General features: G+C 29.1%; 57 protein-coding genes, 1 tRNA gene, 1 pseudogene and 1 riboswitch (1 of these 60 running past the window's edge). Of the genes and pseudogenes, 15 read left to right on the top strand and 44 right to left on the bottom strand.

Going from position 1 to position 57,671, the window contains the following annotated elements; translation table 11 throughout:
• The 4 genes from hisZ to KIB46_RS04995 all read right to left on the bottom strand — a co-directional run.
• Positions 1–79, bottom strand: the start of a protein-coding gene (gene hisZ / locus KIB46_RS05010; protein ID WP_291671054.1) for an ATP phosphoribosyltransferase regulatory subunit. The gene continues 1,064 nt to the left of window position 1, outside the view; the window shows 79 of its 1,143 coding nt (coding positions 1–79); it begins with the start codon at positions 77–79; its stop codon lies off the left edge, out of view.
• A 168-nt stretch (positions 80–247) separates the two neighbouring features.
• Entirely contained in the window at positions 248–751 is a 504-nt protein-coding gene (locus KIB46_RS05005; protein ID WP_156562051.1) for a GNAT family N-acetyltransferase, read from the bottom strand.
• A 95-nt stretch (positions 752–846) separates the two neighbouring features.
• Positions 847–2,004, bottom strand: coding sequence for a tRNA uracil 4-sulfurtransferase ThiI (thiI, locus tag KIB46_RS05000; RefSeq protein ID WP_156562049.1), 1,158 nt, complete (start codon positions 2,002–2,004; stop codon positions 847–849).
• Positions 2,001–3,149, bottom strand: a complete 1,149-nt coding sequence (locus KIB46_RS04995; protein ID WP_291671053.1) for a cysteine desulfurase family protein — start codon at positions 3,147–3,149, stop codon at positions 2,001–2,003. The genes thiI and KIB46_RS04995 overlap by 4 nt, the downstream gene beginning before the upstream one ends.
• Before the next feature lie 164 nt (positions 3,150–3,313).
• Here KIB46_RS04995 and KIB46_RS04990 point away from each other — a divergent pair, with 164 nt between their 5' ends.
• A complete protein-coding gene (locus tag KIB46_RS04990) occupies positions 3,314–3,484 on the top strand; it encodes a DUF4177 domain-containing protein (RefSeq protein ID WP_156562045.1) in 171 nt (56 codons plus the stop codon).
• Between the two features lie 75 nt (positions 3,485–3,559).
• On the opposite strand, the gene KIB46_RS04985 is transcribed toward KIB46_RS04990, so the two are convergent.
• The 8 genes from KIB46_RS04985 to KIB46_RS04950 form a co-directional block, all read right to left on the bottom strand.
• Positions 3,560–3,997, bottom strand: coding sequence for an ACT domain-containing protein (locus KIB46_RS04985; protein ID WP_156562042.1), 438 nt, complete (start codon positions 3,995–3,997; stop codon positions 3,560–3,562).
• On the bottom strand, positions 3,997–4,893 hold the full coding sequence (gene thrB / locus KIB46_RS04980; protein ID WP_156562040.1) for a homoserine kinase: 897 nt from the start codon (positions 4,891–4,893) through the stop codon (positions 3,997–3,999). The genes KIB46_RS04985 and thrB overlap by 1 nt, the downstream gene beginning before the upstream one ends.
• An 11-nt stretch (positions 4,894–4,904) precedes the next feature.
• Entirely contained in the window at positions 4,905–6,359 is a 1,455-nt protein-coding gene (gene thrC / locus KIB46_RS04975) for a threonine synthase (protein WP_291671052.1), read from the bottom strand.
• A 255-nt stretch (positions 6,360–6,614) separates the two neighbouring features.
• Positions 6,615–7,241: a DUF3793 family protein gene (locus KIB46_RS04970; RefSeq protein ID WP_291671051.1), complete on the bottom strand. Its 627-nt coding sequence runs from the start codon at positions 7,239–7,241 to the stop codon at positions 6,615–6,617.
• A gap of 160 nt (positions 7,242–7,401) precedes the next feature.
• On the bottom strand, positions 7,402–7,956 hold the full coding sequence (locus KIB46_RS04965; protein WP_156562034.1) for an NUDIX hydrolase: 555 nt from the start codon (positions 7,954–7,956) through the stop codon (positions 7,402–7,404).
• Between the two features lie 2 nt (positions 7,957–7,958).
• Positions 7,959–8,903, bottom strand: a complete 945-nt coding sequence (locus KIB46_RS04960) for a PD-(D/E)XK nuclease family protein (protein WP_291671050.1) — start codon at positions 8,901–8,903, stop codon at positions 7,959–7,961.
• Positions 8,904–8,919: 16 nt separating this feature from the next.
• Positions 8,920–10,068, bottom strand: coding sequence for a DUF1648 domain-containing protein (locus KIB46_RS04955; protein WP_156562030.1), 1,149 nt, complete (start codon positions 10,066–10,068; stop codon positions 8,920–8,922).
• A 13-nt stretch (positions 10,069–10,081) separates the two neighbouring features.
• Positions 10,082–10,459, bottom strand: coding sequence for a GntR family transcriptional regulator (locus KIB46_RS04950; RefSeq protein ID WP_027096844.1), 378 nt, complete (start codon positions 10,457–10,459; stop codon positions 10,082–10,084).
• A gap of 265 nt (positions 10,460–10,724) precedes the next feature.
• Here KIB46_RS04950 and KIB46_RS04945 point away from each other — a divergent pair, with 265 nt between their 5' ends.
• Entirely contained in the window at positions 10,725–11,321 is a 597-nt protein-coding gene (locus tag KIB46_RS04945) for an ECF transporter S component (RefSeq protein WP_156562026.1), read from the top strand.
• A 431-nt stretch (positions 11,322–11,752) separates the two neighbouring features.
• A complete protein-coding gene (locus KIB46_RS04940; RefSeq protein WP_156562023.1) occupies positions 11,753–11,947 on the top strand; it encodes an alpha/beta-type small acid-soluble spore protein in 195 nt (64 codons plus the stop codon).
• Positions 11,948–12,115: 168 nt separating this feature from the next.
• On the opposite strand, the gene KIB46_RS04935 is transcribed toward KIB46_RS04940, so the two are convergent.
• Positions 12,116–12,508 (bottom strand): hypothetical protein, encoded by a 393-nt coding sequence (locus KIB46_RS04935; protein WP_291671049.1) that lies wholly within the window; start codon positions 12,506–12,508, stop codon positions 12,116–12,118.
• A 173-nt stretch (positions 12,509–12,681) separates the two neighbouring features.
• Positions 12,682–15,285: an ATP-dependent chaperone ClpB gene (gene clpB, locus KIB46_RS04930; RefSeq protein WP_291671048.1), complete on the bottom strand. Its 2,604-nt coding sequence runs from the start codon at positions 15,283–15,285 to the stop codon at positions 12,682–12,684.
• A gap of 147 nt (positions 15,286–15,432) precedes the next feature.
• Here clpB and KIB46_RS04925 point away from each other — a divergent pair, with 147 nt between their 5' ends.
• Positions 15,433–17,481, top strand: a complete 2,049-nt coding sequence (locus KIB46_RS04925) for a helix-turn-helix domain-containing protein (protein ID WP_156562017.1) — start codon at positions 15,433–15,435, stop codon at positions 17,479–17,481.
• Positions 17,482–17,605: 124 nt separating this feature from the next.
• Here the strand turns inward: KIB46_RS04925 and KIB46_RS04920 are convergent, their stop codons facing one another.
• From KIB46_RS04920 to KIB46_RS04900, 5 genes are all read right to left on the bottom strand, one after another.
• A complete protein-coding gene (locus KIB46_RS04920; RefSeq protein ID WP_156562015.1) occupies positions 17,606–18,868 on the bottom strand; it encodes a helix-turn-helix transcriptional regulator in 1,263 nt (420 codons plus the stop codon).
• Between the two features lie 19 nt (positions 18,869–18,887).
• Entirely contained in the window at positions 18,888–20,189 is a 1,302-nt protein-coding gene (locus KIB46_RS04915) for a helix-turn-helix transcriptional regulator (protein WP_291671047.1), read from the bottom strand.
• Positions 20,190–20,708: 519 nt separating this feature from the next.
• A complete protein-coding gene (locus tag KIB46_RS04910) occupies positions 20,709–20,882 on the bottom strand; it encodes a YtxH domain-containing protein (RefSeq protein WP_156562011.1) in 174 nt (57 codons plus the stop codon).
• 68 nt (positions 20,883–20,950) lie between these two features.
• Complete coding sequence (locus tag KIB46_RS04905) at positions 20,951–21,595, bottom strand: ribonuclease H family protein (protein ID WP_156562008.1); 645 nt, start codon at positions 21,593–21,595, stop codon at positions 20,951–20,953.
• A 14-nt stretch (positions 21,596–21,609) separates the two neighbouring features.
• A complete protein-coding gene (locus KIB46_RS04900) occupies positions 21,610–22,563 on the bottom strand; it encodes a YkvA family protein (RefSeq protein ID WP_291671046.1) in 954 nt (317 codons plus the stop codon).
• A 180-nt stretch (positions 22,564–22,743) separates the two neighbouring features.
• Here KIB46_RS04900 and KIB46_RS04895 point away from each other — a divergent pair, with 180 nt between their 5' ends.
• Entirely contained in the window at positions 22,744–24,489 is a 1,746-nt protein-coding gene (locus KIB46_RS04895; protein ID WP_291671045.1) for an ATP-dependent metallopeptidase FtsH/Yme1/Tma family protein, read from the top strand.
• A gap of 386 nt (positions 24,490–24,875) precedes the next feature.
• Here KIB46_RS04895 and KIB46_RS04890 read toward each other — a convergent pair whose 3' ends face one another.
• The 3 genes from KIB46_RS04890 to KIB46_RS16370 all read right to left on the bottom strand — a co-directional run bounded on the left by KIB46_RS04890 (position 24,876) and on the right by KIB46_RS16370 (position 26,540).
• Positions 24,876–26,108, bottom strand: a complete 1,233-nt coding sequence (locus KIB46_RS04890; protein WP_291671044.1) for a DUF4179 domain-containing protein — start codon at positions 26,106–26,108, stop codon at positions 24,876–24,878.
• Positions 26,101–26,274 (bottom strand): RNA polymerase sigma factor, encoded by a 174-nt coding sequence (locus KIB46_RS16375; protein ID WP_363290203.1) that lies wholly within the window; start codon positions 26,272–26,274, stop codon positions 26,101–26,103. The genes KIB46_RS04890 and KIB46_RS16375 overlap by 8 nt, the downstream gene beginning before the upstream one ends.
• Positions 26,275–26,369: 95 nt before the next feature.
• A complete protein-coding gene (locus KIB46_RS16370) occupies positions 26,370–26,540 on the bottom strand; it encodes a sigma factor (RefSeq protein WP_363290201.1) in 171 nt (56 codons plus the stop codon).
• Positions 26,541–26,761: 221 nt separating this feature from the next.
• On the opposite strand from KIB46_RS16370, the gene KIB46_RS04885 reads away from it, so the two are divergent.
• From KIB46_RS04885 to KIB46_RS04865, 5 genes are read left to right on the top strand one after another with little or no spacing between them, the layout of a single operon-like run.
• On the top strand, positions 26,762–27,916 hold the full coding sequence (locus KIB46_RS04885) for an ABC transporter substrate-binding protein (RefSeq protein WP_156560642.1): 1,155 nt from the start codon (positions 26,762–26,764) through the stop codon (positions 27,914–27,916).
• Between the two features lie 29 nt (positions 27,917–27,945).
• On the top strand, positions 27,946–28,821 hold the full coding sequence (locus KIB46_RS04880) for a branched-chain amino acid ABC transporter permease (protein WP_291671043.1): 876 nt from the start codon (positions 27,946–27,948) through the stop codon (positions 28,819–28,821).
• Positions 28,822–28,830: 9 nt separating this feature from the next.
• The gene (locus KIB46_RS04875; protein ID WP_291671042.1) at positions 28,831–29,802 is read left to right on the top strand and encodes a branched-chain amino acid ABC transporter permease; all 972 of its coding nucleotides are present in this window, start codon (positions 28,831–28,833) and stop codon (positions 29,800–29,802) included.
• Between the two features lie 3 nt (positions 29,803–29,805).
• Positions 29,806–30,564, top strand: a complete 759-nt coding sequence (locus KIB46_RS04870; protein WP_156560648.1) for an ABC transporter ATP-binding protein — start codon at positions 29,806–29,808, stop codon at positions 30,562–30,564.
• 1 nt (position 30,565) lies between these two features.
• Positions 30,566–31,267 carry an ABC transporter ATP-binding protein gene (locus tag KIB46_RS04865; protein WP_156560650.1) on the top strand — a complete coding sequence of 234 codons (702 nt, stop codon included), beginning with the start codon at positions 30,566–30,568 and terminating at the stop codon, positions 31,265–31,267.
• 85 nt (positions 31,268–31,352) lie between these two features.
• On the opposite strand, the gene KIB46_RS04860 is transcribed toward KIB46_RS04865, so the two are convergent.
• From KIB46_RS04860 to KIB46_RS04820, 9 genes are all read right to left on the bottom strand, one after another.
• Positions 31,353–31,496: a hypothetical protein gene (locus tag KIB46_RS04860; RefSeq protein WP_291671041.1), complete on the bottom strand. Its 144-nt coding sequence runs from the start codon at positions 31,494–31,496 to the stop codon at positions 31,353–31,355.
• 71 nt (positions 31,497–31,567) lie between these two features.
• Positions 31,568–32,386, bottom strand: a complete 819-nt coding sequence (locus KIB46_RS04855; RefSeq protein WP_156563072.1) for a MetQ/NlpA family ABC transporter substrate-binding protein — start codon at positions 32,384–32,386, stop codon at positions 31,568–31,570.
• Positions 32,387–32,405: 19 nt separating this feature from the next.
• Positions 32,406–33,044, bottom strand: coding sequence for a methionine ABC transporter permease (locus KIB46_RS04850; RefSeq protein WP_291671040.1), 639 nt, complete (start codon positions 33,042–33,044; stop codon positions 32,406–32,408).
• A 1-nt stretch (position 33,045) separates the two neighbouring features.
• Positions 33,046–34,008 carry a methionine ABC transporter ATP-binding protein gene (locus tag KIB46_RS04845; protein ID WP_291671039.1) on the bottom strand — a complete coding sequence of 321 codons (963 nt, stop codon included), beginning with the start codon at positions 34,006–34,008 and terminating at the stop codon, positions 33,046–33,048.
• 89 nt (positions 34,009–34,097) lie between these two features.
• Positions 34,098–34,224, bottom strand: a riboswitch (SAM riboswitch).
• 83 nt (positions 34,225–34,307) lie between these two features.
• Positions 34,308–34,808 (bottom strand): GNAT family N-acetyltransferase, encoded by a 501-nt coding sequence (locus tag KIB46_RS04840; protein WP_156563079.1) that lies wholly within the window; start codon positions 34,806–34,808, stop codon positions 34,308–34,310.
• A gap of 123 nt (positions 34,809–34,931) precedes the next feature.
• Positions 34,932–35,219, bottom strand: a complete 288-nt coding sequence (locus tag KIB46_RS04835; protein ID WP_156563082.1) for a DUF503 domain-containing protein — start codon at positions 35,217–35,219, stop codon at positions 34,932–34,934.
• Between the two features lie 20 nt (positions 35,220–35,239).
• Positions 35,240–36,571 carry an MATE family efflux transporter gene (locus KIB46_RS04830; protein WP_291671038.1) on the bottom strand — a complete coding sequence of 444 codons (1,332 nt, stop codon included), beginning with the start codon at positions 36,569–36,571 and terminating at the stop codon, positions 35,240–35,242.
• 55 nt (positions 36,572–36,626) lie between these two features.
• Positions 36,627–37,418 (bottom strand): MerR family transcriptional regulator, encoded by a 792-nt coding sequence (locus KIB46_RS04825; RefSeq protein WP_156563086.1) that lies wholly within the window; start codon positions 37,416–37,418, stop codon positions 36,627–36,629.
• Between the two features lie 58 nt (positions 37,419–37,476).
• Positions 37,477–38,223 (bottom strand): 3-oxoacyl-ACP reductase family protein, encoded by a 747-nt coding sequence (locus KIB46_RS04820; protein ID WP_291671037.1) that lies wholly within the window; start codon positions 38,221–38,223, stop codon positions 37,477–37,479.
• 162 nt (positions 38,224–38,385) lie between these two features.
• Here KIB46_RS04820 and KIB46_RS04815 point away from each other — a divergent pair, with 162 nt between their 5' ends.
• Positions 38,386–38,880 carry a hypothetical protein gene (locus KIB46_RS04815; RefSeq protein ID WP_156563091.1) on the top strand — a complete coding sequence of 165 codons (495 nt, stop codon included), beginning with the start codon at positions 38,386–38,388 and terminating at the stop codon, positions 38,878–38,880.
• Positions 38,881–39,079: 199 nt separating this feature from the next.
• On the opposite strand, the gene KIB46_RS04810 is transcribed toward KIB46_RS04815, so the two are convergent.
• Both KIB46_RS04810 and KIB46_RS04805 read right to left on the bottom strand, forming a co-directional pair.
• Positions 39,080–40,387 (bottom strand): hemolysin family protein, encoded by a 1,308-nt coding sequence (locus KIB46_RS04810; protein WP_156563095.1) that lies wholly within the window; start codon positions 40,385–40,387, stop codon positions 39,080–39,082.
• A 280-nt stretch (positions 40,388–40,667) separates the two neighbouring features.
• Positions 40,668–40,742 (bottom strand) — tRNA-Gln (locus tag KIB46_RS04805).
• Positions 40,743–40,887: 145 nt separating this feature from the next.
• Between KIB46_RS04805 and KIB46_RS04800 the strand changes: the two genes are divergently transcribed.
• Together KIB46_RS04800 and KIB46_RS04795 are read left to right on the top strand one after the other, a co-directional pair.
• A complete protein-coding gene (locus tag KIB46_RS04800; RefSeq protein ID WP_291671036.1) occupies positions 40,888–41,439 on the top strand; it encodes a hypothetical protein in 552 nt (183 codons plus the stop codon).
• 205 nt (positions 41,440–41,644) lie between these two features.
• Positions 41,645–42,985: a dicarboxylate/amino acid:cation symporter gene (locus KIB46_RS04795; protein ID WP_156563098.1), complete on the top strand. Its 1,341-nt coding sequence runs from the start codon at positions 41,645–41,647 to the stop codon at positions 42,983–42,985.
• A gap of 218 nt (positions 42,986–43,203) precedes the next feature.
• On the opposite strand, the gene KIB46_RS04790 is transcribed toward KIB46_RS04795, so the two are convergent.
• The 5 genes from KIB46_RS04790 to KIB46_RS04770 all read right to left on the bottom strand — a co-directional run bounded on the left by KIB46_RS04790 (position 43,204) and on the right by KIB46_RS04770 (position 48,165).
• Positions 43,204–44,385, bottom strand: coding sequence for a cation:proton antiporter (locus tag KIB46_RS04790; protein WP_291671035.1), 1,182 nt, complete (start codon positions 44,383–44,385; stop codon positions 43,204–43,206).
• 182 nt (positions 44,386–44,567) lie between these two features.
• Positions 44,568–45,500: a siderophore ABC transporter substrate-binding protein gene (locus tag KIB46_RS04785; RefSeq protein ID WP_291671034.1), complete on the bottom strand. Its 933-nt coding sequence runs from the start codon at positions 45,498–45,500 to the stop codon at positions 44,568–44,570.
• Positions 45,501–45,519: 19 nt separating this feature from the next.
• Positions 45,520–46,275 carry an ABC transporter ATP-binding protein gene (locus KIB46_RS04780; protein ID WP_156563105.1) on the bottom strand — a complete coding sequence of 252 codons (756 nt, stop codon included), beginning with the start codon at positions 46,273–46,275 and terminating at the stop codon, positions 45,520–45,522.
• Positions 46,272–47,222: an iron chelate uptake ABC transporter family permease subunit gene (locus KIB46_RS04775; protein WP_291671033.1), complete on the bottom strand. Its 951-nt coding sequence runs from the start codon at positions 47,220–47,222 to the stop codon at positions 46,272–46,274. The genes KIB46_RS04780 and KIB46_RS04775 overlap by 4 nt, the downstream gene beginning before the upstream one ends.
• Positions 47,212–48,165, bottom strand: coding sequence for an ABC transporter permease (locus KIB46_RS04770; RefSeq protein ID WP_156563109.1), 954 nt, complete (start codon positions 48,163–48,165; stop codon positions 47,212–47,214). The genes KIB46_RS04775 and KIB46_RS04770 overlap by 11 nt, the downstream gene beginning before the upstream one ends.
• Before the next feature lie 172 nt (positions 48,166–48,337).
• On the opposite strand from KIB46_RS04770, the gene KIB46_RS04765 reads away from it, so the two are divergent.
• Entirely contained in the window at positions 48,338–49,033 is a 696-nt protein-coding gene (locus tag KIB46_RS04765) for an AraC family transcriptional regulator (protein WP_156563112.1), read from the top strand.
• A 72-nt stretch (positions 49,034–49,105) separates the two neighbouring features.
• Here the strand turns inward: KIB46_RS04765 and KIB46_RS04760 are convergent, their stop codons facing one another.
• Positions 49,106–50,047 carry an AraC family transcriptional regulator gene (locus tag KIB46_RS04760; RefSeq protein ID WP_291671032.1) on the bottom strand — a complete coding sequence of 314 codons (942 nt, stop codon included), beginning with the start codon at positions 50,045–50,047 and terminating at the stop codon, positions 49,106–49,108.
• Positions 50,048–50,248: 201 nt separating this feature from the next.
• Between KIB46_RS04760 and KIB46_RS04755 the strand changes: the two genes are divergently transcribed.
• On the top strand, positions 50,249–52,114 hold the full coding sequence (locus tag KIB46_RS04755) for an alpha/beta hydrolase (RefSeq protein WP_291671031.1): 1,866 nt from the start codon (positions 50,249–50,251) through the stop codon (positions 52,112–52,114).
• 243 nt (positions 52,115–52,357) lie between these two features.
• On the opposite strand, the gene KIB46_RS04750 is transcribed toward KIB46_RS04755, so the two are convergent.
• From KIB46_RS04750 to KIB46_RS04730, 5 genes and pseudogenes are all read right to left on the bottom strand, one after another.
• On the bottom strand, positions 52,358–52,756 hold the full coding sequence (locus tag KIB46_RS04750) for a hypothetical protein (RefSeq protein ID WP_291671030.1): 399 nt from the start codon (positions 52,754–52,756) through the stop codon (positions 52,358–52,360).
• A gap of 207 nt (positions 52,757–52,963) precedes the next feature.
• On the bottom strand, positions 52,964–53,596 hold the full coding sequence (locus tag KIB46_RS04745; protein WP_291671069.1) for a pullulanase-associated domain-containing protein: 633 nt from the start codon (positions 53,594–53,596) through the stop codon (positions 52,964–52,966).
• 326 nt (positions 53,597–53,922) lie between these two features.
• Positions 53,923–54,995 (bottom strand): annotated as a pseudogene (locus KIB46_RS04740) (family 1 glycosylhydrolase).
• A 12-nt stretch (positions 54,996–55,007) separates the two neighbouring features.
• Entirely contained in the window at positions 55,008–56,870 is a 1,863-nt protein-coding gene (locus KIB46_RS04735) for a beta-glucoside-specific PTS transporter subunit IIABC (RefSeq protein WP_291671029.1), read from the bottom strand.
• 150 nt (positions 56,871–57,020) lie between these two features.
• Positions 57,021–57,671 (bottom strand): PRD domain-containing protein (locus KIB46_RS04730; protein WP_291671028.1); only part of this gene is annotated, 651 nt, incomplete at its 5' end.

Raw genomic sequence — 57,671 nt, 5'->3', positions numbered from 1 at the left:
ACCCAAGCTCTTTTTTTCTAATACATTCATCTAAAATAAGATCTCTTGTTCCTTCAGGAATAATATTTTTATTAACCATTTCCCCTCCATCCTCCTTTTTAATTTAACACATTAAAGCAATAAATCCTTAAAATCATAATATGCTTATGTTTCTATATTGTCAATATTTTCTATATATATTTCATAATTTCCTCAAGAATAAAAAAAGAAACCACAAAAGTGATTTCTTAAAGCCTATACTTATTATCTATTTGCTATTGGCTAGTTCCCCAATCTTATTTCCTGCTAATCTATATGTTGTCCATTCTTCCATTCCAATAGAACCAAAGCCTTTATAGAACTTTATTGAAGGTTCATTCCAATTTAAACAAACCCATTCCATTCTTTCACATGAATTTTCAACTGCTATCTTAGCCAGAACCTTAAATATTTCTTTACCATATCCTTTACCTCTATGCTCAGGTAATATAAATATATCTTCTAGATATAATCCTGCCTTTCCTATAAAAGTTGAAAAGTTAAAGAAATATAAAGCAAATCCTATTGGATCTCCATTTTCTTCAGCAATTAAAACCTTAGCTCTATTATCTTCAAATATACTTTTTCTTAAAACTTCCTCAGTTGCAACAACTTCATTACTCATTTTTTCATATTCAGCAATTCCTTTAATAAATGAAAGAATTAAAGCTGTGTCTTCTACTGTAGTTTCTCTCAACTTAAATTCATCATATTTAGTATCTATGTATTTCACAAATATCCCCCTCTTCTGCAAAAATATAACATATAAATTTTACCATATAAAAAGACTATTGCAAAACTTTAAGTTCCACAATAGTCAAATATAATTTACTTTAATTTTACAACTTCCATATTATCAATTGCATCATTAACTAGCTTTTCAATATCAAGCTTGCTTTCACTCTTTCTCATAGCTTCAACTTGAGGTTTTGTTTTAGGATGCTTTGGAACAAATATTGTACAACAATCCTCATATGGAAGAATTGAAGTTTCGTATGTATCTATGTCTCTAGCTATATCCATAATATCTTCCTTATCCATAGCTATAAGTGGTCTAAATACTGGTCTATCAGCACAATCTGTACTTACGATTAATCCCTCCATAGTTTGACTTGCAACTTGACCTATACTTTCTCCAGTAGCTACAGAATCTATTCCTAGTCTATCTGATAACTCACAAGCTATTCTCATCATAAATCTTCTCATAATAATTGTAAGCTCGTCTTCTCTACACTTTTCTATAATTTCCATTTGAACATCTGTAAATGGAACTATATATAAATTAACTTCTTCAGTATATCTAGCAAGAATTTTAGCAAGAGTTTTAACTTTATCCTTAGCTCTCTCAGAAGTATAAGGATGACTGTGATAATAAACACAGTTTAATGCCACCCCTCTTCTAGCCATTAGATACCCTGCAACTGGTGAATCTATACCTCCTGATAACATAAGCATAGTACTTCCATTTATTCCATAAGGAAGGCCACCTGCACCTTTAATCTTATCATTATTAGTCCATATATAAGCATGTTCTCTAATTTCAACATTTAATGCACATTCGGGATTCTTAACATCAACTGTTATTTCTCCATCCATATGGTGTAATACATATCCACCAACTTCTCTTGAAGTTTCCATAGAGTTTTGTGGGAACAACTTATTTGCTCTATTTGTTATTATCTTAAATGTTTTACATCCACTTTCTCTTACCTTCTTTAAAGCTTCTTCCTTAATTGCTGACATATCCCTATCAACCTTAGTTACTATACAAACCTCAGCAACACCAAAAACTCTTTTAATTCTAACTATAGCTTCATCTATTTCATCAACTTTTATGAAGTATCTATTTTGATCTGATATTATTTCAAAATTTAAACCTTCAAGTTTTATAGCTATATTATCTCTTAGCTTCTTCTCAAATTTATTTCTATTTAATCCTTTTAGAAATATCTCTGAGGCATACTTAACTAGTATTAATTTACTCATCTTCTAATCCTCCTTAAGAATACTAATCCCTTTTTTAGGGCATCAATAGTCTTATCTATTTCTTCTTTTGTATTTTCTGGCGAGAAAGAAAATCTTATTGCCCCCTCAACCTCTTTCTTAGTCAGATTCATAGCTTCCAAAACATGACTTCCTATAACTCCGCCCTTGGATTTAGAAGTACAAGCTGAACCTGTAGATACAAAGATATTAGCATCTTCTAATAAATGTAGCAATACTTCTCCTCTAATTCCTCTAAATGAAACATTTAAAATGTATGGAGAAAACTTATCATTCATTAGACTATTTATCCTGATATCATCTATTTCAGAAAGTCTTTTTATCATATATTCTTTTAATTCACTAACCTTTTCATAGTTTATATCCATATTCTTAATAATATCTTTAGCAGCAACTGTTAATCCCATTATTCCATGTATATTCTCAGTTCCAGCTCTTAGTCCTCTTTCTTGAGTTCCACCATGAATATGAGGTACTATGCTAATCCCTTTAGCTAAATAGCAGAATCCAACACCCTTAGGTCCATGAATTTTATGTGCACTAACTGTTAATGCATCTATTTTCATTTTCTTAACGTCTATAGGAAATTTACCATACCCTTGGACTCCATCTACATGGAACTTTGCTCTATTACTTATAGCCTTTATAGTTTCACCTATTTCTTTTAAATTCTGTATGCTTCCAACTTCATTGTTAACAAACATAACTGAAACTAAAACAGTATCTTTAGTAATAGCTTCCCTTAGTTCTTCAATATCAATTTCTCCAAATTCATTAACAGAAAGATATGTAACTCTTACTCCAGATTTCTCAAGAGTTTCAACAGTGTTTTTTATGGAACTATGTTCAAAAGGAGTTGTAATTAAATGTGTTCCTGGCTTTACTAACCCTTTAACTACAAAGTTGTTACCTTCACTTCCCCCTGAAGTGAAATATATTTCATCATTGCTACAATTTATTGTTTTTGCAATTACTTCTCTACATTCATCTAGTTTTTTTTCTGATTCCATACCTAGCTTGTGTGAAGATGATGGATTAGCATAATATTTTTTCATTCCATCACATATTGCTTCAATAACTTCTTCTTTTGGCTTAGTAGTAGCTGCATTATCTAAATAAATTTCCATACTTCTCACCTCTTCTACTAAATTTAGTATTATCTATATTTCTACAAGTAATACCTTAGTATAATATATAACTCCTTTTTACATCAAGTTTAAATTTACACATTGTAATTATTTGGTAACAGTTGTATAATTAATTTTAGATTCTTAATAATGAGGTGTTTTATATGAAAATGTATGAATATAAAGTTGAACATATTTCATTTGATTTAAAAACAACTTTTAGTGAAGAAGAAATAGAAAATAAAGTTTTAGAAAAACTAAATTCATTAGGTAGAGAAGGCTGGGAGCTTTGTGCTGCTGATAAAGATCACTTCTACTTAAAAAAAGAAATTTAGCCATTACATTTCCTATAAATATATAAATAAAAAAGAAGATATTTACCTACATGTAAAAATATCTTCTTTTTTTGTTTATTCCATTGCTATAAACTCTACTTTTTCTACCTGTTCTATTTTACTTATTCCATCCATTAACGAGGTAATGTCACCTTCTAAGTTACTTATATCTATAGTTAAGCTTATATATGCATACCCATTAAGAGGTATACCTTGATTAATAGTAAGTATATTTCCCCCTTGACCTGAAATGAAGTTTAATATTTTAGATAGAATTCCTCTACCATCAATTATCATTATATTGAATGTAGCTTTCCTCCCCTGAGGACTTTCAGAAAACTCATAAATATAATCCTTATATTTATAATATACACTTCTACTAATTCCAGCCATCTTAGTAGCTTCTGTTACTTCTTTAACTTTTCCATCTTTTATAAGCTTCTTAGCATTTAACACCTTTTCATATACCTCAGGTAAAACCCTCTTATGAATTACAAAATAATTTCCATCCACTATTTATCACCCTCTATTATTATTGCACCATTTTTGTCTATAGAAAGTTCATGAATAGCCCAATTTAAGGACCTTACCTCTAAAAACTTCTCCATATGGCTTTTAAACTTGTCATTTTTATCAGAAATCATTGCCATTATTGTTGGACCCGCCCCACTTAAATATGTTGCTAAAGCACCTAATCCATTTGATTCCTCTTTTACTTCATAAAAACCGTTTATTAACTTGCTCCTATAATTTTCATGAAAAACATCCCTACATGCATACTTTAATAAATCATGATTTCCGTTAGTTAATGCAGTTACCATTAGAGACGCTCTACTCACATTATATATGCCATCTTTTAAGGATATTTCCTTAGGTAAAACCACTCTAGCATCCTTAGTTGAAAGTCTAAAATCAGGTATTATAGGAACAAACTTAATATGTTCTTGAACCTTCACCATATCATAGTATACCCTACCACCTTCCATTATAGCAACTACCATTCCACCTAAAACAGCAGGTGCAACATTATCAGGATGTCCTTCTATTTCTACAGCCATTTGTAATATATCATCTTTAGAAAACTTGTTTCCCATTATTGCATTTGCACCAATAAGACCAGCAACTATACAACTAGAACTACTTCCCAAGCCTCTAGAAATAGGAATATCTTGCTTAATTGTGCTTATTTCTAAACCTTTTGGATTATATTTTCCTTTATTAAAGCAAAACATCATAGCTTCATAAACTATATTATTTTCATTACAAAATTCTTCTGGTACTCCATTAAACTTTAAACCACTCTCTATTTCTTCAAATCCAAATTCATTATATAATTCTACTGCAATTCCTATAGAATCAAATCCTGGTCCCATATTAGCGGATGTTGCAGGCACTCTTACCCTAATCATTCTTATCCCCTCTACTTCAAGAAAAATAATAAGGCATCTAACATTTCATCCTTATCCCAAACTTCATTATGAAGAATTTCTTTCTTATCTAAACCTTTTAGACTTCTAGGTATATCTACATTTGTTGCTTTATTTAATTCCTTTAAAACTCCAAAATCATCTACGTTACTTATATCTATACCTAATGCATTACAAATACTAACTGGGAATTTATAAGGACTAGCAGTTGAAGCAATTAAAACTTCTCTGTCATCGCCTGTTTCATTCTTATATTTTTCCCATACAGTCTTTCCTACAGCAGTATGAGTATCCATTAGATAATTTTCTTTTTCATATACATTCTTAATTGTGTTATGAACCTCTTCTTCTGTAGCAAAGTTTCCATAAAACTCTTTTAAGAATTCTCTAACTTTTGAAGACACTTCATATACTCCATTAGCCATAAGTCCGTCCATTAATGCTTTTATTTCTTCTCCATCTCTTCCACTACCTTCATATAGTAATCTTTCTAGATTTGAAGATACTAAAATATCCATTGAAGGAGATTGAGTTAAAATAAGCTCTCTTCTCTTATCATAAACACCAGTTTGAAAAAAGTCTGTTAAAACCTTATTTTCATTAGATGCACATATAAACTTATTTATTGGTAATCCCATTTGCTTCCCGTAGTAAGAAGCCAATATATTTCCAAAGTTTCCTGTAGGTACTACTACATTTATTTCCTCATCCTCTTTAATCTTACCTTGCTCTATTAGTTTAAAATATCCATAAAAATAATAAACAATTTGAGGAACTAATCTCCCTATATTTATAGAGTTAGCTGAAGATAAGATATATCCATTCTTTTTTAATTCTTCTTTTAACCTTTCATCTCCAAATATCTTTTTTACCCCAGTCTGTGCATTATCAAAGTTACCCTTTATTCCAAATACTTTTACATTATCCCCTTCTTGTGTTGCCATTTGTCTCTCCTGAATAGTACTTACACCATTTTTAGGATAATAAACAACCACCTTAAATCCATCTACACTACTAAAACCTTCTAAAGCAGCCTTACCAGTATCCCCTGAAGTAGCTGTTAATATCACTATTTCCTCATTTACTCCTAGAGACTTCTTTGCTCTTTTCATTATTTGTGGAAGAAATAGTAATGCTGCATCCTTAAAAGCACAAGTTGGTCCATGATAAAGTTCAAGATAACTCTTGTTTAACTCTGGTTTAAATCTATTATTGTAAGCCTCATCAATAGCTTCCCTTAACTCATTTTCATCTATATCTGTAAAGAATTCTTTTATTATTTTAAAAGCCAATTCTTCATAAGATAATCCCTTGTTCTTTTTTATAGTTTCATATAAATTAGGAAATGAATCTGGAACGAATAGCCCCCCGTCCTTTGCAATCCCTCTTATAATACATTCTGCAGATTTTACATCTCTTTCTAGCCCTCTTGTACTTTGAAATTTCATTTAATCACCCCAAATATTTTTCATTTTTTGTCACACATTCCTTTTATAGTATAATATCATGTAGCTATTTTGAATACAAGTGTATGTAAATGATACACAGAAAGTTTTTTCCAAATAATAACTAGCACAATGTCTATATAGAAATAAATGCTTATAATGACAAAAAAGAAGAATCCTTACGAAAGGACTCTTCTATAGAGAAAAGTATACAAAATAATTTTTTTGTATGTTTTAATTTAAAATTAATTTTTGATGTTATTCAAATTTATTCTTTAAATTATTAGATAATATACACTGTCTATGTCCATCTAATATATTATCTAAAGCCTCTTCTTTAACTCTATCAAATAGGTTGAAAATTCTTTTTGCTTTATTGCATTGATTATAAACTTTCCAATAACCACAAGCTAAACACTTTTTGTCAGAGCAAGTCATAAAATCTTTAACATCTTCTAATGGAAACCCCAAAAAAATTCCTAATTCATGTGGACAATTATATAGTTCATATCTTACTTGTAAAATTTCTAATGCTTCTTCTACAGAAAATTTATTTGGATACCCTAAAGACATAAGGAAGTTTTTATTTTTAGGAATATTTATAAATGTTTCTAATAATTCAAGATCATATATTAAAATTACTAAAGACTTTTCTGACTCTCTTAACTTTATAAACTTTATTCCTAAACTCTCTAAATAATCTTCGCCATATTCCTTCCACAATCCGTAAGTATTTTTATTATTACTCTTAGCTAAATTTAAAGTTATTGAAGGCTTTAATCTAGCAATTATTAGTGAAACAGTGTAAGAAATAAGCATTTCTATATATTCTTTACCATTTAAATTATTTAGTAATTTAAAAAAGTTGTTTAGTTTTTTAGTCATTATCTTCCTCCGTAAAAATTATAACTTTGCAATTTGTTTTCCATAATCAATACATTCAGTTTCAGTATCCCCTTCTGGAGCATAATTTATTATTGCTGGATCTTAATAAAAAGAGACTGCTTAAGCAATCTCTCTGTACAATTTTATTAACTTTTCCCATTTAAAGTCCTAATAATACTAACGCTCCCTTTATAGAAAAATTATGTTTTTCCACAAAGTCTTTTATTTCTTCCTTTTTTATCTTTAGAACTTCAATCTCTTCATTTTCCTCTAAGTTATCCTTACTTATTTCTCCTTCTACTATCATTTTCACAACAGCAGTAGTCTCATCTGTAATTCCAACAGATGAATAACTTGGTTTTAATATTAGTTCATAACTCTTGCACTTTAATCCTGTTTCCTCAAATAATTCTCTTCTAGCTGCTTCTTCAATTGTTTCACCTGGATCAACAATTCCAGCTGGTAATTCATATAAATAATCATCTATAACTGGTCTATATTGTTTTAAAATTATAACCTCTTCATTCTCAGTTATAGGAAGTATCATAACTCCATCACACTTCGAATGATCTTTTGTAAGGCAGATTAGATCTTCCTTTTTGCGTCTACTTACCATAAAATAATCTTTAATGTTTCCAACCTTATTAATTAGTTTAAGTTTATACATATTTAAATACTTTGTGTCTTCTAACTGTTCTATACTCTCTAATTTCATAACTAAAACACCTCTTCATTAATACATAACTTTTTAAATCTACACTTTTTACACTTATTTAAAGAATCACATTTTCTAAAGTACTCTTTATCCCTTGGTTGATTTAATTTTTTGTCTATTAAAAAGGCATCTATAACATTTAAATCTAGCTCTATTCTATTATTAATATTTACTAAATCCTCTTCATTAAATGTATAATCTGCACTTTCTCCTAGTAATAAGTATTCTACTCTTCCTTTAATTTTATCTAAGGAAACATTATACTTTTCCATTACATAAATCACATAAACTAGAAGCTGCTCTCTATCATGCTCTCCTATTTTTCCTGTCTTCCAATCTGTTATAACATAATACCCATCTTCATTAATATAAAGCATATCAATTAAAGCAAATACTTTTACACCATGTATAAATATATAATCAAAGTTGCCTTCATCTACTTCTAATAGTATAGACTTTTCCTTTAAAATATCTTTATAACTTTTTGAATTAAAAAATCCGTCTATACATAATTCTATTCTTCTTTTTACCTCGTTAACACTTTCCTCATCAAGTTTATCACCATAATAATACTCTTGAAGCATTTCTCCCCTAGGATAGTCATCCCATACTCCATCCCTATACTTTTCTAAACTTTCCTTTACTCCATGGTTTAAAACTTTCCTCATATACTCCTTTAAGTAATTAGGAGTTATATTTAAATTATGTTTATTTTTAATTGTTTTCTTTATAACATCATGAAGTTTATCTCCAAACATTAACCATATATTCGTTAACTTCTTTAATCTCCAAGCAACTTTTTGTTCATCTGTAGCATTATCTATCCACCCATTATGTGCCCCATAATATGTATAATAATACTCCCTATAACAGTTCTCCATTACCTTCATCTTAGATATACTCCAGGACTTTTCTGGATAGACCTTTATTGTGTATCCGCTTCCCAAAAACTTATCATCCTCTCTAATTCATAAAGCTTTCTATTATGCTTTGATCATTAATAAATAAACAAACCACAGTACCAATAAGAATTATTCCTACTACTATGGCTAATATTTTTGATATTGGATTTCCATAATTTAAATCATACCCAATTCCAACTCTCTTTTGTATCATAATAGCTGGATCTTGCTTATTATAATAAAACAATCCTATCTTATAGAATCTATCATCATCTCTATAAATTATTTCTCCCTCATCTTTAACCTTTATATTTTTTCCACCTTGACCAATATATATTAATATACCTACTCCTATAATGCCTATTAAGGATGTTAACACTCCAAATACACCTACAATTAATTTTATTTCTAATCCTTTTAATATAGCAATTTGCATAGCAAAAAACATTATTATTGTCTCAAGTCCCATTACATATAAAAATAGCCCTACATATCTTCTAAACTTATTTTGCTGTTCCAATGTTCCCTTAGCAGTTCCACTATTTATTATTTTCTTAGAACTTATAGTATACCTATGAAGAAATATAAACATTATTGTCATTCCTATTTGAGTTAATGGAAGAGACAATACCCCTAAGTACCCATTTAATGTACCTTTAACAGCAAAACCATCAGCAATACCTTTTCCATTGAAATGTGTTGCAAAAGTATCTGGTAAATCCTTATAAAATACTAATGTCAAAAGTAAAGTTATTAAAATAATTATTCCGTATATCCAATAATACTTTATTGATAAGGGTTCATTAGTTTTCATATCTTTATTTTTTATATTCATATCAACTACTAATATATTATTTCCAGAAGAATTAAAATCAAATTTTCTTTTTAATTCTTTCATTTCTTTCCATGAGAAATAATAAATAGTATAATTAGTTGCTAAAAATATTATAATTCCCAAACATAGCAAAAAAGCCTTATCATATATATAAATTATAGAAAATAAAATAGAGCATAAAATAATCATTGTAAATAAATATCTTTTTCTATACCTTTTCTTAATATAATTTATTTCCTCTAAGTTCTTATATTCTTCTGGAACTCTAATTCCATATATTATTCCGTTATTAGAAAACTTCTCAACAAAAAGCCCTTGAAAAAATAACAAACCTACTACTAAAATTAAAGTTAAATATTCTATAAATAAATCCATCAATATCACCACCCTAAGAATTAAACTTTTTAAATAATTCTTCTATGTTTTTCTTCGCTTCTTCTTCACTTATTCCTCTATTTATACATTGAGCTACCATTAACTCCATATCCTTTTCCATATTTCTTATAAACTTTCTATTACTATCATCTAAAGAAAAAGAAATCACTGCACCTTTTCTTCTATCCATTCTTACATATCCATCTTCCTTCAAAAGTGCATAGCTTTTATTTACTGTATGCATATTAACTCCAATTTCTTCTGCTAAAGCTCTAACTGAAGGAAGTTCATCTCCCTCTACTATTTCTCCTTTAGCTATTCCTTTAATTACTTCATTTCTTATTTGAAGATAAATAGGTTCTTCTGACTCTAAATCAATTCTTAGAAACATTTTTTCACCACCCTAATTTCTGTTATATTCATTGTATAACAGACCTTAATGCAATTCAATAATGATAATGCCTTTTATTGTCTTCACCTTAAATAAAATCCTACTTTTTCATTTTTTGTTAATAAATTAACAAAACTGTATTGCAAAATTTATATATCGTGCTAAAATTAAAATCGTCGGTATTCTTTTTAGGAAACTGAACATTAAATCTATACTTACTATTTGCCGAATTATATCCAAAAGGAATAAGAACGGGGGAATTAAAATGGAAAGATCGTATGTAAATAAAAAATTTGGAACTAGACAGTTAGTTATCATTGGTATGCTTTCAGGAATATCAATATTTATGGGACTTACAGGTTTTGGTATGATTCCAACACCTTGGATGAAAGTTACTATTCAACATTTACCTGTAATAATTGGTGGGATTGTTGAAGGACCTATTGTTGGTGGAATTGTTGGCTTAATATTTGGTATATTTTCTATGTATCTAAATATGACTCAACCAGTACTTTTGTCACCAATATTTATGAATCCAATAATAGCAATAATTCCAAGAGTTTTAATTGGTATTGTATCTTATTATGTTTTCAAAATAATAAAAGAAAGGTTTAATAAAGAAAAGTTAGGTCTAATTCTATCTGCTATAGCTGGTACAATTACCAATACAGCTGGTGTTTTAGGATTAACATATATACTTGCTATGGAACAGTTTGCAGCTTTAAAAGAAATTAGTTCAACAGCTGTTGCAGGTGCATTAGGAACTATTGCAGTATCTAACGGAATTCCAGAATGTATAGTAGCCGTTATGATTGTGGTACCTGTATGTTTAGCTTTATTTAAATTAAATAAAAGAAGATAATTTTATAATGGTTATAACAAGTAGTATAGATTTTATTAATTAACTTATGATTATTTTAAATATTAAATATAAAGTAAAAAGTTTGTGGATATTTACCCACAAACTTTTTTTAACATCTAGGAAATTATAACAATTTTCAAGTGGCAAACCCCTATGAATACAGAACTTTGAGTTATAAAAATATGTTAAGACATTGAAATTAAAATTATTTTTTCACCACATAAGACCAAAAGCACGTTTTGGAACCTGTGGTATGGTTGAAAAACATGCATTATATATATTATATCCAACTTTTGTACAAGTATAGTTTGTACTTTTTTCCTTCTTTGCCTCTCACTTCATAGTTTATATAAAACTACTTTACACACAATAATAGTGCAAAGCAAATAAAGCTTAGCAAAAAATATTATACCGTTAAAGGAGGAATTTGTATGTCAAACAATAACAACAGAGCTTTAGTTCCAGAAGCAAAACAAGGATTAAACAACTTCAAGAATGAAGTTGCAGGTGCAATGGGAGTTCCATTCACAGATTACAATGGAAACTTAACTTCAAAGCAATGCGGTAGCGTTGGTGGAGAAATGGTTAAGAGAATGGTTGAACAATACGAACAAGGGTTAAAATAATTAACCAAAAATAAAACTCAAAAAAGGATTACGGATTATCCGTAATCCTTTTTAACGTCTAGAAATTATAAAAATATAGTGCTACCACAGAGCACCAAAAGTAAGCTTGGAATCTGTGGTATGGCTGAAAAATATATTTTTTCTCTAAAACGTAGTGAGACTACTTTTTTATATTGTCCATTTTTGTTCAACTTCAGTTAATAAGTGTTCTATTGCATAATCTCTAACATTCATTTTTATCTCTTTTTCTAGAAGTTTTGAAATCAGCTCATCCTTTTCATCTTGGAACATTGCACTCTCTCTAATCTTTTCTATAAACTCATCTAAATCATAAATATACGCTTCCCCTTCATATACGCCAGCTATTAGACCTGAATCTTCCATATCCCTTTCTTGTGTCATATCAAAGTAAGAATACTTTCCAAAATGAGATATGGATAAAAGTCTTTCTAAATAAAGTGTGGTTATATAACCACGTGCATTTGAAAGTTCTACAAAACCAGTAACATCCCCTGTCTGAGAAACCACTATATAATTATTAAAAGGCGTTATGTAATCCATAATAAAAAACCTCCTTAAGAGAAGATAATAAGAATAGTAGTGATAAAAAGGACAAAAGAGATAAGGTTGGAACTCTACTTAAATAGAATTTTTTATATAATATTAACCTTTTTCTCTTATTTCTCTTTCTATCTTATACTTATTTTCTGCTTAAAAGAGGTTTTGTATACAAGCTATTTTTCCCTTGTATAAAGTGTTAATTCATTGTTTTGTCCGTCTACTACTACTGTTGATCCATAGTAAACATCACCTTTTATAATTCTTCTAGCTAAGTTATTTTCAAGGGTATTTTGGATATATCTCTTAAGTGGTCTTGCTCCATATATAGGATCATATCCTTCTTTTGCTAGAACACTTTTAGCTTCTTCTGTTACTTCTAACTTTATATTCTTATCTACAAGTCTTGCTCTCACTTCATCTAAGAATATATCAATTATCTTCTTAATTCCTTCTTCAGATAAAGGCTTAAACATAATAATATCATCAACTCTATTTAAGAATTCTGGCTTAAATTTATTTCTTAAAGAAGCCATAACTAAATTTTTAGCTTCACCAGTTACTTCTTCACCTTGATTTTCTAATAAATATTGAGAACCAATATTTGAAGTCATTATTATAATTGTATTTTTAAAATCTACAGTCTTACCTTTATTATCCGTTAACCTACCATCATCTAAGATTTGAAGGAAGATATTAAAGACATCTTCATGTGCCTTTTCAATTTCATCAAATAATATTACACTATATGGTTTTCTTCTAACAGCTTCTGTTAGTTGACCACCTTGTTCATATCCAACATATCCTGGAGGCGCTCCAACCAATCTAGATACAGCATGTTTCTCCATATATTCAGACATATCAATTCTTATCATAGCATCTTCGCTATCAAACATAGTTCTAGCTAAAGTTTTAGCTAATTCTGTTTTACCTACACCTGTTGGTCCTAAGAAAATAAATGAACCAATTGGCTTATTTACATCTTTTAGTCCTGCCCTTGCTCTTAATATAGCGTTAGATACTGCTTCAACTGCTGCATCTTGACCTATAACTCTTCTTTGTAATTCAGAGTCTAATCTTAATAACTTTTCTCTTTCTCCCTCAAGAAGATTGCTTACAGGAATTCCAGTCCATTTTGAAAGAACTTCAGAAATTTCTTCTTCTGTAACTTCTTCTTTTAATAATGCACCTTCATAGTTTTCCTTAACTTCATATTCTTTAGTCTTTATTTCTTCTTCTATCTTAGGAATAACAGAATATCTAATTTCGGCAACCTTGTTATAATCATATTCCCTTTCATATCTTTCAAGATCACCACGTGCTTCATCAAGTTTAGTCTTTAACTCTTTTAAAGATGTTATATGCTCTTTTTCTTTCTCGTATTTAGCTGTCATTTCATCATTCTTTTCTTTTAATTCAGCTAACTCCTTAGTTAAAGCTTCCAATCTCTTTCTAGAACCTTCATCTTTTTCTTTTTCTAGAGCTTCTTTTTCAATCTCTAATTGGAATACTTTTCTTCTTATAACATCTAACTCAGTTGGTAAAGAGTCAATTTCTGACCTTATCATAGAACCTGCTTCATCAATTAAGTCTATAGCCTTATCTGGTAAATATCTATCTTGAATATATCTATTAGATAGCTTCGCAGCTGCAACTATAGCTGAATCATGAATTCTAATTCCATGGTGAATTTCAAATTTTTCTTTTAATCCTCTTAATATTGAAATTGTATCATCTACTGATGGTTCATCAACGATAACAGGTTGGAATCTTCTTTCAAGAGCTTTATCTTTTTCAATGTATTGTCTATATTCATCAAAAGTTGTAGCACCAATACAATGAAGTTCACCTCTTGCTAGTAAAGGCTTAATTAAATTACCTGCATCCATTGCTCCATCTGTTTTACCAGCACCAACTATTGTATGAATCTCATCTATGAATAAAATTATTCTACCTTCACTATTTTGTACTTCCTTTAAAACAGCCTTTAATCTTTCTTCAAATTCTCCTCTATATTTTGCCCCAGCAATCAAAGAACCCATATCTAATGAGAAAATAATCTTATCCTTTAATCCTTCTGGAACATCTCCTCTTACTATTCTTTCAGCTAATCCTTCTACAATAGCAGTTTTACCTACACCAGGTTCACCAATCAACACTGGATTATTTTTAGTTCTTCTTGAAAGAATTCTAACTGTTCTTCTAATTTCTTCATCTCTTCCTATAACAGGATCTAATTTATGCTTTTTAGCTAAATCAACTAAATTTGTACCATATTTAGCTAGAGCATCATAAGTTCCTTCTGGATCATTAGTTTCAACTCTTTGACTTCCTCTCACTTCACTTAAAACTTGCATAAAGTTTTTTTCATTTATATTATAAGATTTTAATATATCTCCTACTTGTCCTGACTTTTCCTTATCTAGTATAGCTAACATTAGATGTTCAACACTTATATAAGAATCTTCAAACTTTTTAGCAAGTTCTTCTGCTTTTATTAAAACTTCTTCAACTTTTCTAGTTATATATACACCTGAATTATTAGCGCCCTCACCTAAAACTTTAGGCATAGTATCTAAAGTTCTATTTAATGTACTTTTTAGTCCTCTTACATCAACATTCATCTTTGTTAGAATATTAGGAATTAATCCATCATCTTGTTCCACAAGAGCAGCAAAAAGATGTATTACTTCTATTTGTTGATGATTATACTTAACAGCAATTAAATTAGCATCATTTAATGCTTGTTGAACTCTTATTGTCATTTTATCAACATTCATAAATCTTTCCTCCTTTAATCTCCTTTTAATATTCTTTTCTATATTCTTATAATAATACAAAAGTCAAAGAAAGTCAAAGTAATATTTTAATTTTTTTCATCTTTTTGATATAATTTTATTAATTACAATTTTTATGAGGTGAAGCTTATGAGGAAAGAGTATGTTACATATAACTCGGACCTGCCAATACAAATAACTTATGCAACAATTAAAGAATATCCCCTTCATTGGCATAACACTATTGAAATAGTGTATGTACTAAAAGGTAAAATAAATATTTCTATAGATACAGATAACTTTGAACTTTATGAAAATGAACTTGAAATAATAAATATTGATGAATCTCATAGACTTTATTCTGATGAAGACAATAAAATACTTCTATTTCATATAGACCAAAGCTTCTTTGAAAAATACTATAAGGATATTAAAAACATTTATTTTTATACCAATACATCTGATCTAGGAGCACAAGAAGGAGAAGAATACATTATATTTAGAACCCTACTTGCTAAATTACTTTGTGAGTCAGTTCAGAAAGTTGAAAATTACGATGAAGAGATAGAATCTATTTTAATAGACTTACTTTTCCATCTAATAAATAATTTTCATTACTTGATCTATGACCAAGAGGAGCTAAAAGATAACAAAGAGCAACTTGAAAGATATCATAGAATTTCAAAATATATTTTTAATAACTACAATAATAATATTACTCTCCAAGCTATTGCTAAAAAAGAATTTTTAAGCCCCCATTATCTTTCACATGAAATAAAAAATGTAACTGGATATAGCTTTACTGACCTTATAAACCTAACTAGAGTTGAAGAGTCAGTTAAGCTACTTTTAGATACAGATATGAGTATATATGAAATTTCTGAAGAGGTTGGATTTTCACATACTAGGTACTTTAATAAGCACTTTAAGAGCTATTATAATTGTACCCCCCTTCAATTTAGAAGAAAAAATAAGTTTGATGAAGCTACTTTAGAAAAAATGAAGGACATTACCCTTCTTCCACTTGAAGATTCTATTGATATTTTATCTACTTATTTAGAAAACTATGAAAGGTTTAATTATGATAATAAACTTTGGACAATTGATGTAGATATAAATAACAACATTGAAAAATATAGTGATAAATTTAGGGAAATTATTAGTCTTGGAGATATTTTTGATTTAATGATTGAAGATAATAAGGATATTCTTGAATCTCTTCAAAATGAAATTCATTTTGAATACGGAAGGATAGAATATTTTTTCCATAATAATATGGGAATATTTAAGAGTAGTGACTTTATAAATTGGAACAGAGTTAAAACTGTATTAGAGTTTATGGCATCAATTGAACTGAAGCCTCTTATAGTTATCGATAATTATGATTTTGAAATAGAAGACTACATTCATACTATAGAAAGCTTCTATTCTTATTTCTCAGAAATAGAATATTATTATTTATCTGATGTAAAATTTCAATTAAACTCAACTCTTTCTCTAGAGATAAAAAAAGAATTAAGAAAATATTTTAATAATAGTAAATTTAATTTATTAGAAGAAGAGTTTATTCCATTTAAAGAATTAAATCCCATTTATGATACAGCATATATGTTGCCTTATATAATCCATAGTAGTATATTTACTCATAAAGATTTAAGTTTTCTTAGAGCTTTTGATGTTATTGAAAAAGAAATTTACCTAAATAACGAAGTGTTTATAGGGGCATCGGGAATAATTAATGATATGGATATACGTAAACCTTCCTACTATGCATATTATCTACTAAGCAAATTAAGCGGAAATGTTGTAGCAAAAGAGGATGGATATATAGTAACTAAAGATAGAGATACATATAGTATTCTTTTATATACCTATAATGAAAACATAGATGATTTATTTAAGAACAGTTCAAAATTAAAGTCTAGCGAAAGAAAAATTTCTTTAAACTTATTTAATGTACCTAGCGATTCTAGAATAACCTTCTATGAAATAAATCAAAAAGTAGGTTCTTCATATGACTACTGGGTATCTATGGGTAAACCTGAACGACTAAACAAAGAAGAAATGGAGATACTTTCAAAAGCGTCTTTCCCAAAAATTGAATTTAAGTATGCTAAAAAGAGTCCTGTTTTAAATATAATAACTAAACTAAAAGGATATGGAGCAACACTTATTTTAATTAAACCAACTAAGAAATGAATATCCACATTTTATATTTTTTAATATGGAAATGTAATAATACCTTTGATTTATAGCTAATTGAAATTTTATACTTTCCTAGATAGTCAAAAAAGGGTATTCTTTCCGAATACCCCCTTTTTATTTATATACTTTTTTCCTTGCTCATTGCTAATGTAAAATATTTAATTGCATCTCTAACTTCGCCTAATTTATAGTACATATTAGCCATTTCTAAATATCTATCGCGTCTTTCTTTTTTAGTGCCAAACTTAAACAATGAATCTAATGCCAAATTCATATATCTTTCTGACTCTCTATATCTATTTTCTTTTTGTAAAACTTTTCCCTTTAAAGAATAAGCCTTTTCAATTAACCTAATATTGTCAGTCTCTATTGCTAAGTCTAACGCCTCATCTGACAAATCATATGCTTTTTCATACTCCTCATTACTAAGAAAAATATTTATGCACTCACTTAAAAATTCAACATACTTTTCTTTGTTATGCTTAGGAAATAGCTCAATTCCCTCTTCAATTTCTGATATAGCTTTTTTTCTATTACTTGCAGTAAAATATGCTTCACCATAATCTCCTTTTGAAGTTGCAACTAAGATAGGATTATCCTTTTGACATTGAAAAGCTTTTTCTATGTGTTCCTCTGCTTCACTATTACCTAACTTTATGCAACTCAAAGCATAAGCGTGGTATATTTTTCCTTTATTTATATCATCTTTTATACTATTAATATATTTTATTGCTTCACATAAGAATTTGTAAGCTTTTTCATAATTATTTAGCTTCCAATAACAAATCCCTTCATTGTATGCAATAAAAGCATATGTACTTTTTTCTTTAATTCCATTTTCAGAAATAATCTCTCTAAGTCTACCATAATAAGTTATTGCCTCAGTATACTCCCTATTTTGGAATAGATATTGTGCCATATCTCTAAAATAAGTTACTGTATTACTTTCTGTATTAGTTCTTTGATATAGGTCATAATATTGTGAAATTATTAGTTGAATTTTCTCCCACTTATTTTCCTCTAAATAATAGGAAAAAACTATATGTATTAATTCAAAGGCTAAGTCATAATATTCATACTCAATTGCATACTCTAGGTTATGTCTTATATTATCTTCAAATATCAAATCTTTTTTCGTAGATTTCTTTATTGAATTAAGATTGTTTAATATTTGTTCATATACATCTTGAATTAAATAATCATAATCCACCCCAATTTTATCCGCCACATACTTTATAATTTCACTATCTGCTTTCACCTTACCATTTTCAATACAGCTCATTTTAGAAATAGAAATTTTATCTCCACAAAGTTCTTTTAAAGTTATTCCCTTGTAAATCCTTGATCTTTTAATTTTTTCCCCAGTAGATAATATCTCCATTTTAATCACCCATTTAATATTAGTTTTGTAATATACCTAATTCTTTAAATATGTTAACCCCTTCATCAAGATATTTAGCCGCTTGAGTATCATTCTTATGGTCTATATAAAACTTCCCAACCATTATTGCTAACTCTCCAGCTCTTCTTAATTCACCTGCGTTTTTAGAAAGCTTATACGTATTAACTAAAACATCTTCTGCTTTACTAAGTTCATCTTTTATTGTATGAATTCTGTATTTTATTAAGTTGCATTCGATTATTCCATCTATATCCTCATCTTTTAATCTGTGATATATTTCTTCTAATTGTGTTTCACATTTATCTATTTCTTTTATCTTAAGATAATTTTTACATATATTAATTAATGTCTCTATTAAACTGTCATCATTATTTCTAGTTTTAATTTCTCTAGCCATTTCATAGTGCTTAAAGGATTCTTCAATGTTTTCAAAGTTATAAAATAATTTTCCTAAGTTATTTTCGATATCAGAAACACTCTTAAGATCATTTATTTCATGATATACCTCTAATGTTTTTGTAGAATACTTTATAGCATTGTTTAAATCGCCTCTTCTATTATATTCTTCTGATAAAAGTAGAAGTGTTTTTGCGTACTCTTTCTTATTATGAATTTGCTCAAATTTTTCTTTTGCTAAAAAGGCATAATCCATTGCTTTTCCTAAGTCTTCAATAATATAGTAGGTTCTTGACATGTTATAGTATATTTCTCCAAGTAAGAAATCGTTACCTATATTGTTATCTAAATACACCTTTTCTGCTTGCTTTAGATAACTATTAGCAGAGTGATATGCATTTAACTCTAAAGTAATTTTTCCTAACTTTAAAAATGTTTTAACAATCTCTTCATATTCATTGTTTTTTATAAAAATTACATTAGATGATAAAAAGAATTGCTGTGCAACTGCAAGTTCACCTTTTGAAATATAAATTTCTGCTCTTAAGAATAATATCCTAGCTTTTCTATACTCTAAATTATACCTTTCTGCATAATAAAGAGCATTTTCAATATATTTTTCCCCTGTAACATAGTCTCCACTTAAAATATAAGATTCTGCAACTTGCTCATAATATGTACATATTTTTTCAGCTTGGCTCTCTTCTGACTCCATTAAATACTCCACTGTAGTATTTAAGCTATTAGCTAAATACTCTAATAAGTCCATAGAAGGATTAGAACGACCAGACTCTACAAGACTTATTTGACCTGGAGTAATTCTATCTTTTGCTAAATCTTTTAAAGTCATATTCAATTCTTTTCTTCTTCTTTTAATCTTTTCCCCTAATGATAGAATTTCCATACTGCACTCTTCCTTTTTAGTAGTATTAATATCATGATATAAATAAATCTTTTTTACATAAATTATACCATAAATTTGCAAAAGAAAACAACATTTTGTAATTTTATTACGAATTTTTTCTTATTTTTTTTGCTACTTTTTTAATAAACACCAAAAATTTATATAAATATATTTATTTTTCCTCACTATATTTATCCTTTTATCAACATATATATTATCTTTAATTCATTCAAAATTTTGTCGAATATGTTTTAAATAACTTAAAGATTTTTATAAATAAAAAAGGTGGAGTATATATTTATTTTGATTGTTCCGTCACTACGCTCCAAGTCACAATAAAATAAATACTCACCCCACTGGTATTAATGGTAAGGAAACTATAAAATCATTATCCACAATTTTATATTTTTTAATATGAAGATGTAATAATGCCTTTCATTTATAGCTAATTAAAATTTTATACATTCCTAGACATTAAAGAAAGAGAAGTTATAAATCAACTTCTCTTTCTTAATATTATTAATTAATAAAATCTATTATATCCCCATAGGATTCTTCAGCAAAATTTAATAACTTATATCCTGCTTTTTTAATCTTTTTTTGAGTCTTTCTATCAAGTTGAGGCATTACTATCATTCCAATAGTTGCTCCAACAGCTAATCCAGCTACCATTCCACTAATATATCTTCCCATATTTACACACCTCTTTAATAAAATAATATTTCTCATAATATAGAGTGTGTACTTTAGTATATTTTAACCTATGCAATAATTCCCAATGCTTTTTTTGCTAATTTATCAGCAATGTCATTATACTTATCACCACTGTGCCCTTTTACCTTAACAAATCTTATATCAATCTTTTTCATATTATCTTGCATTTTTTCATGATAAGCTTGCGTTAATTCTTTATTTCTTTTCCAAGTACCTAAGGCCCAACATTCTACACCTTTATAGTCATATACTATAGTAACTTTTTTATATCCTTTATTTATAGCAAACTCTGTAGCTTTTAAAGAACCCAAAACTTCCCCTGCAACATTTCTTAACAAAGCAGAATCTTTGTCTTCTCCAACTCCACAATCTTCAAAAACTTCTTCTCCATTATCTATAGCTATCAATCCATAGGAATAGTTCTCTTTCTCTAAAGAGAAGCTACCATCTACATAAATAACAAGTCCTGCATTATCTAGATCTAAAGCAACTTCTTCCTTACTTTCATTCTTTACTGTTTTAGGCTTTCCTTCAGAATTTAAAGCTAAAAACTCTATTGCTTCCTTTTCAGTTTTAAAACTTTTATATACTGCTCCCTTACATCCTATTACTTCTTCCTTACATTCATCCCATGTTCTAACTATCATTGGAATTCCTGACTTACCTCTATATATTGAATAATATTTTGACATATTATTATTCCTTTCTATAACGTACTTAATTCTTCTACCACATTATAAAGCTTTTCTACATTCTTTGCACCAGTAAAGTTAGTAACGTATTCCAGACCATTTTTAAGTACTAAAACAAGCTCATCCTTCCCTGCCCAATTTTCTAGAATAACCTTTGTTGGAACATCTGTTGCTATTCTATTTAAAGCAAAAAATACAACTGCAATTTCATCTATCTTTCCTATAAAAGGTATTTTATCAGGTATTAAATCTGTAGGGAAAATAACATAAGCTAAAGATGCAGAAACAACTAACTTAGTTTTTATTGGTACCCTACTATCTTTAAGCATTCTGCAAATTAATGCAACAATATCAGGAACTACAAATATATAATCTGAAATCTTCTTTGCTCCATCAGGTAACTTTTCCTGAAGTTTATCTCTACCTAAAGTATAGTAATCAGTCACCTTATTTACAGGTTCTTCATCCTTTTCCTCATCTTCTGTAATTACTTCTGGTTCTTCTACTTTAATAATATTGCCCATTAAAGAGATATTTATATTCTCTACTTCTGCATGAAGTGCTTGTCCTTTTATGTAAAGTGCTTTTAAATCTATATCTACATACGGGATATCCTTAAGCAACTTTTTAATATCTATTATAACCCTATCTTTTGTTGCATCTATTCCACTTATCTTTAATTGTCCTAGTCCTATTTTTAACGCTAAACTTCTTATAGGCCTAAAGAACCCTAATTTCATAAGTTTTAACTTTGAAAACTTAGCAGTAACTATTGAATTTTCTACCTTTTCTATTGTTAACTGTCCTGAAAAATCAATAGAAACCCCTTTTTTAAAAGTTCCTTTTATATTAATAGCATTATCTATTGTTACTTCCTTTAATTCTAATCCATCAACCTTAACGAACTCATTAATTATACTAAGTATATCTGATCCCACTAATTGGGCTTGTACACCTGAAATTTTCATATAATATTTCCTCCAATATTACTAATCTTTCTATATTTTACCCTTTATTTAATCAGTTGTAAAATAACTTTCATTCTTTATTACATACCATAACTTACATTGGTAAATGTTATGATTTTAATTAGACATAATATTCAAAATATTTATAATAGTAGTATAAATACATTTTGGAGGTACCCAATGAATAAACAAAAGAAAAATTATATTATAATTCCAATAATAACTTCAATATTATCATTAGGTATACTACTCTTCTCATCAGTAAATTTTAATACAAAAAATAATAAGTCATATAATACTTTTAAATCTGATTTAGAATCAAACCAAGTATTAAAAGTTGCTTTAAGCAATAACCCCTATATGAGTATTTATTTAAAAGATGGGACAAGCTATAAAACTGATAATCCTAATAGTCCTACTTTAAAGGAAGAACTATTAAGTAAGAATATCTCTATAAATGAGAATAATAATATAAATGTTACAAAAACCTTTGCTGGTCTTTTATTGCTAGGCTCAATAATAACACTAGTTTTTATGAGTACAAATAAATCTAAAGGAATGTCCTCCGCTACATCAATAGAGTTAACAGACTTTAGTGAAGATAATAGCAAGGCTCTAAGCTTTAAAGATGTTGCTGGAAATGAGGAGGCAAAGGAAAGTTTAAAGGAAATAGTTGATTTTCTATCTAACCCTGAAAAATATAAAAGCTATGGTGCAAGAATGCCTAAAGGGGTAATTCTTTATGGTGACCCTGGTACAGGAAAAACTCTTCTTGCTAAGGCTGTTGCTGGTGAAGCTAAAGTACCTTTCTATGCCTTAAGTGGATCTGATTTCGTGCAAGTATATGTAGGTGTTGGTGCCGCTAGAATTAGAAATCTATTTAAAAAAGCAAGAAGTCACGGAAAAGCAGTAATCTTCATAGATGAAATAGATGCTATAGGTAAAAATAGAGATAGTGGTAAAGCTGCTGGTGGAAATGATGAAAGAGATCAAACCCTTAACGCCCTATTAACAGAAATGTCAGGCTTTGGTGAAAGTGAAGGTGTCATTGTAATGGCAGCTACAAATAGATTAGATATTTTAGACCAAGCTTTACTTAGACCTGGTAGATTTGATAGACATATAGAAGTAGCTCTTCCAGATGTTTCTGCAAGAGAAAAAATAATAAATCTTCATTTAAGCAATAAGCCTCATATTGATTTAAACATTAAAGATATTGCAAAGAAGACATCTTATTTTTCTGGTGCTAAGCTAGAAAATTTAATTAATGAAGCTGCAATACTTGCTGCTAAGGATAATTCTGAGTATATAACTGAAACTCATATAGATAAAGCATATTCAATAGTTCTAGCAGGACATGAAAAACTTGAGAGGTCACACTTAAAAGAATCTGACCTATTACTTACTTCTTATCACGAAGTTGGACATGCTTTAACATCATTATTAGTATTACCTGAAGATGAGGTTTCAAAGATATCTATAATCCCAACTACTAAAGGTGCTGGAGGATACACATTAACTATACCAGAAGATACCAATTATCAAAGAGCTGATTATTTAAAGAAAAAGATAATGGTTATGCTTGGTGGACGTGCAGCTGAAGAAATTATCTTTGGAAAAGAAAAAATAACAACTGGAGCTTCTAGTGATTTAACCAATGCTACTAACATTGCTATGGGAATGATTAGTGAATATGGAATGGGAGAAACCTTGGGCTTATTAAAACTCTCTTCCTTAGGATCAATGGCATCTGGATATAGCACAAAGGTTATAGAAGAGTGTAAGGATTTAATTAACTCTTTATATGATGATACCCTAAAGCTTCTGAATAATAATAAAGAATTATTAGAGCAATTCTCTATTGAACTTTTAGAAAAGGAAACCTTAAAGAAAGAAGAAATAGATATTTGGAAGAAGCTTTGCTGATGCAAAGCTTCTTTTCTTTTAGAAAACTTCTAATTCCATAAGCTTCTCTTTCTTATCAAAAGACTATTGCTTCTTTCTCGAATTATTTTAGCATATTTATATATTTATATATTGTAAAGTTCTTAAGTTCTTATATTTCTTGTCATAAAAGAATTTCTCTTAGAAAAATTCTTTTATAAGATATCTTATTTATAAAAATAATATTATTTTTATTATTAATATTGTTTTTATAATGTATAGTACTTATCCATCTTAATGTATTAATGACTATACCAAATAAAGAATAGAACTCTCATTCCTCCACCGCCGATTTATTTACTCCTTATCTTCTTACCTTTTTACCTTCTTTCTTCATAAAAATAAAAGGAACTGCTTTCGCAGCTTCTTTATTCACTAATTTTTAATTTCACTTCTCTTTCATCTTTAAAGATTACACTATATATTTCAAAACCTTCTTTAGCTTCATAAATACTTATATTATTATAAACATAGTCTCCCTCTTTATTTCCACCATTAACACTTATACCACCTTCAATTTCTCTCACTATAGAAAAGTCTTCTACAACTTTGCTTCTAAGTCTTACATAACTTCCATCAATGCTATCTACTTCTATTCCAAATGGATTTTCATCTATTGTTTTATTATTTATATCTACCTTTAATTTTACTTTTTCTTTTGGATGAACATAAATTTCATAAAACTTCATAATTAATTCTTTTTTATCAAAAGGAATTTCCCCATTGAACTCCATATAGCCATATTGAATATCACTATTCATAGATCCACTGCTTGTCACATACACCTTATTATCTTTATCAATTATTTTGCACTGTAAAAACATAAGGCTATCATAATAATTACTATTAAATTTAAGAACTGTTCTAGTTTTACTTGTTTCAAACTTTACAAAATTTATAGTTCCAACATCTAATTTTAATGGTTCTGCTTTGATCTCAAACTCCTTAATATCTACATTAAAAGCTTCATCTAACTTTACTGGCACTATAAATGTTGAAATAGGATCATAACTTGTTAAATCTCCACCTTCTCCTTTTTTGTATACCTTAAATTCAAATGTTATTTCATATGGAAACTCATTAAATGTAGTTTCAAAATAATTATCATTTATATTAAAAGTTCCTTGCACCACTGACACTTGATTTGATATAGGATAATCAGTTTTTACCATTATATCAACATCATACTTATCTATATCTTCAATTTCATAATTGACCCAAAGCCTTTTATAATCTCCTGATAAACTATTTAATTTAAATTTAATGCCATTCTTTTCTTCAGAATAATTAATACTTTGAACCAATCCAGACTCCACAGCATTTTCAAAACCATCATCACCACCATTGAATCTAACTAATTCCACTAACTTTTTAAATCCTGGTATTGAACTAAATGCTTCTGCTGCTGTAGCTGATATATTTACACTTGCAACGAAAATTATAAATAATGCAACCACACTTTTTCCTACATTGTATATACGTTTTTTTAATATTTCTTTCTTTCCTATACTCATAGCTTTTTTAACTCTAAAATTTAACTCTTCAGGAATTTCTATATTCTCATAATTTCTTTTTTCCTCTTCAAAAATACTCTTACTCATAACTACCCTCCTTAAATTCTTTTCTTAGAAAATTAAGTGCTTTATGAAGTCTATTCTTTACAGTTGGAACAGATATCTCTAAAATCTCACTTACTTCATTTATGGTGTAGCCATGAAAATATTTTAAAATAATCACAGTTTTTAAATCTTTAGGCAAGTTATCCACAGATTCTATTAATTCACTGTTATTATCTTCTATTAATTCAATATTTTTAATTTTTTCATCACAATAGACAATCCTTGAGCTTTTCCTTAAATAATCTAAAGCTGTATTAATAATATTCTATTAATCCACTTTTCTAATGCTTTCATATCCTTAAGTTTATTAATATTTTTATAAGCTTTAACTATAGAGTCTTGAAGGATATCTAATGATTCATCTTTATTTTTAACATATATAAAAGCAAGCCTATATAGTTTATCGCTATTCAACTCTGAAAAATTTTTTATTAAACTTCAAGATAACATTTACATTTACAAAATATTTATCTTTTTGGAACTTTTTATTATATTTGCTATAAAATATTAAATAACAATATTGTAATAATTTTCTTTATATGATATTATATTGATACTATTTATTAAAACTTAATAATGATTTATCAATCATTTTTGTTATTATTTAAGAATTAAATATTAAAGGGGGATTTATTATGAAAAAGAAATTACTTTGTGGAGTTTTAGCTTCTGCTATGGCTTTCTCAGTACTTGCAGGATGTGGAGGTAACTCTGAAGGCGGGGCTGATTCAGAGGTTATAAAAATAGGGGGAATAGGACCTTTATCTGGGCCAAACTCAACTTACGGTATCTCAGTTAAAGAGGGGGCAGATCTTTTAGCTGAAGAAATTAATGCAGCTGGAGGTATAAATGGCAAGAAAGTTGAATTCATCTTTGAGGATGATCAAAGTGATAATACTGTAGCTGCTTCAGCATTTAACAAATTAGTTGATAAAGATGGAGTTTGTGCAATTCTTGGAGGAGTTACATCTGGTACTACTTTAGCAATAGCACCTAATTCAACAAATAAAAAGATTCCTATGATTACACCTACTGGAACTGAACCAACAATAACTAATGTAGGTGGAGATTTTATGTTTAGAGGATGTTTTGTAGATTCATTCCAAGGTGAAATATTAGCTAAATACACTAAGGAGAATTTAGGAAAGACTACTGCTGCTGTTTTATACAATTCTTCTTCTGATTACTCAAAGGGAATTGCAAATGCATACAAAGAAACTTTAGAGAAAAACGGTGGACAAGTAGTAGAATTCTTATCTTATGGTAGTGACAAAGAAACAGATTTTAAGGCACAACTTACTAAAATAAAATCTGCTAATCCAGATGTTATTATATTACCAGATTACTACAATGTTGTTGGTTTAATAGCTAAACAAGCTAGAGATATGGGCATAACTTCTCAATTCTTAGGTGGAGACGGATGGGAATCTGAAGAATTAACTAAGATTGGTGGAACTGCTGTAGATGGTGCTATATACATTAACCACTACTATGCTGAGGATACTGAAGAAAATGTAAAGAACTTTGTTGATTCTTATACTAAGAAATATAACAAAACTCCAGACTGCTTTGCTGCTCTTTCTTATGATACAGCTAAAATTTTAGTTAAAGCTATAGAAAAAGCAAATAGTACAGATGGAACTGCAATAAGAGATGCTTTAGCTGGAATGGAAATTAACAGCGTAACTGGAAATATCAAATTTAATGAAGAAAGATCAGCTGTTAAGAGCGCAACTATTATAAAAATTAATGGAGACAAGAAGGAATTAAATGATAAAGTTAATCCTTAATATAATACTTAACTAAAGGAGGAGTTACTATGGAATTTTTACAACAATTGATTAATGGCTTAGCTTTAGGTAGCGTATATGCACTCCTAGCTTTAGGTTACACAATGGTATATGGAATAATTCAATTAATAAACTTTGCCCATGGTGAAATATACATGATAGGAGCCTTTGCAGGCTTCTATTGTGCTACTACACTAAATTTACCGCTAGTACCTACATTATTAGCTGCAATGGCTACATCTGCACTAGCTGGTATTATAATTGAGAAAGTAGCATATAAGCCACTAAGAAACTCACCAAGAATAACATTACTTATTACTGCAATAGGTGTTTCTTTGTTATTACAAAATAGCATGAGAGTTCTAGTTGGTGCTAATCCAAAACCATTTCCAGACCTAATTAAAGCTGGTTACTTAGAAATAGGTGCACTTCATATAGAATGGAAGACACTACTTATGTTCGCTGTATCTGCAATCCTTGTACTTCTCCTTCAATTTATTGTTTTTAAAACTAAGGTTGGAAAGGCAATGAGAGCAGCTTCCTTTGATATAGAGGCTGCATCTTTGATGGGAATAAACGTTAATAATACAATATCACTAACTTTTGCTATTGGTTCTGCTCTAGCTGGTATTGCTGGTGTTCTAGTAGCAATATCCTATCCTAGCATAACTCCTTATATGGGTGTTATGCCTGGTCTAAAAGCCTTTGTTGCAGCAGTACTTGGAGGAATAGGAAGTATACCTGGTGCTTTACTAGGAGGATTATCTATTGGCTTATTAGAAACACTTTCAAAGGCATATATATCTACTACTTTTTCAGATGCAATAGTTTTTGGTATCCTAATTGTTATTTTATTAATTAAACCTTCTGGGTTACTTGGTAAGATAACAAGAGAGAAAGTGTAGGTGATATAAATGAAAAAATTATTAGAAAAAAGATCTTTATTAATATTTAGTGCAATATTACTTGTTTACGTCATCCTATTTACCTTATTAAAAACAGGAGTAATAGGTGCTTACTATGAAGGAATTATTCTTTTAACGTTTATAAATATAATTTTAGCTGTATCACTTAATTTAATTGTAGGCTTTACTGGTCAACTTTGTTTAGGACATGCTGGTTTTATGGCCATAGGTGCTTATATTTCTGCAATTATAAGTACTAAAGCTAACTTACCTTTCTTCTTATCAATTATAGTTGGTGCAATAGTATCTGCTTTCTTTGCTGCTTTGATTGGTTTTCCAACTTTAAAGCTTACAGGAGACTATTTTGCAATTACTACATTAGCCTTCTGTGAAATCATTAGGGTAATAATTATGAATATTGATTATGTAGGTGGTGCTCGTGGATTTACAGGAATCCCTACTAAGACAACTATTTCAATAAGCTTTTGGGTTATGGCACTTACAGTAGTTATTATTTATAACATAATCCATTCATCTCAAGGACGTGCAATGCTAGCTGTACGTGAAAATGAAATTGCAGCTGAATCTATGGGAGTTAATGCTTTTAAATATAAAATGACAGCTTTTATTATAGGAGCTTTCTTTGCTGGACTTGCTGGTGGATTATACGCTCATTATATGGGATATATTCAACCTACCTCCTTTGATTTTGTTAAATCAATTGACTACTTAACATTTGTAGTATTTGGAGGTATGGGATCTTTATCTGGTTCTATCATTTCTACAGGTATTTTAACATTTTTACCTGAGTTATTAAGAGGACTACAAGATTATAGGATGATTATTTATCCATTAGCCCTTATAATCTTAATGATATTTAGACCTCAAGGGTTACTTGGTGATAAAGAATTATCATTAAAAATATTTAAATTGAAAAATAATAAAGAAATTAAAGATATTGAAGCTGGAAAGGAGGCTTAAAATATGTTAGATGTAAAAGACCTATCTATAGAATTTGGAGGACTTAAAGCTGTTTCAGACTTTAACCTTTCAATAGAAGATAAACAAGTTGTTGGATTAATTGGACCTAATGGTGCAGGTAAAACTACTGTTTTCAATATGTTAACTGGAGTTTATGCTCCTACTAATGGCACTATTATATACCTTGGAGAAAATATTGAAGGTCTTAAGCCATACGATATTACTCAAAAAAAAATTTGTAGAACCTTTCAAAATATAAGACTATTTTCAAGCCTTTCTGTAATAGATAATGTAAAAATCAGCTTTAACTTTAGAATTAAATATAATCTATTTGATTCTATTCTTAGAACTCCTAGATTTAAAAAGGAGGAGGCTGAAATTGAAAAAAAATCACTAGAATTATTAAAGGCATTTAATCTAGCTGAAAAAAAGGATGAATTTGCAAAAAATCTTTCTTATGGTGAACAAAGAAGACTTGAAATTGTAAGAGCCCTTGCTGCTAAGCCTTCGTTAATACTTCTTGATGAACCTGCTGCAGGTATGAATCCTCAAGAAACAGCAGAGCTTATGGAATTAATTAATTGGATTAAAAATGAATTTCACATATCAGTTCTATTAATAGAACATGATATGAAACTGGTAATGGGTATTTGTGATAAAGTTGTAGTTCTTGACTATGGTAAAAAGATAGCTGAAGGAACTCCAAATGAAATAAAAAATAACCCTAAGGTAATTGAAGCTTATCTTGGAGAGGGGGCTTAAAATGCTTAAAATTGACAATATAAACTTATACTACGGTGGTATTCATGCATTAAAAGATCTTTCTTTAGAAGTAAAAAAAGGTGAGATTGTTACTTTAATAGGTGCAAATGGTGCAGGTAAAACCTCTACCCTAAGAGCAATATCGGGTCTTGAACCTATTAAAAGCGGAACTATATACTATAAAGGTTCCCCTATTAATAAAGTTCCTGCTCATAAAATAGTATCTTTAGGGCTATCTCATGTACCAGAGGGTAGAAAGATATTTGCAAACCTTACTGTATTAGAAAATCTTGAACTTGGTGCTTATTTAAGAAAAGATAAAGAAATTCAAAAAGATATGGAAATGGTATTTTCTAAATTTCCAAGACTTAAGGAAAGAGAAAAGCAACAAGCTGGTACACTTTCAGGTGGTGAACAGCAAATGCTTGCTATAGGTAGAGCATTAATGAATAGACCTGAGATGTTAATACTTGATGAGCCTTCTATGGGGCTTGCACCTCTTGTTGTTAAAGATATATTTGATACAATTGTTGAAATAAATAAGTCCGGTACTACAATTCTTCTAGTTGAACAAAATGCTAATATGGCACTTTCCATTGCAGATAGAGCTTATGTACTAGAAACAGGTAATATTGTTTTAAGTGGAGATTCTAAAGAACTATTAGAAGATGATAGTATAAAGAGCGCGTATCTTGGAGAGTAATTTAAAAAATTAATAGATATGAAGTTGGAATCCAGTAAAAGCTGGATTCCTTCTATTTTCACTTTAAAAGAATATTATCCTTAATTCACTTTTTACCTATGTATGGTATTATATAAACATTAGAAACCCTCCTATCTTGTACAACTCTTTTAGCCTCTAATGCTACATCTAAAGATATATTATTTTCACTTCTTCCACCATGTCCAGCATCAATTATCCATTTAGTCAAGTACTCTCCTCCTAAGAAGGTTAAAAAAGAGAAACCGCTAAGCGATTTCTCTTCTCAAAGCATTCATTATATTAGAATACAGGAATTACAGCTCCCTTATACTTTTCTTCTATAAATTTCTTACATTCATCAGAAGTTAAAGCCTCTTTTAATACTTTAGTCTTTTCAGAATCCTTATTCGCTTCCTTAACAACCAAAACATTTCTCTTAGTATTTATGTCTTCTCTGTTCTTATCCTCAGTATATAATCCATCTTTATTAGCATCTAAATTAGCTTGTAATGCATAGTTGCCATTAATAACAGCTGCTGTAACTTCTTCCAAAACTCTTGGTAGTTGCGCTGCATCTAATTCTTTAAACTTTAAGTTCTTTGGATTCTCAGTTATATCTTTTGGAGTAACTAATTCTCCTGCCTTTACCTTTATTAATCCTGCATCTTCAAGAACTCTTAATGCTCTTGCTTCATTAGTTGCATCATTTGGAATAGCTATTGTATCTCCATCCTTTATTTCATCTAAACTCTTAACACTCTTAGAATATAAAGTCATTGGCTCTAAATGAATTTCTGCAACATTTACTAAATCATAGCCCTTTGCCGAATTTGTTTCATTTAAGTATGCAATATGTTGGAAATAGTTTGCATCTACTTGCTCATCATATACTGCTGTGTTTTGTGGATCATAGTCATCAAAGACTTGTATATCTAAAGTATATCCTTTTTCTTCTACTAATGGTTTTATAGCCTTAACTATTTCCTCATGTGGTACTGCTGAAACAGCTATTGTTATAACCTTGTCATCTTCCTTCTTTTCTGTGCTGCCCCCACATCCAACTAAACCTAATGTTAATGCTCCTGCTAATACTAATGATAATAATTTTGTCTTTTTCATATTAAAATCCCCCTTTTATTTATCTTGATAATTTTTTATAAAAATAGTTTCCTAAGCTTTGAAGAACTTGTACTACTATAATCAACACAATTACTGTAACAATCATTACATCCGTTTGGAATCTTTGATATCCATATCTTATCGCTAAAGCTCCAAGACCACCTGCTCCAATGGAACCTGCCATTGCTGAGTATCCAATTAAACTTATAATTGTAAGTGTTATACCTGATAGAATTGATGGTATAGACTCTTTTAACATTACCTTGAATATAATTTGAAAATTACTTGAACCAAAGGATTTTGCAGCCTCTATAACTCCTGGATCTACTTCTTTTAAAGCAGATTCAATTACTCTTGCTACAAAAGGTGCTGCTGCAATTGTTAATGGCACTATAGCTGCTTTCTCACCAAGAGATGTTCCCATTATTGCTCTTGTAAAAGGTATTATAGCTACCATTAAAATTATGAATGGGAAACTTCTTAATACATTTACTACAACATCTATAGCCTTATAAATAACCTTATTAGGTTTTAAACCATTGCTATCTGTTACCACAAGTATTATTGCAATTATAAACCCAAGGATTACTGAAAATATTGTTGACGGAATAACCATTATCATCGTTTGTTGTATTGCTGGCCATAATAATTCCCACATACTAAATTACCTCCCATTCCATATTCTTGCTCTTTAAATAATCAGATATTGTTTCTTTGTCCTTTTCTTCAATATTTATAACTAAACTTCCAAGCACATTTTCCCTGAATTTTTCAAGTTTTCCCCAAACTATTGAAAAATCTACATTTGCTTCCCTGGCCATTCTTGTAATAAGTGCATTTTCAGAACAATCTGCTGGGAAGAAAATTCTTATATTTATTCCTTCATCAGGTAATGTTGTCTCATCCTCTTCACCAAGGAATTTCTTTAATGATGCTCCTGGCTTTAAGAATAGATCTTCTGCTCTTCCCTCAGCCTTAACTATTCCACCATCTATTAATGCAACTCTTTCACAAACTTCTTTAACAACTTCCATTTGGTGAGTTACTATAACTATTGTTATTCCTAATTCCTTATTTATTTTAGATAGAAGTGCTAAAATATCCTTAGTTATCTTAGGATCTAAAGCAGATGTAGCTTCATCACACAAAAGAATCTTTGGTTCTAAAGCTAATGCTCTTGCAATTGCAACCCTTTGTTTTTGTCCACCACTTAATGATGCAGGCTTAATTTTGGCCTTGTCTCCTAATCCCACCAAATCTAATAATTCATTTACTCTCTTATCTATATACTCTTTATCGTAGCCCCAAACTTCAAGAGGAAGAGAAACATTCTTATATACAGTTTTCCTTTTAAGTAAGTTAAAGTTTTGGAATATCATCCCCAAATTTTTTCTAAACTCTCTAAGCTTTTTAGCCCCTAAGCCTGAGACTTCTTCTCCCATGACTTTAATACTTCCTTTATCATAGGACTCTAATCCATTTATACATCTTAAAAGCGTTGATTTACCAGCACCACTATGGCCTATAATTCCGTAAATCTCCCCTTCCTTTATGCTTATTGCTATATCTTTTAATACCTCTGTTTGTCCAAAACTTTTACATACATTTATAATTTCTATCATAATAATGTCCCCTCCCTCTTTTTTAATATAAAAATAAATGCACTAGAGAATAAATCTCTAGTGCATGAATTCACTAAGCCTAATTTATTCTCTTATCTATCAGCAAAATATAAAAAATTGCTGCAGGAATTAGCACCGTATTCTAAATGGAAAATGAGCCACTTAATCGGTTGCTGGGTTTCACAGGGCCAGTCCCTCCACCACTCTGGATAAGATATTGTATTTTATTTTCTAATTAATTACTTCTTGTTTAATAATATATTCCAATCCTTTAATATTGTCAATATATTTTTTGAAAGTTATTCCAATATTTTTTCTAAACAATAAAAACTTCCATCTTTATCTGGTAAAGAAATTTCTCCTACTATGTTAAAACCTTGAGACTTGTACAACTTTTGTCCAAGTATATTTTTAGTATTAGTATCTAATCTTATTGCTTTAATTCCATCTTCTTTAGCATATTCTAAAACCTTCTGTATTAAATATTTGCCATATCCTTTTCCGGAAAAAGCAGGGTTTACTAATACTCTATGTAACACAACATAATCATCATTAAAAGTCCATGGCAAATCATCGTATGCCTTTTCCTCTGTTCTATTGATTACCACTATTCCTAAAATTTCATTTTTATTTTCTTCTAGTACAAATAATTCCCTTTTCTCTATATCACTCTTAAATGTATCTCTTGTTGGATAATTTTCATTCCAACTTATACCGAAATCTTTATAATGTTTTAGTGCTTCACATTTTATGCTATAAATCAAATCTAAATCTTTTAGTTCCCCTATTCTTAATCTCATAGTTTACTCCTTACATAAAATATCCTTCTCTATTATAGCAGAGTTAAAATCTATTGCACCCTGTATTTTTTTACTATTCTGATAAAAGGTGTATAAGCACTTTTAGCTCATACACCTTTTAACTTAATATTCTATTGTCTCATGGAATATTTCTATTATTTCTCCATCACAATTTTCTTCTATAAAATTTATAACTTTTTCTTTTGTTGTGTCTACTATAGCATTAGTACCACATACCTTTGATAGAGCAATGCCTATTATTTTATGATTATCCTGATGAGACATCTCTCCTACAGAAATGTTAAATTTATTTTTTAATCTTTGAGTAATACTATTAACTATCATACGCTTTTCTTTTAGGCTCTGAACCCAAGATACTCGTATTTTTATTTCCATCACTAGAACTTTCATGATATACCACATCCAAATTTTTATAATTGAATTAATTTACTTTTTGATTTTTTTAATAAAACTAAAGCAATTAACAATGTTAAAAACTCACTAAAAGCTACAGTAAGCCATATTCCTGAATCACCCATTATAGCAGGTAAAACTATAATCCCTATAAATATTAGTGCTATACCTCTTAAAAAGGAAATTATAGCTGATGTTTTAGCATCCTCTAAAGCTGTAAAATAGGAAGATGCCAAAATATTTAAGCCACTTACTAAAAATGCTAAAGAATAAATTTTACAAGCAAGTGAAGTAGTCTCTAATAATATTGTATCATTACTTACAAAGAAAGATATTAGTGTTTCTCCTCCAATAAATAAAAATCCTGTACATATTATACCTAGTATTACCATAACCTTTGATGCATATTTCATTAGTTCATTTATTCTTTCTCCTTTTTTTGCGCCATAGTTATAACTTATAATAGGTGTTATACCATTAGCTATTCCTAAATAAGCTGCTACTACAAGAGAAGCTATATACTGAATTATTGAGAAAGCAGATACTCCCATTTCTCCAATTTTTCTCATTAATACTATATTAAAAATAAAGGTAGTAAATGCTACTGCCACTTCAGTTAAAGCTTCTGAGGATCCATTATAAAAGAACCTTCCAATCTTTCTTAAATTTATTTTGCATTTTTTTAACCTTAAAATTGAATCCTTAGATTGAATTTTTATAAAAGCTAAAACAAATGAAATAAAAAATGCTATTCCAGATGCCAAGGCAGCACCTGCAACTCCCCAGCCCCAAAGCACTACAAAAACATAGTCTAAAATTATATTTAAAACTGATCCTAAAACAGTGCAGAACATAGAAAATGTTGGCATACCCATTGTTCTAATTCCTGCTGCTAAATAACTTCCACCAGTAAAGAATGGTACACATAGACAAAGAATAACCAAATATTCAACTACCCCCTTCATTAATGAAGGTGTTGCACCTAAAGCTGTAGCAACTCTATATCTAAATAAAAATATAATTATTCCTATAACTGAACTTATAACAATAAGAGAAAAGAATCCTAAACTAAAGCTTTCTCTAGCATCTTCTTTACTACCTTCTCCAAGTTCAATACTTGCTACAGTGTTTCCTCCAACTGAAACCATTATTCCTAAAGCTAGGGCCATGCTGAATATTGGCATTGCTATATTAACCATGGCTAATCCTTGTGGACCTACTACTCTTCCTACAAAAATACCATCTATAACAATATAAATTGAAAATATAATACTACTTATTACACTTGGTATAGCATACTTATAAAATAACTTTTTTATTTTCTCTGTTCCTAAATTTAATTCATTCATATAAGATAACTCCTTTCTACATTAAAAAATAATAAACCTTGGAGTTACTCCAAGGTCAAGCTACTGGAATCCAAATTTCATAAAAATCTTTTGGGAATCCATCTTTATTTTCAAATGCTATTGCTCTACAAAGAAGATTATCTTCTACTATTAAACCTTCATTATGAATATAATCTTTTATTTTTACAAGTTCACTATCCCATTGATCACATGTAACTTCTATAACTGTATGTAAACACTTCCTACTTGGAAATACTTTAAAATCACTAACATACTCTCCCTCTACAATACCACTTCCTCCTGAATAAAAGTGCTCATCTTTTATTTCACTACTAAAAAGTACCTCTTTATTAATTAACATAGAAAAAACAGTTTCTTTTATATAATTATTACTTCTAAGTTTTTCAATGGCGTCCATTAACTTTGATTCTTTAATTTCCACTTGTTCCATAGTATATAAAAACTTAGGACATTCCCTAATTGCAAACTTATTTAAATAATTTTCTGCTGTTATACACCAATTATCAAAATTTCTTATTTTAGTTTTTATATTCATAAGTTCTTCTATTCTGTTATCTATTACCTTCTCCTGATTTAAAATTCTTACTCTCATATCTTTCAAACTATAGTTATAAATCATTTCTTTTATATCATCTAAGGAAATTCCAACATCTTTTAATATCATTACATAAGATAATGTAATTATGTCATCCATGTTGTAATATCTATATCCATTACCTTCATCTTTTTGGGGAGAAACTATACCTAACTTATCATAATACCTTAATGTATCCCTAGATAATGATAAATACTTAGCTACATCTCCTATTAAATATCTATTATTCATAGTAAACACCTCTATATAATATAAGCAAGACTTTATTTAAGTCTTGCTTATATTATATCTACATTACCAAACCACCATCAACACCAATTATTGTTCCATTTGTAAAAGTACTTTCATCAGAAGCTAAATAAACATATGCTCCTGCTAGCTCTTTTGGAGTTCCAACTCTTCCAAGAGGAGTCATTGCTGCTAATGAATCTATAAATTTATCAGGTATAGATGCAACCATGTCTGTTTTAGTTACCCCAGGGGCTACTGCATTAACTCTTATTCCATATTGTCCAAGTTCCTTTGCAAGTGATTTAGTTAACCCATTTACTGCAGCTTTAGAAGCTGCATATGAACATCCACTCCTTTGTCCAAAGGTTGCAACCATAGATGATGTATTTATTATACTTCCTCCATCATTATCCTTCATTATTGGAACTACAGCCTTACACCATCTAAATATTCCAGTAACATTTACATTCATAACATTTACGAATTCCTCTTCTGTCATATCAAAGAAAGATACATCTGTTGTAATACCTGCATTGTTTATAAGTACATCAATCTTTCCAAATGTCTCATGTACCTTTTTAACTGCTTTATCAATTTCTTTTGATTCATTATTATTTACACCAAGCCCAAGTATCATAGCATTAGGATGACTACCTTTTAATGCTACTACCGCCTTGTCTGCATTCTTTTGATTTGATGCACAAGCTACAAGTTTTGCACCTTCTGATAACAACTTATCAGCCACTGCATATCCAATACCTCGTGATGCTCCTGTAACAATTATGACCTTATCCTTTACTCTCATATATACATCTCCTCCGTATAAAAATATTCTCTATTTAGTAATAAGCATTTTTATAATAATTTATTACTTATCTCTATAAATAAAAGTTGTTTAACATTGACACTAATTTATAGTATTTTTATAATATTACTAATTCACAATTAATTTTAAGGAGATTATTCTATGAATGATATTCTAACACCTGTAACTTCAGATGAATTTCACAAGAATGTAATAATAAAATTCAAAAATATATTAGATGGACTAGATACTTTTCCAAACTTTACCCTAGAGCCTAAAAATGTATATTCAGGTGAAGGGGAAATGATTGACTATATCCTTAAAATCTTTAAATTAAACAATTCTTTTTGTTATATAGATTTTTATCTTGATAAACTATCAGAAGAAGATAAAGAAAACTTAGTTAATCTTGTTCCAGAAGAAGATAGGAAGCTGCTTAAAGCTAACTTAAATATTGAAAACTATAGTAATTACTTCAAAGTAGAACACATAGGATTAATCCCTTTTTTAACTAGACTCTCTACTAGAGAAAACTTCTTTATAACATTCTATTTTACTGAAATTCCAATTACTATATGGGGTAACTATGGAATGAAATTTCCTTGTTTTTGTCTAGATCAAAAGGATTTAAACTTTTATATAAATCAACTTAAATAAAATATAAGCTTGTTCCGTCACTGGGCTCCAAATCACATCAAAACAAATATCCCCCCCACCCGTACTAAAGGTAAGGAAATTATAAAATTACTATCATTTATTTTATATTTTTAATATAAAAATGTAATAATACCTTTGATTTATAGCTAATTGAAATTTTATATTTTCCTCTAAAGAATAAAAAATCTCTAGGAATAACCTAGAGACATATTCTTACCTTTTCAATTTTCTTATCAGACACTTCATCTATTTTAAAAACAATATTGTTATACTTTATTTCTTTTTCTTCATCTTCTAAAGGAATTTTTCCAATTAAGTTAATTAAGAATCCATTTAAAGTATCTAACTCATCAGAATTTACATCAAGGTTTAAATTTTCATTTAATTCATCTAATTGAGTAGTACCATCTACTAAATAACAATTCTCTCCAACTTTTCTTATGCCAAACTCCTCTTCATCATCCTCATCATTTATATCTCCAACAATTTCTTCAACTAAATCTTCAACAGTTATGATACCTGAGAATCCACCATACTCATCTACAATTATTGCTATATGACGTTTAATATCCTGTAAGTCTCTAAATAAATGTCTAATTGACTTACACTCTGGCACAAAATAAGGTTCTTGTAATATATCCTGTATATTTACATTTTCAAAGCCCTTATTTCTAGCTTCTATCATGAAGTCTTTCATATATAACACTCCAATGATATTATCAATTTCATCTTCATAGACAGGTATTCTAGCAAATCTCTTTTGTAAAAGCTCGTCCAAATATTCTTCAAGAGGTTCATTTATATCTATACAATATACCTCTGTTCTTGGCGTCATAACCTTTTCAGCTATTTTGTCATCAAATTCAAACACACTTTCTATCATTTCTTTTTCACTTTCATCAATTGCACCATGTTCTTCTCCTGTTTCTACAAGAGACTTAATTTCTTCCTTTGTTACTCTTTCCTCTGAGTCATCACTATCCAATCCAAATAGCTTTACTAAAATATTTGTTGACACTGACAGTATCTTAACAAAAGGTGCCGCTATCTTAGAAATTAAAAGAATAGGATTTACAACTAGCATAGAAAGCTTGTCTGCTTTTTTTATAGCTAATCTCTTAGGAAAAAGTTCACCAAATACAAGTGTAAAATAAGATAAGATTATTGTTACACCTACAAAAGATATTTGTTCACCATAAGGTATATTCATGTCTGTTAACATTTTACCTACTACTGTTGAAATACCTGTTGCTGCAGATGCACTGGCAAAAAATCCAGATAGTGTTATAGCAACTTGAATTGTAGACAAGAACTTTGTTGGTTCCTCTACTAATTTGCATATTGTGCTAGCCTTTTTATTACCTTCATTAGCTAACATTTTCATTTTTGTTTTATTAATTGATACAATTGCCATCTCTGCTGCTGCAAAGAAAGCATTTACTGCTGTTAATACTACTAACAATATGAGCTGTCCAGCAATATTAGCAGGGTCGGGATCACTTTCCATATTTCATTTCTCCTTTTTTAATATAGTGATTAAATCTTATCATGAATCATAAACATTATCAAATATTGTAAATCTTATAAAAAAGATTAAAATTCCCCAAAAATAAAGTTTATATTAAAAAACAACTTAATTTCTCGCTATATCAAACTCTTTCTATATAATTATATTAAATAATTAATACCTTTTTAAGGTTAAAGCTTTCCTCAACCTTTTTTTAGATATATTTTCCTAAAGAATAAAAAAAGACTATCCTTAATAAACTTGGATAATCTTTTATATATGGCTAGGGTAGTCGGATTCGAACCGACCATACTCAGAGTCAGAATCTGATGCCTTACCGCTTGGCTATACCCCATTAATAATATTATTATAACATATTTTTCTATACTTTCTATATTCTTCTTTAAATCTTATTTTTTATTTTTCTCCCATTTTATATATCAACACATATTATAATATTAAGATTTAATTTTACAAAAGTTTAGAAATTGAGGTGTATTATGAAAAACTATATAAACAATAACTTTATAAAAGAGTTTGAAGAAGAAAAAACTGCATACGATAACTACGATATAAATGAGTTCTATGATCCATGTGATTCTCCAGAACCTTGTGATATTTACAACCCATGTGAAATTTATGAACCTTATGATACTAATATAAATGAATTTGATCATAAAAATAATTTGCCTTATAACAACTTTAACATGGATAAGTATTTAAAAAAGCAAAATAGTATAAACTCTTTCAAGTCCAATGATTTTGATAGCTTTAAAAAAGGAACAAATGATTGTTGTAAATGTAAGGAATGTTCTAACAAAAAATTGAATAGTATTTTAACAGCTATGTCATCAACTCTTTATAACATTGGAAATAATACAGACAAGCTTCAATGTCTATATAATGACCTTGATTGTTTACTTCATAAATGCCATTTAAATAAAGATCAAAAACATGCTATAAAATGCTTACAAGAATCAGTAGGAATACTCGTATTTGCTTCTAAAAAAACAAATAAAACCCTTATTGATGTAAAGAATACTTTCTGTTAGATAATAATACTTTGTAGAATATTGACGAATACATTGTTATAATGTATACTTCTAAAACGTAGGATACCTTTAAACTAGTCCTGTGAGACTAATAAGGAAGTATTACATTATTTATGTATTTTATACGCCTTAGTATCTTAATTGGTATTAAGGCGTTTTTATATATCTGGTATCCTATATATTTAGAATTATTATGGAGGATACTATGAAAAAACAAAACTCAAACAAACTAGCTATTCAAATGGCAATATCATTAATTCTAGGTCTAATTGCTGGAACAGGATTTATATTATTAAGAGAAAATTTATTAAGTAATGGAAATGTTGATTTATGGACAAGTATAAATAACTTATTATTCCAAGATATATCTGCTGAAGGAGCTCAAAATGCTCTAGGATTATTCTATATAGCAGGACAACTATTTGTAAACTCATTACAACTTGTAATTGTACCAATGGTATTTACTTCAATAGCTTTAGCTATGTGTAAAGTAAGTGATACTAAGAAACTTGGTCGTATTTCTTATAAGACAATATTAGGATTCTTAGTTACATCATTATTTGCTCTTATATTAGCTGGAATCTTTGGATTTACTGCAAATAAAATGGGATTATTTAATGTAAGTATAGATAACTTGACTTCTCAAGCTGGAAGCGCTGGTTCTAATCCATTATTAGTTATAGTGAAAGCTATACCAAATAACATAGCTGCAACTTTCACTCAAAATGGTAGTATTTTAGCTGTTGTTTTCTTAGCCGTAGTTACTGGTCTTTGCATAAACCACTTAGGTGATCAAATTCAAGTATTAAAAAAGTTACTAGAAGATGTTAATAACATAATAACTGTTTTCTTAAGCTTCGTTATTACTAAGTTTGGACCTATTGCTATATTCGTACTTATAACTAGAACATTTGCAATCTATGGGGTAGAACACTTAAAACCTGCTCTAGCTTACGTAATAACAACTGTAATAGCATTATTACTATTCTTAATATTTGGTTATGCTGCTTTCGTTGGAATAGCTGCTAAGTTAAATCCAATAACTTTTGTTAAGAAGATTTCTAAGGTTGCATTATTTGGATTTTCAACATCTTCATCAGCTGCAACCTTACCTCTTAACACAAAGACAACTGTTGAGGAATTAGGTGTTAGTGATGAAATCGCTTCATTTACACTACCTCTAGGAATGACTATAAACATGAACGGAACTGCAATAATGCAAATTATAGCAGCCATATTTATAGCATCAAGTGCTGGATATGAAGTAACTATTGGAAACATAATTGTTATAGGATTACTTGCTCTTATAGCTTCAGTAGGTACACCTGCTGCCCCTGGTGCTGGTGCAATCATACTATTCACAGTTCTTACTGGAATGGGATACAACAATGATGCTGCATTACTTGCATACTCATTAATCTTAGCAATAAACAGACCAGTAGAAATGTTAGTAACATCACTAAACGTTGTTGGTGACTCTGCTACAGCAGTATTTGTTGCTAAATCAGAAGGAATGTTAGACGAAGAAAAATATAATGCTATTTAATAAAAAGTCCTGCTTATGCAGGATTTTTTTGCTTTAGGAAATATAAAAAATATTGTAATAAAACTACTACTCATTATAACTCTACTCTTCATAAGGAAGGTAATACTTGTATTCTAATATTGGATATATTTTCTAAATTCAATTATGTTTTACTTCCACATAGAATTAAGTATAATGACAAAAATAAAAATAAAGTTTCCTTCTCATCAATATCATATTTATATATTTTTATCTTTATAAACTATTTTTAATATTATAGGCGTTGTTATAGCACAAACCACAACTAAAATAATTATTGGCGCTAAAAATACAGGATTCATAATTCCCATAGATATTCCTTTATTAGCTACAACCAAAGCCACCTCACCTCTAGCTACCATTCCCACACCAACTTGTAATGCTTCTTTATTGTTAAACCCGCATAACTTTGCTCCAAGTCCACATCCTATAACCTTTGTTATTATTCCTATACCAACTATACAAATAGTAAATAAAATTATTCCCAAGGACATTTTACTTAATGATACTTTTAATCCAATGCTTGCAAAGAATATTGGTGAAAGTAACATATAAGATAAAGTTTCAAACCTTGCATTTATATAACTTGTCTCTTTATTATTTGACAAAACAAGTCCAGCTATAAAAGCTCCTGTTATATCAGCTACCCCAAAGAACCTTTCTGCTACAAATGATAATAATAAGCAAAATACAAAGGCTGCTATAATAAACCTTCTCATATCACTGTTATATCTATTAACAAATTTATCAAAGCACTTATAAAAAAGATACCCTGATATTCCAGAAAGAATAAAAAATAATATTATCTTAATTAACACCAAAATTACACTTACACTTGCATCATTAAAGCTAGTAACTATAGTTAATGCAATTATCCCTAAGATATCATCAATTAAGGCTGCACCCAATATAGCATTACCAGTCTTAACATTAAGCTTTCCAAGCTCCTTCAAAGTTTCTACAGTTATACTTACTGATGTAGCAGTTAGTATAATTCCAATAAAGATATTCTCTATAAATTCATTTCCATAAACACCTGCTAGCTCTCCCCTATTAAAAATATAAGCTACTATAGTTCCTCCTATAAGAGGTAGAATAACTCCACATAAAGCAACTATAAAAGATGCCTTTCCTGTACTTTTTAGTTCATTAATATCTGTAGATAATCCTGCTGTAAACATGATTACTATTACACCAAGCTCTGCTATTTGCTTTATAAAATCAGTTTCTGTAATTATATTAAAAACAGCTGGACCTAGTATTAAACCTGCTAATAGTGCCCCTACTACCTGAGGCATTTGGAACTTTTTAGTTACTATTCCTAAGACTTTTGTACTTAACAAAATCAAAGCAATATCAAATAAATATCTGTATGATAACATCCTGTCCATCTCCTAACTCTATATTTTCCACATATAACCATTATAGTGCTATATAAGTTATATTTATGCAAAAAGGTGGGGTGACTATTTTTTTATATGAAATTGTAATAATACCTTAGATTTATAGCTAGACGTCAAAAAAGAGAAATTGCAATGCAATTTCTCTTTTTAATTACTATATATTACATTAAAGCTTCTAATACTTCGTCAACCATCTTTTGTGTTGATTCAATACCACCACTTATTGTGTACCAAACCTCAGCGTCTAAGTATACTATATTTCCATTCTTGTATGCATCTGTTTTCTTTATAATTTCATTATCAAACATTTCCTTAGCTGAAGTATTTCCACCTGTTACAGCGGTTCTATCTATTACAAATAAATAATCTGGATTTTTATCTAAAATGTATTCAAATGAAGCCTTTTGTCCATGTGTTGATGATTCTATAGTCTTATCAACTGCTTCAATTCCAAATTCCTTGTGAATTATTCCAAATCTTGATCCTTCTCCATATACGCTAAAGGCATTATCATTAGCTAAAGCTATTAAAGCATTTATACCTTCTGCTTTTTCATTAACCTTACCTACAGCTTCTTCAACCTTAGCAACTTGAGTTTTAACTTCCTTTTCTTTATCAAATATTTGACCTAAAGTTTCCATATTCTTTTTGAAAGAACCTAAATAATCAGTATTATCAACTCCTAGATAAATTGTTGGAGCTATCTTATTTAATTCTTCATAGTATGATTCTAATCTTCCTGACATTATTATTAACTCTGGCTTTAATTCATAAACTTTTTCCATATCAGGTTCTTTTAAACTTCCTACATTTTCGTACTTACTATCTTCATATTTACTTAAAAGACTTGGTAAACTTGATTTTGGTAAACCTATTATTTCTACATCTAAATTATTTAATGCATCTGCTATACCATAGTCAAAAACTATCACTCTTGAAGGATTCTTTGGTACTTCTGTTTCTCCTAATTGATGAGTAATTTTAATCTTCTCACCATCTGCTGAAACACCATTTCCTGCAAATTTAGTAAAACCATAAATACCAAATATAACTGCTATAATAACTATCATTGAAATTATTGTCTTTTTACTCATTTTCATTTCTCCTTTTTATTTAGAAATATACACATATTTTTCTGTTATCTATATTTTGAATATCAAATTTTATTTCATAAATATTTTCAAGTTCTTCCTTTTGGATTGTCTCATCTGTAGGACCATCCTTAACTACTTTTCCATCCTTTAAAGCTACAATATAGTCTGAGTAGCAAGATGCAAAATTAATGTCGTGGATTACTATAATAACTGTTTTTCCAAGCTCATCAGTTAATCTTCTTAATATCTTCATAATCTCAACTGAATGCTTCATATCTAAATTATTTAATGGCTCATCTAGTAAGATATAATCACTGTTTTGAGCTATTACCATGGCAATATACGCTCTTTGTCTTTGACCACCACTTAATTCATCTAAGTACTTATTTTCAATATCCTTAAGCTGCATATATTCAATTGCCTTGTCCACAAATTCAATATCTTCATCCTTTAAATTTCCTTGGCAATAAGGAAATCTTCCAAAGCTAACTAACTCTCTAATAGTAAGCTTTATATTTATGTTATTAGATTGCTTTAATATAGAAACTTTCTTAGCAAGCTCTTTATTATCCCATTCTAATATTTCCTTACCATCTATTAAAACTTCACCTGCATCCCTCTTTATAAGTCTGCTTATTATCGAAAGTAAAGTACTTTTACCTGCACCATTAGGACCTATAAATGAAGTTATTTTTCCTTCTTTTATTTTTAAAGAAACATTGTCTACAACATTTTTGTTTCCATATTTCTTTGTAATTCCTCTTACCTCTATCATTTTGCTCTCTCCTTCATTACAAGATAAATGAAATAGATTCCACCTACAAAATTTATTATTACTCCTATTGTCATTCCAAAATTCAATATTCTTTCCACTACAAGCTGTCCACCTATCAAAGCTATTACACTAATAAAACCTGTTGCTAGTCCAAGTTCACTATGCTTATATGTTTTCACGAGTTGTCTAGCTATATTTACTACTAGAAGTCCTAAGAATGTTATAGGACCTACTAGTGCTGTAGATACTGATGTAAGTATTACTATAACCACCAACATCTTTTTAGTAATCTTATCGTAATCAACACCAAGGTTTATTGCTTCATCTCTTCCTAAAGACATAACATCTAATATCTTTAAAAAATCCATACTAAAAACTATACAAAGTGCTATTACTACAGTAGATATAAGTAATATTTCAGTATTTATATTATTAAAGCTTGCCATCATTTTATCTTGTACCATCTGAAACTCTAATGGATCAATTAATACCTGCATAAACGTTGTTAAGCTTTCAAATAATGTTCCGCATATAACCCCTATTAGTAATAGTGAGAATATATTGCTGCTATTTTTTCTAAATATAAATTTATATATTAATGAAGAAAATATGATCATTATTACTATCGATATAACAAAATTTGCGTTCTTTCCATTTACTACTCCTGAACCTGACCCTAGGATGAATATTAATGTTGTTTGTAAAAGCACATACAATGAATCTAGCCCTAATATACTAGGTGTTAAAATTCTGTTGTTAGTAATTGTTTGGAACACTAAGGATGAAAATCCTATTGATATTCCAACTAATATCATTGCTATAATTTTAGGTATACGTCTTGATAAAGCATAATCAAAATTATTTTCATTTAATCCTATTAATAAAAAGACTGTTACTAATATTGCTGCTGCTATTCCCAAAGCTAGAAGTAATTTTTTATGCTTCATTTCCGGACCTCCTTACTATCATATAAAGGAAAATTGCACTTCCTATAACCCCTACTGTTGTTCCTATAGATATTTCAAATGGGAAGATAACTATTCTTCCAAATATATCACAAGCTAAAAGGAATATAGGTCCAAGTAAGGCTGTATGATATAAAGAATTTTTTAAGTTGTCCCCTAAATAAAGACTAACTATATTGGGAACTATTAATCCAAGGAAAGGAATATTTCCTACAGTTATTATTGTTACTGCTGATATTATTGATACAATAACAAGTCCAATATTAACTACTGCATTGTAATTTAAGCCTAGGTTCGTTGCAAAATCCTCCCCCATTCCTGCTACAGTAAACTTATTAGCATAAAGGAATGAAATTATAACTACTGGTATACTTAAATATAATAATTCGTAATTCCCCTTCATTATCATAGATAGATCCCCCTCCATCCATGAAGAAAGATTTTGAATTAAATCATACTTATAAGCAAAAAATGTAGTTATTGAATTTACCACTTTTCCTAGCATCATACCTAATAAAGGTATGAATATTATATTTTTAAACTTTATTGCTTTTGTCATTTTCATGAATATCATTGTACCTACTAAAGAAAATGAAAATGATATAAGCATTTTTTGCATTGTTGTTGCAGATGAGAACACTAACATTGAAGCTAATATTCCAAGCTTTGCGAAATCTACAGTTGCAGCTGTTGTTGGTGAAACAAACTTATTTCTACTTATTTGCTGCATTATAAGACCACTTATGCTTAATCCAATACCAGCAACAACTATACTTATTAATCTTGGAACTCTACTTGTTAATAATATTTCTATCTTTGTGCTATCTAAAGCAAATATATCTCCTAATTTAATATTAGTTACCCCTACGAATAGAGATAATATGGATAGTATAATTAATATAATAATTAAATACCTTTTCTTCATCTACTCACCTCTGAATGCTTCTTTGACAAAATCTATGTATATTGATATAATTCATATTAATAATCGTTTGATAATGATTCTCATTAATATTATCAATTTTATCATTCTTTGTCTTATAAAATATTTTGTTTTTTTATAAAATATTTAGGCAAAAACTTTTGGAGGCATATAAATGACAACTTTATTAGATAAAGCAAAAGAGAATATAGATAACTTCCACAATTGTACTCATCTTAATATTGAAGCTTACACTGAAAATGGATCTTTATTATTTTCATTAGGTAATCCTGTTAATGCTAAGATTCATAGAATTTTAGAAAGAATTCATGATAAAAAAAATATTATAAACATAAACAAAAAACAAAATACTTTTATTACAATCTGTCCAATAATCCCCAATGATTATACTTATGGCTTTTATGTAATTGGTCCCTATTCTACAGAAAAGAATAATATAGAAGATATTCTATACAAGCCAATTCATTGTCTTCCTCATTTAATACAACTACTTTATGTAAATATAGAGGTGAAAGAAGAAAGTCATAATCTTAATGTAACAAAAGCTATTAAATATATCGATTCTCACTACTCTGAGGATATTAATTTAGATGTAATTTCTAAAGAATTAAATCTTAATAAAACTTATTTTTGTAATGTATTTAAGAAAACTAAAAAGAAAACTGTTATAGGATATTTAAATGAAAAAAGAATAGAGAAAGGTAAAGAACTTTTAGTGAATACAGATATGAGCATTGCAGATATTGCATTATCTATCGGTTACTCAAACCAAAATTATTTTAATACAGTTTTTAAGAAAAAAGAAAATATGACCCCTTTAGAATTTAGAAACAAATATAAAAATATTTAAACACCAAAATATAAAAGGAAATGTAGATAAATCAAATATTTCTAGCATTTCCTTCTCTTTACTCTATACTATCTATATATTAGGTTCAAACAAATTAAAATCTTGAAAAGCCTTTCTAATAGTATATAGTGCATCTTCTTCACTATATATTATTTGATTACTTCCACCTGGTGATGGCTTTTTTACCCTTGTAGTAGATGAACTATTTTTAAATTCTTTTGGTGTAGAATTACAATATCTTTTAAAAGCTTGGTTCATATAGCGATAATCTGAAAACCCACAATGATAGCAAATATCTATTAATTTCATATTAGTAGTAAGAATCATATCTCTTGCATGATTAAACCTTACAAAAGTTAGATAATCCTGAAAATTCTGCTTTAAATGTTCCCTAATAAAATGTGATAAAAAGTATACAGATAATCCTTCTCTATCTGCAATATCCTGTAATGATATTTTTTCATTATAATGTTCTTCTATATAACTTGTAATCCTACTTAAACGTAATTTATTCTGACAAATTGCTCCGTTATAATCAGTGTTTAATTCATATTTTGAATATTGATTTAATAAATAGAAATACATAATATTAATCATACTTGCACAGTTAATTTGATAATATTTTGGCTTTTCTATATAAACTTCTCCAAGCTTTAGAAAAGTATAAATCAATAAATTATGCTTGATATCATATCTACAATGATCAGTAAAAACCACATGGCTAATTTGGGGAAAATATCCTTCAAAATACTTAGGTAATATTTGCAAACATAAAAATATTGATGTTTCCTTCTGTGAAATTATTTCATGCTCATCATTACTATTAAGTAAAATAACATCTCCCGGCTGAAATTGAAATTGTTCATCATTAATAATAAAAATAGGGTTACCTTTAAAAACAAACAACATCTCTACTTCAGGGTGAAGATGGGGCTCGCGATAATCAATTTCCACCACAAACAAATTCATATTTTTTATATTTGGGTAATCAATGATTTCTAGTTTCTTATTCATAATATCCTCCCTTTGATAACGTTATTATAAAAAGTTTTATCATATTTAAAAAGTATATTCTTGTTACCACAACAACATTGTCATATAAACTGAACACAATAATGATATAAATGAAATCGTTTGCCTACTATAATAATCACGTAAGGTTAAATTATTTATTAACTTAAGATTAAATTTTCATTTATGTGAAGGGAGAAACATATGAAAAAGAAATTTACAGCTAAACGTGGACTAATTTTCTCATTAATTTTTACTCTATTTTGTTTAATTAGTTCTAACTTACTTCTAAGTAACTTTGGAAAAGTAAGAATTGAAACTACAACAATACAAACACGATCTGGTGATAATGTTAGTATTCGTGTTTATAGTCCAAAAAATGCAACATCAGAAAATAAAGCTCCTGCTGTTGTATTTGCTCATGGTTTATCAACAACAAAAGAATGTTATGCTCAATATGCATTAGAATTATCTCGTCGTGGATTCGTTGTTATAACACCTGATATGTTAAACCATGGTGGTTCTGATATAACCTCTTATGAAACATTCTTCACTGATATCAACACAGAAGGATATGGAATTTACTCTGCTGTAAGATATGCAAGCGATTTAGATTATGTTGATTCAAACCAAATAGGTATAGTTGGTCATTCAATGGGTGGTAATGCTACAAATATTAGTGTTACTTTAGATAATATGAGTCCTAATAAATTAATCTCTTCAGTATACCTTATTGCAAGTAACCCTACTTTTAAAGATTTTGAAGGAAACTGGGCAAACGTATATGGAGACCGTAGTGTAGGTCTTTACTATACATTCTACGACCATGTTTATTTCAGTACCCAAGATGATACTGGAAAAATAATATCAGCTCAAGAGTTCTTAGCTTCTAATGAAGCTAAATCATTCGCTAGTTTTGGACAAGCACCATCTGCATTCCCAGGTGATGAAGTACTTCCTGGACATACATACTCAACTGATATAAATGGTAAACAAGTAATTCGTCGTATTACAAAAGCTAACGAAATTCATCCAAAGCCACAAGGTGGTAGTGGTGCTGTAGCATCAGTAGTGGACTTTTTCCAAGAAACATTAGAAGCTCCACAATATAAACTTGGTAGTATGCAAATTTGGAAATTCTATAGTATCGCATCTATTTTAGGACTTGCTGGTGCCTTAGCTATATGTATATTTACAATTGCAGTATTAACAAAAACAAAATTCTTCTCTAGCTTAAAAGCTGAAGATAATAAACAATTACGTCCTGCTCCAAATAAAAAAGGAAAAATTTGGTTCTGGTCATTAACCATTCTTAACTGTGCATTTGCTTTCATAAGTATATCTGTAATCTTTAATAAAGGATTAGGATACTTTGTAACAAATCAATTGCCACAACAAACAAGTAATATATACGCTTTATGGGCATTAGCTAATGGACTTTTCATGTTATTTACTTCTTTTGGTTCTTACTTCTTATATGGAAGAAAAGAAGGAGATACTTTAAAGCAATGGGGTGTAAGAATTCCATTTATTGATGTTATAAAGTCAATATTATTAGCTATCATAGGAATATTAAGTGTACTAGCTGTTGTGTATATTGCACAATATATATTCCAAATAGATTTACGTTATTATCTATGGGGAATGCGTGAATTACCTTTAGATCACTTATACTTATTCTTTACTTACCTACCATTCTATTTATTGTTTGGTATCGCTGTTAGTATTGCAATAAATTCTGCATACTACTCAAAAATTGGTAAAGAGCCTACATGGTTAAATGATTTATTCTTTGCATTTATGAATATGATCCCTGCACTTGTAATCACATTTGTTGGATACTATTTATTTGCTAAGACAGGGGTACAGCAAAATATATTTGGATCAACATTTACATTCACATATATGATTAATGCAATACCTGTGTTCCCAATAGCTATACTTGTATTACGTCGTATATTTAAATATTGTAATAATCCTTATGTTCCTGGAATTATAGTAGGAAGCTTACTATGCTTCATGCAAGTTGCTTCAGTATTTACTTGTCATACATTCATGTTCATGGGATAATATAATAAAATATTTTAAAAAGGATGTATCAAAATAAATTTTGATACATCCTCTTTTATTATTTAGCTACTTTCTTTTTGTTTTTAATAATAGCTCCTAATGAAGTAACCATTAATGCTACTAGGAATATAACGCCTTCCATCTTTAAAGAATCACCAGTCTTAATAGTATCCCCACTTTCATCTTTGTTAACTCCATTATTTACATTTCCATTATCTGAATCACTAGATGTCTTTTTAGTTGTTAATATAACTGTTCCCCCTCACTAATAGCCGGTATCGCCACATTTACTACTCCATTTTCATTAACCGTATATTCCTTATTGTTATAACGATCAACAAGTACAGTTCCTACCTCATATGGAACATCTATAGAGCGTTCTTGTTCCACCTCATCAATATTTAGAACTGTAACTCCAGATTCACCGTTATAAGTTCTACTAAATGCACTAAACTTATCTTCATCACTGCCGCCAATAGTTACTCTATCACCTTTAGAAAATACTAGAGAGTTATCCTTTCTTATATTTAATAATTTCTTATAATGATTATAAACTTTTGCATATTCAGGATCTTCTAATCTAGAAAAGTCCATATCATATCTCTTAGCATCACCTAATTCCATTCCGTTCTTACCAGTCATGCCTAACTCTTCACCATAATAAATTACTGGAATACCTTTATCAGTTATAATAATGCATCCATTTCACCATTTTCTAACTTGTTAAATGTTGAATCTACATCAGCTCCATAATATTCACCTATCATCTTAAAGGTAGGATCTATCTCTGTTACGCTGTTTTTCAATGATTTCCAAGTAGCTCCCTCTACATGTTTAACTGTATCAATTCTATAATAAAGCTAAATCCATAGGAACTTTATTACATCCACCAACTTCTGATAAATCCATATAAATTTCTTTTATATTATCTTTGCTTACATCTTCATCTAAAGTAACCTTAACTACTGTGTTTTGATGATAATCAACTTCTTTAGGTGATACTTCAGCTACTCCGTTAATATAATATAACTTTAAGTCTACAACACCTGATTTAGCCTCTTCTCCATCTACTATAAAGGTATATTCATATCTTCCTTCTTGAATATTGTTAAGCCTATACTCAAAGTATTGGTTGGTAGAATCATAAGGCATACCATATAAGTTAGAGTTACCATTTTCATCTTCAACTTTTACATTAACACTTTCAATTTGATCCTGTGCATTATTAAAATATAAATTCCTATCCCTATATCTATCTACCCACTCCCCTTTTCTAATAATAAAACTTATTGTAGATGCGCCCTCTGGAACTAAGAATCTTGCTGTAGCAGTATCTCCATCAAAAGAAGAAAAGTTCTTTTTCATTCCATCAAAGCCTGCCGACCACATCCATATATTCCAATCTTCAAAATCCTTATCTGGTTTTACATACTTAAACTCTACATACTTATTTTCTACTTTACTTTCTTCTCCAACATAAATTACAGAGTTACCATCAGATATTACTTGGTTACCTGAATCTAAGAAAGCATCTGACCAATCATTGCCACTATAAGGTTTAAATTTATATACATATTTACCTTCTGGAACTTCTAATGTTGTTGAGAAAATACTAATATATTACTATATCTTTAACCATTTTAACCTTATTCCGAAAATGAGAACTTTACATATATTCCCTAATGCTAAAGATAACTTTTTATTCTATTTTTGAACATAAAAAATAGTTCACCTAAAAGATTAACTCAAAAAATAAAGAAGCCTATTATGAATAACACTCATAATAGACTTCCTTTCTTTTATTTATTTTATAAGCCTAATTCTTCTCCATTAGAAGATATAACCTTCTTATACCACTCAAATGAATCCTTTTTATATCTTTTCATTGTTCCATTACCTTCATTATTAAGGTCTACATAAATGAAACCATAACGCTTTTTCATTTCTCCAGTAGAAGCACTAATTAAATCAATACATCCCCAAGGAGTATATGCAATTAAATCAACCCCATCTCCTAAGGCACCTTCCATTGATTTAATATGTTCTCTTAGGTATTCAATACGATATTGATCATGTACTTTTTTATCTTCTGTTAGTTCATCTATAGCTCCTAGCCCATTTTCAACAACCATAACTGGAATTTCATAACGATTATAGATTTCATTTAAATAATAACGTAAACCTATAGGGTCCATTCCCCATCCCCATTCTTCAGAATATTGGATATATGGATTTTTTGAACCAAGACTAATTTAAATCTTTAATATCCTCTTCTGGAGCACATGTTAATGGATACGAACATGCTCCAGCTATCATACATCCTACTTTGTATTCTGGATCAATAGAATGTGCACGTTGTACAGCTCTTGCACTTGCAACAAAGTGATTATGTAACGCTTGATAATTATTCGCTATATCATCCTTTGACATGTTAGGAATAAAATCTTTGAACATTAGAAGCTATTTATTTCATTAAATGTTAGCCAATATTTAACTAGCCCTTTATATTCATTAAACAATACTTCAGTATATCTATCAAATAGTGAAATGAGTTTACGATTTTTCCATCCAGATAAAAATCAAGACCTTTTTTATTTGGCTCTTATTCTATTCCATTTGGAAATATTCTTGACCACGAAATAGACATACGAAACATTTTAAATCCCATTTCTGCAAATAAAGCAATATCTTCTTTATAATGATGATAGAAATCAATTGCATTATGGTTAGGATAATAATACCCATCTAAAATTACACCCTTTGCATCTTATGGATATGGTGTAAATTGAGGTGCTAGTCCTCTTCAATCTACATTATATGCACCTTCATATTGATTGGCAGTAGTAGCACCACCCCAATAAAAATCTTTTGGAAAACTCATGTTATATCCATCCTAATGTACAACTGTAAGAAGCTCATCTCCAGCATCTACACTATTATTAGTTGTTTCTACAACATCTAAATAATTATCTGAGTTTGTTATAATCACTGGTGTGATTAAAGAATATCCTTCTTTTTCAATTGCATTAATATCAAATTCTACTAAAGTCTGTCCTTTTTTAATTGTGTCTCCTTGTTTAGCTTTTAATGTAAAGTGTTTTCCTTCTAATTTTACAGTATCCATACCAACATGTATTAATATTTCTGCTCCATTATTAGTTGTAATTCCCATAGCGTGTCCTGTTGGGAATAGTGTTGTAAGTACTCCATCTGCTGGAGCTACAACTTTCCCCTCTGTTGGCATTATTGCTATACCTTTACCTAATACACCACAAGCAAATGCTTCATCTTCAACATTTTTTAGCTCTGTTAATTCTCCTTTTAATGGGCTTGAAATAACTTCTTGTTTAACTAATGTATTTTCACTATCCTGTGAACCATCTGTATTAGAATTATTATCTTCCATATCCTTTGGATCTAATTTTACAAATAACATTGCTAAAAATCCTAAAATTAAACCTGCTGCCATTGCTATAACAACTCCATAAAATCCTTTGTCAGCTCCATTTGGTCCTATAAAGTTCGGTAAAACAAATATTCCTAAACCACCTGGCATATATTTTTTAGATTCAAAGAAACCAAGGATACCTCCTGTAACTGCACCTATTATACAGCTTACTATAAATGGTTTTTTTCTTGGTAATGTAATACCATAAATTGCTGGTTCAGTAACACCAAAGAATCCTGAAATGATTGATGGAACACATAATGATTTTAATTTCTTATTTTTTGCTTTTAATGCTATTGCTAAAACTACACCTGTTTGCGCAAAACATATTGCAACTGAAGTAGCTACAATTGGGTCATATCCTAAAACTGTGAAATTGTTCATTGCTATTGGAACTAATCCCCAATGTAAACCAAACATAATAAATATTTGATAGAATCCACCGATGAATAAACCTGCTATAGTTGAGTTTAAATTATAAATAGTTAATGTTATATTTCCTAATATTTCACTAGCATATGATGCTACTGGTCCTATAGCTAAAAAAGTAACAGGAACTACTACTACTAAAGTTAACATTGGAACAATAAAAGTTTTAACAATATCCGGAATAATTTTCTTAAATAACTTTTCAACATAAGATGCAAATACAATTGAAATTATAACTGGAATAACAGTTGAAGTATAACCACCTGAAGGCATTATAACTGGAATACCAAAGAATTCAATTGTCTTACCTGCAATACCTGCTATTGTAGGATGAACAAGAGATGCACCTATTGCCATAGCTACAAATTGATTTACATTAAACTTCTTAGCTGCTGTAAGTCCTAAGAATATTGGAAAGAAATAAAATAAGCTGTCTCCAATTGTTTGTAGTATAGTGTAAGCACCACTTTCAGTACTTAACCATCCCAAAGCAACAAACATTGCTAAAAATCCTTTAATCATACCAGTTGCAGCTAATACTCCAAGTACTGGTTGAAAAACTCCTGATATAATATCAATTAATTTATCAAAAGTCTTCATCTTTTCTGAAGAATTATTTCCTGCCCCTTCAGAAAGTCCTGCAACTGAAACTACATCTGCATAAACATCTGGAACATGATTTCCTATAACTACTTGATACTGTCCACCACTTTGAACAACTGTAACTACACCATCCATATTTTTCAATACATCGGTGTTAGCCTTTTTTTCATCTTTTAACTTAAAACGTAATCTAGTTATACAATGAGTTAAACCACTAACGTTTTCTTTACCACCAACATTTTTAATTATTTCTTTTGCAAGATTTTCGTATTTCATAAGCAATCGCTCCTTTTAAATTAATCATAATCTATATATAAAAAAGCAAGACCTAAAGTTTAATAATACTAAATTTCTTTTGTATTTTTAAACCTAATGGTCTTGCCTGATTTAACAGTAACAATCCTAAATATTTAATTATTTCTATTATTATCTATTTACAATACGCTTAATATGAAGTGTCAAATAAAGCTGTTCTTCATGACTTAACTCTATATTTAAATATTTTTCTATCTTAAGCATACATTTATATGCATCTTTATATTTTTCCTTTACTTGTGGTAAAAGAAAGTCTTCATTTTCATTTCTATACTGTGTTTTATTATTAAGTCTTTTAAAGAAAAATCTTAAATGAGTAATAAACCTTTCATAGTTTAAAGAGTGTTCATCTAATTCAATATCATATGTATATTTCACAATATTTAGTATATCCTGAATCTTTTTGGTCATATTATAAGCAATATCAGTTTTATCGCTTTTTCCATTAATCTGAGCTGTTATCAAGTGAAGTGCAATATTTCCGGCTTCTTCTTCATTAAGCTTTTTACCAAGTTCACTTTCAATAAACTCTAAAGCCTTTAATCCAATATTATATTCTTTAGGATAAAACTTTTTTATTTCCCAAATCAATATGTTGGGTCTTTCTATCCCTTCATCAAATAATTTTAATGTATAACTTATATGATCAGTTAATGTTACATAAATATAATCATTAAGTTCACAGTTTAACATGTTCTTAGCATATTCCACAATATCATAGCACAATGATATTTGTTCTGTAGGTATATGTTCTAAAATCAT

Origin of the sequence: Clostridium sp. (genome assembly GCF_018372875.1) — a bacterium.
Taxonomy (GTDB): domain Bacteria; phylum Bacillota; class Clostridia; order Clostridiales; family Clostridiaceae; genus Clostridium.
This window is presented reverse-complemented; position numbering and strand designations above follow the sequence as displayed.

Coding starts and splice junctions, on each gene's coding strand:
- KIB46_RS04760 (WP_291671032.1), bottom strand. CDS start 50,047: ATGAATAAGAAACTAGAAATCATTGATTACCCAAATATAAAAAATATG.
- KIB46_RS04955 (WP_156562030.1), bottom strand. CDS start 10,068: ATGGATTTATTTATAGAATATTTAACTTTAATTTTAGTAGTAGGTTTG.
- KIB46_RS04735 (WP_291671029.1), bottom strand. CDS start 56,870: ATGAAATACGAAAATCTTGCAAAAGAAATAATTAAAAATGTTGGTGGT.
- KIB46_RS04950 (WP_027096844.1), bottom strand. CDS start 10,459: ATGTTTCTAAGAATTGATTTAGAGTCAGAAGAACCTATTTATCTTCAA.
- KIB46_RS04935 (WP_291671049.1), bottom strand. CDS start 12,508: ATGGATTACATAACGCCTTTTAATAATTATATAGTGGTTTCTCAGACA.
- KIB46_RS04880 (WP_291671043.1), top strand. CDS start 27,946: ATGGAATTTTTACAACAATTGATTAATGGCTTAGCTTTAGGTAGCGTA.
- KIB46_RS04785 (WP_291671034.1), bottom strand. CDS start 45,500: ATGAGTAAAAAGACAATAATTTCAATGATAGTTATTATAGCAGTTATA.
- KIB46_RS04945 (WP_156562026.1), top strand. CDS start 10,725: ATGGAAAGATCGTATGTAAATAAAAAATTTGGAACTAGACAGTTAGTT.
- KIB46_RS04765 (WP_156563112.1), top strand. CDS start 48,338: ATGACAACTTTATTAGATAAAGCAAAAGAGAATATAGATAACTTCCAC.
- KIB46_RS04800 (WP_291671036.1), top strand. CDS start 40,888: ATGAAAAACTATATAAACAATAACTTTATAAAAGAGTTTGAAGAAGAA.
- KIB46_RS04815 (WP_156563091.1), top strand. CDS start 38,386: ATGAATGATATTCTAACACCTGTAACTTCAGATGAATTTCACAAGAAT.
- KIB46_RS04845 (WP_291671039.1), bottom strand. CDS start 34,008: ATGATAGAAATTATAAATGTATGTAAAAGTTTTGGACAAACAGAGGTA.
- KIB46_RS04920 (WP_156562015.1), bottom strand. CDS start 18,868: ATGGAGATATTATCTACTGGGGAAAAAATTAAAAGATCAAGGATTTAC.
- KIB46_RS04795 (WP_156563098.1), top strand. CDS start 41,645: ATGAAAAAACAAAACTCAAACAAACTAGCTATTCAAATGGCAATATCA.
- KIB46_RS04870 (WP_156560648.1), top strand. CDS start 29,806: ATGTTAGATGTAAAAGACCTATCTATAGAATTTGGAGGACTTAAAGCT.
- KIB46_RS04865 (WP_156560650.1), top strand. CDS start 30,566: ATGCTTAAAATTGACAATATAAACTTATACTACGGTGGTATTCATGCA.
- clpB (WP_291671048.1), bottom strand. CDS start 15,285: ATGAATGTTGATAAAATGACAATAAGAGTTCAACAAGCATTAAATGAT.
- KIB46_RS04915 (WP_291671047.1), bottom strand. CDS start 20,189: ATGGAAATTCTATCATTAGGGGAAAAGATTAAAAGAAGAAGAAAAGAA.
- KIB46_RS04835 (WP_156563082.1), bottom strand. CDS start 35,219: ATGAAAGTTCTAGTGATGGAAATAAAAATACGAGTATCTTGGGTTCAG.
- KIB46_RS04840 (WP_156563079.1), bottom strand. CDS start 34,808: ATGAGATTAAGAATAGGGGAACTAAAAGATTTAGATTTGATTTATAGC.
- KIB46_RS04965 (WP_156562034.1), bottom strand. CDS start 7,956: ATGAAATTAGAGAGTATAGAACAGTTAGAAGACACAAAGTATTTAAAT.
- KIB46_RS04890 (WP_291671044.1), bottom strand. CDS start 26,108: ATGAGTAAGAGTATTTTTGAAGAGGAAAAAAGAAATTATGAGAATATA.
- KIB46_RS04780 (WP_156563105.1), bottom strand. CDS start 46,275: ATGATAGAGGTAAGAGGAATTACAAAGAAATATGGAAACAAAAATGTT.
- KIB46_RS04820 (WP_291671037.1), bottom strand. CDS start 38,223: ATGAGAGTAAAGGATAAGGTCATAATTGTTACAGGAGCATCACGAGGT.
- KIB46_RS04885 (WP_156560642.1), top strand. CDS start 26,762: ATGAAAAAGAAATTACTTTGTGGAGTTTTAGCTTCTGCTATGGCTTTC.
- KIB46_RS04755 (WP_291671031.1), top strand. CDS start 50,249: ATGAAAAAGAAATTTACAGCTAAACGTGGACTAATTTTCTCATTAATT.
- KIB46_RS04925 (WP_156562017.1), top strand. CDS start 15,433: ATGAGGAAAGAGTATGTTACATATAACTCGGACCTGCCAATACAAATA.
- KIB46_RS04910 (WP_156562011.1), bottom strand. CDS start 20,882: ATGGGAAGATATATTAGTGGAATGGTAGCTGGATTAGCTGTTGGAGCA.
- thiI (WP_156562049.1), bottom strand. CDS start 2,004: ATGAGTAAATTAATACTAGTTAAGTATGCCTCAGAGATATTTCTAAAA.
- KIB46_RS04970 (WP_291671051.1), bottom strand. CDS start 7,241: ATGACTAAAAAACTAAACAACTTTTTTAAATTACTAAATAATTTAAAT.
- KIB46_RS04995 (WP_291671053.1), bottom strand. CDS start 3,149: ATGGAAATTTATTTAGATAATGCAGCTACTACTAAGCCAAAAGAAGAA.
- KIB46_RS04790 (WP_291671035.1), bottom strand. CDS start 44,385: ATGTTATCATACAGATATTTATTTGATATTGCTTTGATTTTGTTAAGT.
- KIB46_RS04905 (WP_156562008.1), bottom strand. CDS start 21,595: ATGTCAAAATATTATTCAATATATAGAGGTAAGTCAGGAATTCCAATG.
- thrC (WP_291671052.1), bottom strand. CDS start 6,359: ATGAAATTTCAAAGTACAAGAGGGCTAGAAAGAGATGTAAAATCTGCA.
- KIB46_RS04875 (WP_291671042.1), top strand. CDS start 28,831: ATGAAAAAATTATTAGAAAAAAGATCTTTATTAATATTTAGTGCAATA.
- KIB46_RS04990 (WP_156562045.1), top strand. CDS start 3,314: ATGAAAATGTATGAATATAAAGTTGAACATATTTCATTTGATTTAAAA.
- KIB46_RS04810 (WP_156563095.1), bottom strand. CDS start 40,387: ATGGAAAGTGATCCCGACCCTGCTAATATTGCTGGACAGCTCATATTG.
- KIB46_RS04850 (WP_291671040.1), bottom strand. CDS start 33,044: ATGTGGGAATTATTATGGCCAGCAATACAACAAACGATGATAATGGTT.
- KIB46_RS04895 (WP_291671045.1), top strand. CDS start 22,744: ATGAATAAACAAAAGAAAAATTATATTATAATTCCAATAATAACTTCA.
- KIB46_RS04830 (WP_291671038.1), bottom strand. CDS start 36,571: ATGAATGAATTAAATTTAGGAACAGAGAAAATAAAAAAGTTATTTTAT.
- KIB46_RS04775 (WP_291671033.1), bottom strand. CDS start 47,222: ATGAAGCATAAAAAATTACTTCTAGCTTTGGGAATAGCAGCAGCAATA.
- KIB46_RS04900 (WP_291671046.1), bottom strand. CDS start 22,563: ATGAAAATTTCAGGTGTACAAGCCCAATTAGTGGGATCAGATATACTT.
- KIB46_RS04770 (WP_156563109.1), bottom strand. CDS start 48,165: ATGAAGAAAAGGTATTTAATTATTATATTAATTATACTATCCATATTA.
- thrB (WP_156562040.1), bottom strand. CDS start 4,893: ATGATTAGGGTAAGAGTGCCTGCAACATCCGCTAATATGGGACCAGGA.
- KIB46_RS04750 (WP_291671030.1), bottom strand. CDS start 52,756: ATGACTGGTAAGAACGGAATGGAATTAGGTGATGCTAAGAGATATGAT.
- KIB46_RS04855 (WP_156563072.1), bottom strand. CDS start 32,386: ATGAAAAAGACAAAATTATTATCATTAGTATTAGCAGGAGCATTAACA.
- KIB46_RS04825 (WP_156563086.1), bottom strand. CDS start 37,418: ATGAATAATAGATATTTAATAGGAGATGTAGCTAAGTATTTATCATTA.
- KIB46_RS04940 (WP_156562023.1), top strand. CDS start 11,753: ATGTCAAACAATAACAACAGAGCTTTAGTTCCAGAAGCAAAACAAGGA.